The 49,042-nt window shown below is 61.7% G+C and carries 47 protein-coding genes and 2 pseudogenes; 20 read left to right on the forward strand and 29 right to left on the reverse strand.

All coding sequences use genetic code 11. From position 1 onward, the window contains the following. Positions 1–174, forward strand: a 174-nt coding sequence (locus tag J7E36_RS18430) for a glycine zipper domain-containing protein (RefSeq protein ID WP_215006005.1), incomplete at its 5' end; no start/stop codon positions are given. 147 nt (positions 175–321) lie between these two features. Here the strand turns inward: J7E36_RS18430 and J7E36_RS18435 are convergent. Continuing rightward, entirely contained in the window at positions 322–639 is a 318-nt protein-coding gene (locus J7E36_RS18435) for a DUF883 family protein (protein WP_215005852.1), read from the reverse strand. Positions 640–799: 160 nt separating this feature from the next. On the opposite strand from J7E36_RS18435, the gene J7E36_RS18440 reads away from it, so the two are divergent. After that, positions 800–1,054, forward strand: a complete 255-nt coding sequence (locus J7E36_RS18440; RefSeq protein WP_039591001.1) for a hypothetical protein — start codon at positions 800–802, stop codon at positions 1,052–1,054. Here the strand turns inward: J7E36_RS18440 and J7E36_RS18445 are convergent. After that, positions 1,026–1,967 carry a LysR family transcriptional regulator gene (locus J7E36_RS18445; RefSeq protein ID WP_215005855.1) on the reverse strand — a complete coding sequence of 314 codons (942 nt, stop codon included), beginning with the start codon at positions 1,965–1,967 and terminating at the stop codon, positions 1,026–1,028. The genes J7E36_RS18440 and J7E36_RS18445 overlap by 29 nt on opposite strands. Positions 1,968–2,052: 85 nt before the next feature. Here J7E36_RS18445 and J7E36_RS18450 point away from each other — a divergent pair, with 85 nt between their 5' ends. Then, on the forward strand, positions 2,053–2,976 hold the full coding sequence (locus tag J7E36_RS18450) for a carbon-nitrogen hydrolase family protein (protein ID WP_215005857.1): 924 nt from the start codon (positions 2,053–2,055) through the stop codon (positions 2,974–2,976). Position 2,977: 1 nt separating this feature from the next. Here J7E36_RS18450 and J7E36_RS18455 read toward each other — a convergent pair whose 3' ends face one another. Further along, on the reverse strand, positions 2,978–3,448 hold the full coding sequence (locus tag J7E36_RS18455; protein WP_215005860.1) for an LEA type 2 family protein: 471 nt from the start codon (positions 3,446–3,448) through the stop codon (positions 2,978–2,980). 138 nt (positions 3,449–3,586) lie between these two features. Here J7E36_RS18455 and J7E36_RS18460 point away from each other — a divergent pair. The 4 genes and pseudogenes from J7E36_RS18460 to J7E36_RS18475 all read left to right on the forward strand — a co-directional run bounded on the left by J7E36_RS18460 (position 3,587) and on the right by J7E36_RS18475 (position 6,537). Next, positions 3,587–4,304, forward strand: a pseudogene (locus J7E36_RS18460) (helix-turn-helix transcriptional regulator). Positions 4,305–4,355: 51 nt separating this feature from the next. Then, positions 4,356–4,697, forward strand: a complete 342-nt coding sequence (locus J7E36_RS18465; RefSeq protein WP_215005863.1) for a nuclear transport factor 2 family protein — start codon at positions 4,356–4,358, stop codon at positions 4,695–4,697. 165 nt (positions 4,698–4,862) lie between these two features. After that, on the forward strand, positions 4,863–5,984 hold the full coding sequence (zapE, locus tag J7E36_RS18470; protein WP_215005865.1) for a cell division protein ZapE: 1,122 nt from the start codon (positions 4,863–4,865) through the stop codon (positions 5,982–5,984). A 58-nt stretch (positions 5,985–6,042) separates the two neighbouring features. Further along, positions 6,043–6,537, forward strand: a complete 495-nt coding sequence (locus J7E36_RS18475; RefSeq protein WP_215006007.1) for a GNAT family N-acetyltransferase — start codon at positions 6,043–6,045, stop codon at positions 6,535–6,537. 28 nt (positions 6,538–6,565) lie between these two features. On the opposite strand, the gene J7E36_RS18480 is transcribed toward J7E36_RS18475, so the two are convergent. Both J7E36_RS18480 and J7E36_RS18485 read right to left on the reverse strand, forming a co-directional pair. Continuing rightward, entirely contained in the window at positions 6,566–8,305 is a 1,740-nt protein-coding gene (locus J7E36_RS18480) for a phosphoethanolamine transferase CptA (RefSeq protein ID WP_215005868.1), read from the reverse strand. Positions 8,306–8,626: 321 nt separating this feature from the next. Then, a complete protein-coding gene (locus J7E36_RS18485) occupies positions 8,627–8,800 on the reverse strand; it encodes a DUF6026 family protein (RefSeq protein WP_215005871.1) in 174 nt (57 codons plus the stop codon). Positions 8,801–9,075: 275 nt separating this feature from the next. Between J7E36_RS18485 and gnd the strand changes: the two genes are divergently transcribed. The 3 genes from gnd to J7E36_RS18500 are packed head-to-tail and all read left to right on the forward strand — an operon-like array spanning position 9,076 to position 12,391. After that, positions 9,076–10,056, forward strand: a complete 981-nt coding sequence (gene gnd, locus J7E36_RS18490) for a phosphogluconate dehydrogenase (NAD(+)-dependent, decarboxylating) (protein WP_215005873.1) — start codon at positions 9,076–9,078, stop codon at positions 10,054–10,056. Further along, on the forward strand, positions 10,053–11,573 hold the full coding sequence (gene zwf / locus J7E36_RS18495) for a glucose-6-phosphate dehydrogenase (RefSeq protein ID WP_215005876.1): 1,521 nt from the start codon (positions 10,053–10,055) through the stop codon (positions 11,571–11,573). Before gnd ends, zwf begins: the two co-directional genes overlap by 4 nt. Continuing rightward, positions 11,570–12,391 carry an HAD family hydrolase gene (locus J7E36_RS18500; protein ID WP_215005879.1) on the forward strand — a complete coding sequence of 274 codons (822 nt, stop codon included), beginning with the start codon at positions 11,570–11,572 and terminating at the stop codon, positions 12,389–12,391. The genes zwf and J7E36_RS18500 overlap by 4 nt, the downstream gene beginning before the upstream one ends. 142 nt (positions 12,392–12,533) lie before the next feature. Here J7E36_RS18500 and nhaB read toward each other — a convergent pair whose 3' ends face one another. The 3 genes from nhaB to J7E36_RS18515 form a co-directional block, all read right to left on the reverse strand. After that, entirely contained in the window at positions 12,534–14,036 is a 1,503-nt protein-coding gene (gene nhaB / locus J7E36_RS18505; protein WP_215005894.1) for a sodium/proton antiporter NhaB, read from the reverse strand. A 94-nt stretch (positions 14,037–14,130) separates the two neighbouring features. Then, a complete protein-coding gene (locus J7E36_RS18510; RefSeq protein ID WP_215005897.1) occupies positions 14,131–15,432 on the reverse strand; it encodes a hypothetical protein in 1,302 nt (433 codons plus the stop codon). 186 nt (positions 15,433–15,618) lie between these two features. Further along, entirely contained in the window at positions 15,619–15,885 is a 267-nt protein-coding gene (locus J7E36_RS18515) for a hypothetical protein (RefSeq protein ID WP_215005900.1), read from the reverse strand. Between the two features lie 340 nt (positions 15,886–16,225). Between J7E36_RS18515 and J7E36_RS18520 the strand changes: the two genes are divergently transcribed. After that, positions 16,226–17,551 carry a sigma-54 dependent transcriptional regulator gene (locus tag J7E36_RS18520; protein WP_215005903.1) on the forward strand — a complete coding sequence of 442 codons (1,326 nt, stop codon included), beginning with the start codon at positions 16,226–16,228 and terminating at the stop codon, positions 17,549–17,551. Positions 17,552–17,685: 134 nt separating this feature from the next. Here J7E36_RS18520 and J7E36_RS18525 read toward each other — a convergent pair whose 3' ends face one another. From J7E36_RS18525 to J7E36_RS18565, 9 genes are all read right to left on the reverse strand, one after another. Then, complete coding sequence (locus J7E36_RS18525; protein ID WP_215005906.1) at positions 17,686–18,969, reverse strand: hypothetical protein; 1,284 nt, start codon at positions 18,967–18,969, stop codon at positions 17,686–17,688. Between the two features lie 45 nt (positions 18,970–19,014). Beyond that, complete coding sequence (locus J7E36_RS18530; protein WP_215005909.1) at positions 19,015–19,761, reverse strand: hypothetical protein; 747 nt, start codon at positions 19,759–19,761, stop codon at positions 19,015–19,017. A gap of 60 nt (positions 19,762–19,821) precedes the next feature. After that, positions 19,822–20,502, reverse strand: coding sequence for a C39 family peptidase (locus tag J7E36_RS18535; RefSeq protein ID WP_215005912.1), 681 nt, complete (start codon positions 20,500–20,502; stop codon positions 19,822–19,824). A 66-nt stretch (positions 20,503–20,568) separates the two neighbouring features. Then, complete coding sequence (locus J7E36_RS18540; protein WP_215005915.1) at positions 20,569–21,549, reverse strand: heme utilization protein; 981 nt, start codon at positions 21,547–21,549, stop codon at positions 20,569–20,571. Between the two features lie 62 nt (positions 21,550–21,611). Then, a complete protein-coding gene (locus J7E36_RS18545) occupies positions 21,612–22,190 on the reverse strand; it encodes an adhesin (protein ID WP_215005917.1) in 579 nt (192 codons plus the stop codon). Position 22,191: 1 nt separating this feature from the next. Beyond that, the gene (locus J7E36_RS18550) at positions 22,192–22,638 is read right to left on the reverse strand and encodes a hypothetical protein (protein ID WP_215005920.1); all 447 of its coding nucleotides are present in this window, start codon (positions 22,636–22,638) and stop codon (positions 22,192–22,194) included. 295 nt (positions 22,639–22,933) lie between these two features. After that, complete coding sequence (locus J7E36_RS18555; RefSeq protein WP_215005923.1) at positions 22,934–23,473, reverse strand: AAA family ATPase; 540 nt, start codon at positions 23,471–23,473, stop codon at positions 22,934–22,936. Beyond that, complete coding sequence (gene pnuC, locus J7E36_RS18560; RefSeq protein ID WP_215005926.1) at positions 23,470–24,033, reverse strand: nicotinamide riboside transporter PnuC; 564 nt, start codon at positions 24,031–24,033, stop codon at positions 23,470–23,472. Before pnuC ends, J7E36_RS18555 begins: the two co-directional genes overlap by 4 nt. A 253-nt stretch (positions 24,034–24,286) precedes the next feature. Beyond that, on the reverse strand, positions 24,287–25,921 hold the full coding sequence (locus J7E36_RS18565) for a methyl-accepting chemotaxis protein (RefSeq protein ID WP_215005930.1): 1,635 nt from the start codon (positions 25,919–25,921) through the stop codon (positions 24,287–24,289). Positions 25,922–26,193: 272 nt separating this feature from the next. On the opposite strand from J7E36_RS18565, the gene J7E36_RS18570 reads away from it, so the two are divergent. Both J7E36_RS18570 and J7E36_RS18575 read left to right on the forward strand, forming a co-directional pair. After that, a complete protein-coding gene (locus J7E36_RS18570) occupies positions 26,194–27,024 on the forward strand; it encodes an undecaprenyl-diphosphate phosphatase (RefSeq protein WP_215005933.1) in 831 nt (276 codons plus the stop codon). Continuing rightward, positions 27,021–27,446, forward strand: coding sequence for a DUF1294 domain-containing protein (locus J7E36_RS18575; protein WP_215005936.1), 426 nt, complete (start codon positions 27,021–27,023; stop codon positions 27,444–27,446). Before J7E36_RS18570 ends, J7E36_RS18575 begins: the two co-directional genes overlap by 4 nt. Positions 27,447–27,449: 3 nt before the next feature. On the opposite strand, the gene J7E36_RS18580 is transcribed toward J7E36_RS18575, so the two are convergent. Both J7E36_RS18580 and J7E36_RS18585 read right to left on the reverse strand, forming a co-directional pair. Further along, the gene (locus J7E36_RS18580) at positions 27,450–27,803 is read right to left on the reverse strand and encodes an MmcQ/YjbR family DNA-binding protein (RefSeq protein WP_215005939.1); all 354 of its coding nucleotides are present in this window, start codon (positions 27,801–27,803) and stop codon (positions 27,450–27,452) included. Further along, complete coding sequence (locus J7E36_RS18585) at positions 27,800–28,708, reverse strand: LysR substrate-binding domain-containing protein (RefSeq protein ID WP_215005942.1); 909 nt, start codon at positions 28,706–28,708, stop codon at positions 27,800–27,802. The genes J7E36_RS18580 and J7E36_RS18585 overlap by 4 nt, the downstream gene beginning before the upstream one ends. 130 nt (positions 28,709–28,838) lie before the next feature. Here J7E36_RS18585 and J7E36_RS18590 point away from each other — a divergent pair, with 130 nt between their 5' ends. Beyond that, entirely contained in the window at positions 28,839–29,447 is a 609-nt protein-coding gene (locus J7E36_RS18590) for an FMN-dependent NADH-azoreductase (RefSeq protein ID WP_215005945.1), read from the forward strand. A gap of 178 nt (positions 29,448–29,625) precedes the next feature. Then, the gene (locus J7E36_RS18595; RefSeq protein WP_215005948.1) at positions 29,626–30,663 is read left to right on the forward strand and encodes an alpha/beta hydrolase family protein; all 1,038 of its coding nucleotides are present in this window, start codon (positions 29,626–29,628) and stop codon (positions 30,661–30,663) included. Here the strand turns inward: J7E36_RS18595 and J7E36_RS18600 are convergent. Continuing rightward, positions 30,657–31,850 carry an MFS transporter gene (locus tag J7E36_RS18600; RefSeq protein ID WP_215005951.1) on the reverse strand — a complete coding sequence of 398 codons (1,194 nt, stop codon included), beginning with the start codon at positions 31,848–31,850 and terminating at the stop codon, positions 30,657–30,659. The genes J7E36_RS18595 and J7E36_RS18600 overlap by 7 nt on opposite strands. A 287-nt stretch (positions 31,851–32,137) precedes the next feature. Continuing rightward, positions 32,138–33,727 carry an ABC-F family ATPase gene (locus J7E36_RS18605; protein ID WP_215005954.1) on the reverse strand — a complete coding sequence of 530 codons (1,590 nt, stop codon included), beginning with the start codon at positions 33,725–33,727 and terminating at the stop codon, positions 32,138–32,140. 402 nt (positions 33,728–34,129) lie between these two features. On the opposite strand from J7E36_RS18605, the gene lpxO reads away from it, so the two are divergent. Further along, positions 34,130–35,029, forward strand: coding sequence for a lipid A hydroxylase LpxO (lpxO, locus tag J7E36_RS18610; protein ID WP_215005970.1), 900 nt, complete (start codon positions 34,130–34,132; stop codon positions 35,027–35,029). A 37-nt stretch (positions 35,030–35,066) separates the two neighbouring features. Here the strand turns inward: lpxO and ligD are convergent, their stop codons facing one another. Together ligD and J7E36_RS18620 are read right to left on the reverse strand one after the other, a co-directional pair. Next, on the reverse strand, positions 35,067–37,037 hold the full coding sequence (gene ligD, locus J7E36_RS18615; RefSeq protein ID WP_215005973.1) for a DNA ligase D: 1,971 nt from the start codon (positions 37,035–37,037) through the stop codon (positions 35,067–35,069). Between the two features lie 33 nt (positions 37,038–37,070). Continuing rightward, the gene (locus tag J7E36_RS18620) at positions 37,071–37,958 is read right to left on the reverse strand and encodes a Ku protein (protein ID WP_215005976.1); all 888 of its coding nucleotides are present in this window, start codon (positions 37,956–37,958) and stop codon (positions 37,071–37,073) included. A 214-nt stretch (positions 37,959–38,172) separates the two neighbouring features. On the opposite strand from J7E36_RS18620, the gene J7E36_RS18625 reads away from it, so the two are divergent. The 4 genes and pseudogenes from J7E36_RS18625 to J7E36_RS18640 all read left to right on the forward strand — a co-directional run bounded on the left by J7E36_RS18625 (position 38,173) and on the right by J7E36_RS18640 (position 41,774). Further along, entirely contained in the window at positions 38,173–38,514 is a 342-nt protein-coding gene (locus tag J7E36_RS18625) for a hypothetical protein (RefSeq protein ID WP_215005979.1), read from the forward strand. 47 nt (positions 38,515–38,561) lie between these two features. After that, complete coding sequence (locus J7E36_RS18630; protein ID WP_215005983.1) at positions 38,562–39,710, forward strand: PQQ-dependent sugar dehydrogenase; 1,149 nt, start codon at positions 38,562–38,564, stop codon at positions 39,708–39,710. Positions 39,711–40,103: 393 nt separating this feature from the next. Next, a pseudogene (gene ilvA / locus J7E36_RS18635) lies at positions 40,104–41,112 on the forward strand (threonine ammonia-lyase, biosynthetic). A 380-nt stretch (positions 41,113–41,492) separates the two neighbouring features. After that, positions 41,493–41,774, forward strand: a complete 282-nt coding sequence (locus J7E36_RS18640) for a DUF1652 domain-containing protein (RefSeq protein WP_215005986.1) — start codon at positions 41,493–41,495, stop codon at positions 41,772–41,774. Positions 41,775–41,912: 138 nt separating this feature from the next. Here the strand turns inward: J7E36_RS18640 and J7E36_RS18645 are convergent, their stop codons facing one another. From J7E36_RS18645 to J7E36_RS18670, 6 genes are all read right to left on the reverse strand, one after another. Next, positions 41,913–42,857 (reverse strand): carbohydrate kinase family protein, encoded by a 945-nt coding sequence (locus J7E36_RS18645; RefSeq protein WP_215005989.1) that lies wholly within the window; start codon positions 42,855–42,857, stop codon positions 41,913–41,915. A gap of 12 nt (positions 42,858–42,869) precedes the next feature. Beyond that, complete coding sequence (xylB, locus tag J7E36_RS18650; RefSeq protein ID WP_215005992.1) at positions 42,870–44,357, reverse strand: xylulokinase; 1,488 nt, start codon at positions 44,355–44,357, stop codon at positions 42,870–42,872. 141 nt (positions 44,358–44,498) lie between these two features. After that, the gene (locus J7E36_RS18655; protein ID WP_215005994.1) at positions 44,499–45,974 is read right to left on the reverse strand and encodes a mannitol dehydrogenase family protein; all 1,476 of its coding nucleotides are present in this window, start codon (positions 45,972–45,974) and stop codon (positions 44,499–44,501) included. 15 nt (positions 45,975–45,989) lie between these two features. Continuing rightward, entirely contained in the window at positions 45,990–47,093 is a 1,104-nt protein-coding gene (locus J7E36_RS18660) for an ABC transporter ATP-binding protein (RefSeq protein ID WP_215005997.1), read from the reverse strand. Positions 47,094–47,133: 40 nt separating this feature from the next. Further along, positions 47,134–47,964, reverse strand: a complete 831-nt coding sequence (locus J7E36_RS18665; protein WP_215006000.1) for a carbohydrate ABC transporter permease — start codon at positions 47,962–47,964, stop codon at positions 47,134–47,136. Between the two features lie 7 nt (positions 47,965–47,971). Continuing rightward, a complete protein-coding gene (locus tag J7E36_RS18670; RefSeq protein WP_215006002.1) occupies positions 47,972–48,904 on the reverse strand; it encodes a carbohydrate ABC transporter permease in 933 nt (310 codons plus the stop codon). Positions 48,905–49,042: the final 138 nt, after the last annotated feature.

Below are 49,042 nucleotides of genomic sequence, written 5' to 3' on the forward strand. Positions count from 1 at the left end.
GGCCAGATCTCGCAGAAACTGCAACAAGCCTTGGAGTCCCTCGCCAGCGCGCGGGAGCGTACCCGTCCGATGGTCGATGCCACCGAAGTGTACATCGGCGGCCACCCCTGGCAGACGGTGGCGATCTCCGCCGGGTTCGGCTTGGTGGTGGGGTTGCTGCTGGGCCGGCGTTAAGCCCCCACCTGTGGGTTAAGCCAACCCCCTGTGGGAGCGGGCTTGCTCGCGAAGGCGGTGTGTCATGCGAAATATGTTTGGCTGACACACCGCCTTCGCGAGCAAGCCCGCTCCCACAGGGGGTTGGCTTAACCCACAGGTGGGGGCTTAACGCCGGCCCAGCAGCAACCCCACCACCAAGCCGAACCCGGCGGAGATCGCCACCGTCTGCCAGGGGTGGCCGCCGATGTACACTTCGGTGGCATCGACCATCGGACGGGTACGCTCCCGCGCGCTGGCGAGGGACTCCAAGGCTTGTTGCAGTTTCTGCGAGATCTGGCCGCGCAGGTTTTCCGCGTCTTCGCCGACCAGTGCGGCACCGTTCTTGAGCAGCTTCTCCGACTCTTCGATCAACGCCTTCAATTCGCTGAAAGCTTGATCCTTGATCTGCTCTCCGTTGGCTTGCAAGGTGCTTTTACGCGCCATGTGTGTGACTCCTGATGGATGATGGCAATGCACTATTGAGTGTTGCGCAGACTGAAAAGTTGCGCCAGGCGAGGCACAACCGGCTCATTTCATGAAAGCGGGTTAAGGCTATTCGGCGCAAGGTGTAAGATGGCGCCTATTTACGCAACAGGTAATTCCCATGAGCTTCAATCTGGCTGACAGGCCCCTTGCCGAGCGCGCCGCGCTGGAAGACGAAAAATCCCGACTCTTTGAGCTGTGGCAGAACAATTTGGGTAAAGCCAAGGGCGACGCCGCCCGCTTGTTCGGCGAGCGTTCCAAGCGCAAGGGCAAGTGGGCCGAGTGGGTGCGGGCTGAACTGGACGGCATGTCGCCGCCGGAATACGCCAATATGGTGCGAAGTGAAGTCAATCGCCTGATGGCGGCCAACAAGTAGATCCCCAGGCGAAGGCTGCGCTGATCGCCTCGCGCACCTTGAGCACGGCCGGATCCGTTTGTGTGTGGGTTCGCCATCCCAGCTCGATCGGATAGCGGGGCAGGCCCAGCGGGCAGGGCAGCAGCGCCAGGCCGCTGAGGGCCGCGATGGCCCGGGCGGCATGGGTCGGGATGGTCGCCACGGCCTGGCTGCCCTTGAGCAGAAACGGCAGCGCGGCAAAATGGGTGGTCGAGGCGCACACCCGCCGGCTCAGCCCGAGCCCGGCCAACCCTTCATCGGTGATGCCGATAAACCCACCCGACGACACCAGCAGATGCTCCCGGGCAACGAACGCTTCCAGGCTCAGGGTCTGCTGTGCTTCGGTCAGGCTGGCCGGGTCCACCAGGCACGCGTAATCACCTTCGCCCAACACCTGGCGGCTGAGCAGCCGCTGCGCGAAACCGCCCGCGGTGATCGCCAGGTCCAGGTGGCGCTCCATCAAGGCCAGGCCGACGATCTGGCTGTGGGTCTGGCGAAAAATCAAGCGCAGGCCCGGTGCGCGCTGCGCCACTTCCTCGATCAAACGGCGCCCAAAGGCAATCTCGAAGTCGTCGGACAGCCCGACGATGACCGAGCGGCCCTGGTAATGGCCAGCATGCGGATCGACCATCGCCAGGCTCTGGCGGCACTTGTTCAATGCCTCGCTGATCACCGGCTTCAATTGATTGGCCCGCAAGGTCGGCGCCAGGCCCCGGCCCGTGCGGATAAACAATTGATCGTCATACACGCTTCGCAGCCTGCGCAGTGCCGCGCTGATGGCCGACTGCGTCACGCCCAGGCGCAAGGCGGCGCGGCTGGCGCTGGATTCGTCATGCAGGGCTTCGAAGGTCTTCAGCAAGTTGAGGTCGATGTCGGCGATATTCATAGGGCTCATATCGTTTAGCAGCATCCGGGGCTTTATTCATGATCGGCGGACGCATGAGAATCGGCAACACCTGATGATCACGGAGTTGAAAAGCATGCCCACATCCATCGTCGCTGCCCTGCAGATCGGCTCGTTGCCCGGCGGCAAGGGCGAAACCCTGGCGCAGATCCTTTCCTATGAAGACGCTATCCGCCAGGCCGGTGCCCGTCTGGTGGTCATGCCCGAAGCGCTGCTGGGCGGGTATCCCAAGGGCGAGGGGTTTGGCACCCAGTTGGGTTACCGCTTGCCGGAGGGGCGCGAGGCGTTTGCCCGTTATTTCGCCAATGCCATTGACGTGCCCGGGGTTGAAACCGAAGCCCTGGCCGGGCTTTCAGCGCGTACGGGTGCGAGTCTTGTGCTGGGTGTGATCGAGCGTGCCGGCAGCACGTTGTATTGCACGGCCCTGTATTTCGAGCCTGACGCGGGCCTGGTGGCCAAGCACCGCAAACTGATGCCCACGGGGACCGAGCGGCTGATCTGGGGCAAGGGCGATGGCTCGACCCTGCCGGTGATCGACAGTCAGGTCGGTCGCGTGGGGGCGGCGGTGTGCTGGGAAAACATGATGCCGTTGCTGCGCACGGCGATGTACGCCAAGGGCGTGGAGGTCTGGTGTGCACCGACGGTGGATGAACGGGAGATGTGGCAAGTGACCATGCGCCATATCGCTCATGAAGGCCGTTGTTTTGTGGTCAGCGCCTGCCAGGTCCAGGCCTCGCCAGAGGCCTTGGGCGTCGAGGTCGCGAACTGGCCGGCCGAGCGCCCGCTGATCGCCGGCGGCAGCGTGATTGTCGGGCCCATGGGTGATGTACTGGCCGGGCCATTGAAAGACACGGCTGGTTTACTGACCGCTGAAATCGATACCGATGAACTGGTGCGGGCGCGCTACGACTACGACGTGGTTGGGCACTACGCCCGGCCGGACGTCTTCGAACTGGTGGTGGATGAGCGCGCCAGGCCGGGGGTGCGTTTCACGCAGTGATTCACCACGTGGCGGTGGAACCGCGCAAATCGAGGGTGCCGCGGTCAACGAAGCGCATCGTCCCGAACAGCCCGCCAGCGAGCTTGCCCTTGAGCACGTAGGGCAGGTTATCCAGGCTTTGGGTCTGGCTCAGGCCCAAGGTCTGGCGCAGCACGGAAAACGCCGAAATGCTCACCGGGATGCTCACGATCGCTTCGGAAAACCGTGGGATCGAGCCGGTCTGGTCGCTGACCCCGGAGGCCAATTCGCGGCCGTTGACCTCCAGCTCCAACGCCACGCCGTTATAGTCAATGGTGGTTTCGTTGGGATTTTGCAAGCGCAGCTTCACGGCAAAGCGCATCTCCAGATCCTGGCTGGGCAGCGGCTCGATGCCGACCACGTTGATGTTCAGCGGGTCGCGGTGCGGGAACAGCGCGCAGGCGCTGAGGTTGAGCAATATCATTAAAAGGGACAAGCCGAGGATTCTGCGCATGATCAAACGCTCGCGATTAAATAAGAGGCACGATAACCCTCGCCACGGGTGTCCGCCATAAAGGTGTTGGCTCCTGCCATTTTCTGACACCAGCCTCTGCTAATCTGCGGCAATTATTTGCTTCCCGGATCACCCATCGTGTCGCGTACCACTCGGCTGCTCACTTTGCTGCAAGTCTTGCGAGGCAAGCGTTGCCCGGTCACGGCCGCGGCCCTGGCGGTCGAACTGAACGTGTCCGAGCGCACGTTGTATCGCGACATTGCCGAATTGACCGCCCTCGGCGCGCCGATCCAGGGCGAGGCGGGCATAGGCTATGTGTTGCGCAGCGGCCTGTTCCTGCCGCCGCTGATGTTCACCGCCGATGAAAATCGAGGCCATCGTGCTGGGTTTGCGCTACGTGGATCAGCGCGGCGACGACGTGCTGGGCAAGGCCGCCACCGACGCGTTGGCGAAGGTCGCCGCAGTGCTCGCGCCCGACGTTCGGGATGCCTTGCGCAACCCCACGGTGTTGCCGGGGCCGCCGGGCTATGGCTACCCGCAGAACACCGTGGAACTGAATGTGTACCGCCAAGCCATCCGCACCCAGGCCAAGCTGCACATCGATTATGCCGACGTGAATAAAACCCCCAGCCAACGGCTGATCTGGCCGCTGGCCCTGGGCTTTTTCAATGAGGCACGGGTGGTGGTGGCCTGGTGCGAATTGCGTGGCGCCTACCGGACCTTTCGCACCGACCGGATTGCCTCGGCCACCGAGCAGGGCGAGCGTTATCCGGGCCGCCGCAGTGATCTGTTGCGCGCCTGGTTTACGCTGATGCAGCTGGACGAAACCGGACGTTTCACTCCTGACAAAAACTGACACAACGCTGTTCTAGCATAGTGCCAGATCGATAAAACAAGGAGCCTTGCCATGTCCAATCCCGTCTCTTCCCTGGCCCCGGCCATCGCCGGCTACATTGCCGCCGCCAATGCCCGTGACAGTTCGGCGGTGACGCGGTTCTTCGCCGACGATGCCAACGTGTTCGATGAAGGCCAGCACCGTGTCGGCGTCCAGGCCATCGCCCAATGGATGGAGGACACCGCCCAGCGGTACCAGCCACGGGTGGAGGTGCTCAATGTGCAGCAGCGTACCGGCAAGGTGCTGGTGCAGAACCTGATTTCCGGTACCTTCCCCGGCAGCCCGCTGGAGCTGCGCTATACCTTCCGGCTCGATGAGCAAGGGAAGATCAGTCGGTTGGATATTTCGGTTTAGGTTGCCTGAATGCTGTGAGGATATTTGTGGAGCAAGGCTTGCCCGCGATACAGGCACCCCGGTTTTCAGGCTGAACCGTGTCAGCTTTATCGCGGGCAAGCCTTGCTCCCATAGGTAGTATGTTTCATGCATACTCCGGTCCTTCATCCCCCGGACCTGAGCCGTATGACACACGACTCCCCCTTGACTGCCTGGCAGTACGCCATCGAACACCACGGCTTCGTCCAGGACGAAGCCCAGGAATTGGCCATCATGGCCCTGGAGCAATGCCACAAGGCGTTGCACGAGGGGCGCAAGTCGATCAAGGGTGTTTATCTCTGGGGCCCGGTGGGCCGTGGCAAGACCTGGCTGATGGATCGTTTCTACGAGAGCCTCAAGGTGCCCGCACGCCGTCAGCACTTTCATCATTTCATGGCGTGGGTGCACCAGCGTTCGTTCCAGCTGACCGGCACGCCGGACCCGTTGCAGGCCCTGGCCCGGGAGTTGAGCGCAGAAGTGCGGGTGCTGTGTTTCGACGAGTTGTTTGTCAGCGACATTGGCGACGCCATCATCCTCGGCCGGTTGTTCCAGGTCATGTTCGAACGGGGCATGGTGGTGGTGAGCACATCCAACCTGCCGCCGGAAGAACTCTATGCCAACGGACACAATCGTGAGCGGTTCCTGCCGACCATCACCGCAATCAAGCAACACATGCAGGTCGTGCCGGTGAATGGCTGGCAGGACCATCGCCAGCATCCGGGCGCGGTGCAGCAGCGCTATTGGGTACGCGACCCCGCGCAAACCGACCCACTGGCCGCGGTCTTCGACCAGTTGGCCGCCGGGCAGGCGCTCGCCAGCGGGCCGATCGAAGTCGGCCACCGTCTGCTTGAGCCGGTGCGAGCCAGCGATACGGTGCTCTGGAGCCGTTATGCCGACCTCTGCGAACAACCGTTCTCGGCGCTGGATTTCATGGCCCTGTGTGACCGTTTCGGCGTTATCCTGCTCGGCGATGTGTCGAGCCTGAGCGCCGAGCAGCGCGAAGGGCGCATCGCCCGAGGCACCGAAGACGGTGTCGAGCGGGTCGAGGCCGGTGACCGCGAACTGCCACAATTGTCCGTCCACGACGACGGTGTCCGGCGTTTCATTGCCTTGGTCGACGAGTGCTATGACCGCAAGGTACCGCTGTACCTGAGTGCGGAGGTGCCGATGGAAGACTTGTACACCGAAGGCTACCTGCAATTCGCGTTTCGCCGCACGCTCAGTCGTCTCCAGGAAATGCAGAAACAACGTTTTGGTCAGCCCGCCTGACCTGTATCCCACCGCCGGCCCAGAGCCGTCGGTCTATCGAAGTGACATGGTAATCGTCATGGAAGAAGCCAAGGACATCCTGGTATTGCAAGCCAGCTACACCAATCCGGTGCACGCGCAAGCGATCTGTCATGTACTCAATGGCTATGCAGAAGACCCGATGGGAGGCGGCCACTCGTTGCCGGTGGAGGTGCTGCTGCACCTGCCCGAGGAACTGGCCAAGCGGCCCCATGCGTTCAGCGTGCTGGCTTTCGTCAACGGCGAACCGGCGGGATTGGTCAATTGTTTCGAAGGCTTTTCAACCTTCGCCTGCCGTCCGTTGGTGAATGTCCACGACGTGGCGGTGATGAAGGAATTCCGCGGCCTCGGGCTGAGCCAGAAGATGTTGCAGAAGGTCGAGGACATCGCCCGCCAGCGTGGTTGCTGCAAGATCACCCTGGAGGTGCTGGAAGGCAACGCCGTGGCCCAGGCGAGCTATGCCAAATTCGGTTTTGCCGCCGGCATGTTCGACCCGGCCCACGGCCGCATGCTGTTCTGGATCAAGCCCCTGTAGAAGCGGGCTGTATCCTCACCGGTTACGGTTATTGCTGCACAACGGCAGCCGCTGGCGCCTTGGGCTTTATCAGGCTGAAGTCGATCAGCCCTTTGTGCTGGCTTTCATACGGGTTGCCAATCAGCAGCGGGCGCGCCTTGAACTGATCGCTGACCAGGCTCTTGCTGTGGTCCAGTTCGTCGAAACTCAGGCCCGCCATGTCGGCCCAGGTGTGAATCAGGTGCGAGCTGCTGTAGGGCCGTGACAGGTCGCCGGCAAAGTTCCAGTCATGGCTTTCGCGCCATTTCGGCGAGGCCCAGGCCATGAACGGGATGGTGTACATCGGCGCGGTCGGCTTGGCTTCGTTGCGTCCCAGGGTGTTATGGCCCTGGGAATCGAAGACGTCTTCACCGTGGTCCGACAGGTACAGCAGGAAACCGTTGGGGTCGCTCTTGGCGTAGTCCTTGATCAGGCTGGACACCACGAAGTCGTTGTACAGCACCGCGTTGTCGTAGCTGTTGTAAGTCGGAACCTGATCGTCACGTACCCCGGCTGGCACGCCCTGGCGGTCGGTGAACTTGTCGAACGTCGGCGGGTACCGGTACTGGTAGCTCATGTGGGTGCCGAGCAGATGCACCACGATCAACTTGCGCGGGGCGCTGTCGGCCAGGGCCTTGTTGAACGGCTCGATCACATCGCCGTCGTACTGCGCGGCGTTCTGGTTGCGGTTGTTGTTCAGATACACCTGTTCATCGGCCTGCTGGGAGAAGGTCGTGAGCATGGTGTTGCGCTTGGTCATGGTCTGCTGGTTGGTGATCCAGAAGGTCTTGTAGCCGGCCTGTTTCATCATGCTGACCAGCGATGGGGTGCTCAGGTACAGGTCCGGGCTTTCCTCGTCGGCAAACGTCAGCACCTGCTGCAGCGCTTCGATGGTGTAGGGGCGTGGGGTAATGACGTTGTCAAACACCGCGAGCTGGTCCTTGAGCTTGTCCAGCTCCGGTGTGGTTTCGCGCGGGTAGCCGTAGAGGCTCATGCGTTGGCGGTTGGTCGATTCGCCGATCACCAACACCAGGGTCGCCGGCTGGTCGGCCATGGCATCCTTGAGGTTACGCAGGGGCGCGATCTTGCTGGCGCTGTGCAACATGCCCTGCATGTTTTCCAGCTGTTCGCCGTAGCGACGATACGCCACTACCATCTGCCATGGCACGGCCGGCTCGATGCGATCTTCGAATTTCTCCAGGCCACCGGCGAAGCTGCCAGTGCGTTGGGTCTGCTTGATCAGTGGATAGCCGACCACGGCCATCACGATGACCAGCGCCGCTACCATGGCTTGGCCACGGGGCAGATAGACCGGGCGCAGGCGGGTCCAGAGCAGGTAGCCAACCAGGGTGTGAGCGAGGAACGCAGGTACCATCCACCAGGCAAAATACTGGGTCATGTACTCGCCGGCTTCAGCCACGTTCGATTCGAACATGATGAAGATGACGCTCTGGGAAAACTCCTGCTGGTAAATGAAGAAGTAACCCAGGCTTGCCATGGAACACGCCCACAGCACGAGGCCGATCAGTGCAGCGAGCAGGCGGGTGCGGGCAGGGAAGAGCAACACGGGCGCCAGCCACAGGGCACTGATCACGAACGCTTGACGGAACCCGGTGAAGCCGGACGTATTGCTCAGGAGGATGAGCAGTTGGGTGATGCCCGAGAAATACCAGAAGAACAGGAACAGCCAGCCGAGTCCGGCCCAGTCGAAACCTTTCGCAGTCGTTTTGCTGCGTTTGAACAAACTCATCAAATACTCCAGCCGTTATCGACGAAGCTATCAGCACCGGATCGGTGACAGCAGGCATGCGCCGAGCAATCTTGAAGGCCGGAATTATCGCGAGCCGCTTGTGAAAACTTTGTGAGTTTTCTGCTTATAAATGGGTGGCTTGGACGCCATTCCAGCGTGACGGGGGAGCTTGCGCCCGCTGGGTCGCGCAGCGGCTGCTGGTAGGGCAGTTACTGCTCAACCGAGCGGGCCCAAGCTCACTCGGCACGGGGGTATCTGTCTGCTTGGGAAGTGACATTGTTCAGTCAATGCCACCTCCTCGCGCTGATGTCTCTGGAACGCTTACCGAGCCACAGCCTGGCTCTGATGGGACAGCTGGGCGTGTTGCAGCTGCATGCGCAGTTGCGTCACTTCATCGAGCAGCAGATCACGCTCCTCCTTGAGGAGGCGCAATTCATCGCGACGAATGGTCACATAAAGGGTTTGGGGAGGACGTGCGGTAACGACAGGGCCCATTGCTCACCTCGCAAATGGCGTACATCAACTATAGAGATGTCGCCAGTATTTGGTCGACACCTCTACTATCGGCGGCGATTCTGATTTCTTTTGCCTGTGATTGGAACTTTTTTATTTTTCATGGTCGCTTTGCCTTTGGCCGGGGAAGGAAGCGTTATCCCTTGTGATCGCTCGAATTACCCGGAAACTATGCTGCAATGCTCTGGACTAACCTCCACTCGTCGTTTGAGCTAAACCTTTGACTTACCTTTATTTGTAGTAGGGAGCATCAGCACATGCAACTCGGGATCATTGGACTGGGCCGCATGGGCGGCAATATTGCGCGGCGCCTGATGCTCAATGGGCATGCCACGGTGGTCTATGACCGCAATGCCGCGTTTATCGAAAACCTCAGCCAGGAAGGCGCCACGGGCGTCGCCGACCTGCCGGCGCTGGTCGCCGCCCTGGAGAAGCCGCGGGCGGTCTGGGTCATGCTGCCGGCCGGCGCGCCCACCGAAACCACCATCACCGTGCTCGGCGACCTGCTTGAGCCGGGTGATGTGATCATTGACGGCGGCAACACGTACTACAAGGACGACATGCGCCGCGCCCAGGCTTTGTTGGAAAAGGGCCTGCACTACATCGACGTCGGCACCTCCGGCGGCGTCTGGGGCCTTGAGCGCGGTTACTGCATGATGATCGGCGGCGACGCCGAGGTGGTGAAGCGCCTGGACCCGTTGTTCGACAGCCTGGCGCCGGGCATGGGTGACATCCCGCGCACCCGCGACCGCAAGTCCGACGATGACCGCGCCGAGCGCGGCTATATCCACGCGGGCCCGGCGGGTGCCGGGCATTTCGTCAAGATGATCCACAACGGCATCGAGTACGGAATGATGCAGGCGTTTGCCGAAGGTTTTGACATCCTCAAGACCAAAGCCAGCGAAAGCTTGCCAGTGGAACAGCGTTTTGACCTGAACGTCGCCGATATCGCCGAGGTCTGGCGTCGTGGCAGCGTGGTCTCGTCCTGGTTGCTTGACCTGACCGCCGATGCATTGGCCAGCGATCCGAAACTGGACGGTTTTTCCGGTGAAGTCGCCGACAGCGGTGAAGGGCGCTGGACCATCGAGGCGGCCATCGAACAGGCGGTGCCGGTGCCAGTGCTGTCCAGTTCGCTGTTCGCCCGTTTCCGCTCGCGCCAGCAAAGCACCTACGGTGACAAAATGCTCTCGGCCATGCGTTTCGGCTTCGGCGGCCACGTGGAGGTTCCGAAAAAATGACCTCGATCGGCAGCAAATCCAAGGCAGAACCTGCACCGCCGACCACGTTGTTCCTGTTCGGCGCCCATGGCGACCTGGTCAAGCGCCTGCTGATGCCGGCGCTGTACCACCTCAGTCGTGACGGTCTGCTGGGCGATGGGCTGCGGATTGTCGGCGTCGACCACAACGCTATCAGTGATGTGGACTTTGCCAGGAAACTCGAGGACTTCATCCGTAACGAAGCGGCGAGCAAGGGCGGCGATGCCCAGCGAGCCCTCGACCCGCAATTGTGGGCCAGCCTGGCCCGGGGCATCAGTTACGTGCAGGGTGACTTCCTCGATGACGGCACGTACCAGGCACTGGCGGCGAAAATCGCGGCCAGCGGCACGGGCAATGCGGTGTTCTACCTGGCGACCGCGCCACGTTTTTTCAGTGAAGTGGTCAGTCGCCTCGGTGCGGCCGGGCTGCTTCAGGAGCAGGAGGATGCCTTTCGGCGCGTGGTGATCGAAAAGCCGTTCGGCTCCGACCTGCACACGGCCGAAGCGTTGAACGCCTGCCTGCTCAAGGTCATGAGTGAAAAACAGATCTACCGGATCGACCATTACCTGGGCAAGGAGACGGTGCAGAACATTCTGGTCAGCCGTTTCTCCAACAGCCTGTTCGAGGCGTTCTGGAACAACCACTACATCGACCACGTGCAGATCACCGCCGCCGAAACCGTCGGCGTGGAAACCCGTGGCAGTTTTTATGAACACACCGGCGCCCTGCGGGACATGGTGCCCAATCACCTCTTCCAGCTCCTGGCGATGGTGGCCATGGAGCCGCCGGCGGCCTTTGGAGCCGATGCGGTGCGTGGGGAAAAGGCCAAGGTCGTCGGGGCGATCCGGCCCTGGTCGGTGGAACAGGCTCGCGCCAATTCGGTCCGTGGCCAGTACGCCGCCGGTGAACTCGGCGGCAAGGCAGTGAACGGCTATCGCCAGGAACCTAACGTGGCCGCCGACAGCAGCACCGAAACCTACGTCGCCCTCAAGGTCATGATCGACAACTGGCGCTGGGTGGGCGTGCCGTTCTACCTGCGCACCGGCAAGCGCATGAGCGTGCGCGACACCGAAATCGTCATCTGCTTCAAACCGGCGCCTTATGCGCAATTTCGCGACACCGAAGTCGACGAATTGCAGCCGACCTACCTGAGAATCCAGATCCAGCCCAATGAAGGCATGTGGTTCGACCTGCTGGCCAAGCGGCCGGGGCCGGCCCTCGACATGGCGAACATAGAATTGGGCTTTGCCTATAAGGACTTCTTCGAAATGCAGCCGTCCACGGGTTACGAAACCCTGATCTACGATTGCCTGACCGGCGACCAGACCCTGTTCCAGCGCGCCGACAACATTGAAAACGGCTGGCGCGCGGTGCAACCCTTCCTCGACGCCTGGCAGCAGGACGCGACGGTCCAGGCCTACAAGGCCGGTGAAGATGGCCCGGCGGCCGCCGATGACCTGTTGATGCGCGACGGTCGCGTCTGGCATGGCCTCGGATGAGTGGTCCATTGAAACACCCCATCCGCTTTTTGCTCAGTGACATGGACGGCACCTTGCTGCTGCCCGACCACAGCCTCAACCAGCGCACCATCGACGCGGTGCGTTCATTGCGCGAGGCTGGCGTGCTGTTCAGCCTCGCGACCGGGCGGCCGCCCCGGGCGATGTTGCAGTACATAGAGGCCCTGGGTGTCGACCTGCCCACCGCGGCCTTCAATGGCGGTACGCTGGTGCGCCCCGACGGCAGCTTCCTCGCCGTGCATTACTTGCCACCCGAGGCGGCGCTGATCACCCTGGGCCTGTATGCCGAACAGTCCGGCATCGAGGTCTGGGTGTTTGCCGATGGCGACTGGCTGGTGCTCGACGCCCACGGGCCCATGGTGCCGGTGGAAACCCGCGGCCTGGGTTACCCGCCGGTGCAGGTCAAGAGTTTCGAGCCGTACCTTGAGCGCATCGACAAGATCGTCGCCACCAGCCCCAACACGGACTTGCTGGTTGAGCTGGAAGCGCGCCTGCAGCCGCTGCTCAAGGGCCAGGCCCAGGTATCGCGCTCGCAGCCGATCTACCTGGACGTCACGGCGATGGAAGCCAACAAGGGGGAGGCATTGTCCACGCTGGCCGAGTTCCTCGACGTGCCCCTGGAGCAGACCGCCGCCATGGGGGACGGGGGCAACGACCCGGCAATGTTCCATCGCGCGGGATTGTCGATTGCCATGGGGCAGGCAGAAGAATCGATCCAGCGTCAGGCTGATGTCATCACCGCCGCCAACACGGAAGATGGCGCGGCGCTGGCGATCGAGCGCTACATCCTGCCTGAATAACCTACGCACAACCTGTAAATACACACCCCTGTGGGAGCGAGCCTGCTCGCGATGGCGGTATATCAGCTGAAGTTGCACTGTCTGACACACCGCCATCGCGAGCAGGCTCGCTCCCACAGGTATTTCACTCCTCAGAGCTCTTTTATAACCAGTACGTCACCGCATACCAGCCCAACCCTCCCATCACCACCGTATAAGGCACCGCCATCCAGACCATCCGCCCATAGGACAAGCGGATCAGCGGGGCAATGGCCGAGGTCAGCAGGAACAGGAAGGCCGCCTGGCCATTGGGCGTGGCGACGCTGGGCAGGTTGGTGCCGGTGTTGATGGCCACCGCCAGGGTTTCGAACTGCTCGCGGCTCAAGTGCCCGGACACGAATGCCTGCTTCACTTCGGTGATGTAGATGGTCGCGACGAACACGTTGTCGCTGATGGCCGACAACAGGCCGTTGGCGATGAACAGCATCCCCGGTTGCTGATTGGCCGGCAGGGCCAGAACCCACTGGATCAATGGCGTGAACAGTTGCTGATCGTGAATGACCGCCACCACCGCGAAAAACACCACCAGCAGCGCGGTGAACGGCATGGCCTCCTTGAACGCGTTGCCGAGGCGGTGTTCGTCGGTGATGCCGGTGAACGCGGTGATCAACACGATGACCATAAGGCCGATCAGGCCGACCTCGGCGATGTGCAGCCCCAGCCCGACGATCAGGATCAACGCGGCGATGCCTTGCACAATCAGGGCCGCCCGCTGGCGTGAGGTGCGTTCGCGGTTGTCTTGTTCGGCGTAGTCGGCCAGCACCGCCCGTACGTTATCCGGCAGCAGCGTGCCGTAGCCGAACCCGCGCAGTTTTTCCAGCGCCACGCAGGTCACCAGCCCGGCGACCAGCACGGGCAGCGACACCGGCGCGACTTGCATGAAGAACTCCATGAAGTGCCAACCCATCTCGTGCCCGATCAGCAGGTTCTGCGGTTCACCCACCAGGGTGCAGACGCCGCCCAAGGCGGTGCCCACGGCGCCATGCATCAGCAGGCTGCGCAGGAACGCCCGGAACTGCTCCAGGTCTGCATGGTGCAGGGTCGGCAAATCATGGTCTTCATCGATGCTGCTGTCCTGGCGCGGGTCATTGCCCGAGGCCACGCGGTGATACACCGAATAGAAACCCACGGCGGCGCTGATGATCACTGCCGTGACGGTCAGCGCATCGAGAAACGCCGAGAGGAACGCCGAGAGAAAACAGAACATCAGGGCCAGCAGTGCCTTGGAGCGCACCCCCAGCAGCAGGCGCGAGAACAGGAACAGCAGCAGGCCCTTCATGAAGTAGATGCCCGCCACCATGAACATCAGCAGCAGGATCACCGGGAAGTTATGCAGCAGTTCGTCGTACAGCGCCTTGGGCGTGGTCATGCCCAGCACCAGGGCTTCCACGAGCAACAGGCCGCCCGGCATCAGCGGGTAGCATTTGAGGGCCATGGCAAGGGTGAAGATGAATTCCAGCACCAGCATCCAGCCAGCCACGACCGGGCCCAGCGTCCACAGCACCACGGCGTTGAGAATCAGGAAGGTGATGATGCACGCCTTGTACCAGCGCGGGGAATTCCCCAGAAAGTTGTGCGCGAAAGCCTGAGCCATTGAACCGGACATCGGCTGCTCCTTTAAATGAGAAGCGCGCAACTTGCCGTAACAAATCCGGAATATCAAGCGCAGCCATCAATACCGCTCAACCATCGTGACGGGTTCATCCCCAATACCGGGCCACCACCGCGCGACAGTTGCCATGGAGCGAGTAGCCCCCCACCAGGATGTTTCCATCGGCCTGGATCGCCAGGGACGTGGCGGTGTCCAGGCTGTAGCCCAGACGCGTGCGGACCCAGCCAGCGCCCTGGCCGAAATCCGGATCGAGGCTGGCGTCCGGCAAGTGCCGGGCCAACACGAAATCAGCCTCGATGCCGCCAAGGGTGGCTCCGGCGGTCAGCAGCTTCCCATCTGCCTGCACCTGGGCGGCTGTCCACTGGCTGGGGCTGCGCCCGATCTCCAGGAGCCGGCATTGGCCCTGGTTGCTGTGGCGATCCGGCTTGCCATCGGGGCACATTTTCAGCGACAGGCTATGCATCGGATCGCGGCTGCTGCCGAACGCCTGCAAGTCACCGTTTGCATGCTGGACGATCTGGCTGACCATCACGCTGTGATCCTGGGCCAGGATCGACAGGAAGCCGTCTTCGCCGAAACGGTCATCGAGGTTGCCGTGGGTGTCGTAGCGCGCGATCAAGCCATGCTGGGGCAGATCGATGGTGCCGCCGACCAGGATCTGGCCGTCAGCCTGGAGCGCCAGGCAGCCCAGCCAGGTGTTTTTCAGCAGGCGCCGGACCATCACAAAGCCGCGTCCGTTGAAGGTGTTGTCCAGTTCGCCGTCCCGCTGCAACCGGATCAGCACGCCGACATGGTCGGACAATTGAAAGTGGTGGTTGGCCAGCAAGAGGATCCGGCCATCGGCCTGTACTTGCATGTCACAGGCTTCAAGGCCGGGTACGCCGGGCGGCAGCCAGGGATCGCGCAGGCCTTGGGACAGGTTGCCACAGAGTCGGATGATCCGTCGGCCAGCGGTGCCGAAGTGCTGGACCGCTCCACCGTGTTGATCGAACAGGGCCAGGGCGGGCAGGGTGTGGTTGTTGTTTTCGTAGTGCAGGCCGCAGAGCAGGATCTGCCCATCGGGCAACGCGATCACCTTGCCTGCCGTTGCTTCGAAGCCGTCCTCGAACGTGTCGATGACACAGCCGCAGCCGCAGCCGCAGCTGCCGAAGCCGGGATCGATCGAGCCGTCAGGGTTGAGTCGGGCCAGCCCGAAACGGCGGCCGTGGGGTGTCTCGATCCTGGCTGCGATCAGGATCCGACCGGCGTGGTCCAGGGTCAGGCTGGTGATCAGGCTCGATAGGCTGCCTTCGAAATGAACCCAGGCCTTGCCGTTGTCGGCGAAGCCTGGGTCAAGCTGTCCTGCATGGGCCGCAGCCCGGGGGAGCGCAAACGCGGATTGATCGGGCATGCATGCCTCTCCTTGCGCGTCGACCGGCCCGAAAGGGCGACGACTGCATGAGGGCAATATTCAATCCCTGAATGGGACAGTGCACAACTGTCATGTCCTAAAGATACGCGGGCATTTCGTGCCATAACACTGGCTTTACAATCCAGCGCCAGGCTGTTCTACCCATAACTGTCATATACGGACGAGTTATTCCGGCATGGACCAGGACTGCAACTTGTAGCCTTCCTGGCTGAGTTCGGCGCGGGCCTGTTTCAACAAGTTGCCCAGTTGGGCCGGGTCGGTGTAGGCGCTGCTTGGTATCTGGGTGCGGCCAATGTGGGTATTGGTACGGTCGATGACGGTCAGGCTGAGTTCGCCGTTACCGTCTTGTGGGGCCCAGGCCACGCACTGGAACGGACGGAATGCGCGGTCGGCGATCAAAAGAGCTTCGTTGATACGGAGCGGGGCGTTCATGGCGTCTTCTCTTAAAGGTGCCCAATCAAATGATGTGCCGTCGGTTGGGCGTACCGTGCGGCTGGTTACTTGTACTGATGTTCCGAACCGGGTGGCAGGTCACACAATCCTCGAAGAAATTTCGATTTTCTTTCAGACCGGCCTTCTACGCTTTTGTTTGAAAGGGCATGAAAGATTTTACCAACGCATTAACTTACAAACCCTCGCTTATAACCAGTTTTGCCCCATCTCGATAATCAATTGATACAAGGGCGTGTCAACTTCTTGCTACTGTTACATGCAGGTTTGCCAAACGCCTGTTTCTAATCATATTTCCTTATTTTGGCGCCAAGGATCAGTCATGCTCGAAGTCAGTACGTCACGTCGTCTGCTCGTGGTTGATCCCTGCGATGATTGTCATCGCCTGTTGCCTGGGCTGCGCTCCATTGGCTGGAATGTGGACAGTTGTGCCCTCGAGCATGCCGGCGATCGAACCTGCGATGTTGGTCTCTTGCGGTTGCAGCCTTTCCATCTGGAGCGCCCGGAAGCGGTCAAGGAGCTGATCAGCCGTAGCGGCACCGAATGGATCGCAGTGCTTAGCCCAGAGGTGTTGCGCCTGCAGAACGTCGGTGATTTTGTCTGCGAATGGTTTTTCGACTTCCATACCTTGCCCTTCGATGTGTCACGGGTCCAGGTGACCCTGGGGCGGGCGTTTGGCATGGCCCGGCTGCGCGGGCAGGGCTCGATTCACATTGATCAGCCCGAGCATGAGTTGCTGGGTGACAGCCGGCCGATCCGGGAACTGCGCAAACTGTTGAGCAAGCTGGCGCCTGCCGAGTCACCGGTATTGATCCGAGGCGAAAGCGGCACCGGCAAGGAGCTGGTGGCGCGGACCCTGCATTTTCAGTCCCATCGTCGCAGCAAACCGTTCATTGCGATCAACTGCGGCGCCATCCCGGAGCATTTGATCCAGTCCGAGTTGTTCGGGCATGAGAAGGGCGCTTTCACCGGTGCTCACCAGCGTAAGGTCGGGCGGATCGAGGCGGCCCACGGCGGTACGCTGTTTCTCGATGAAATCGGCGATTTGCCATTGGAACTACAGGCCAACCTGCTGCGTTTTCTGCAGGAAAAGCACGTTGAGCGGGTCGGTGGCAGCCAGCCGATCGCCGTCGATGTACGAATCCTGGCCGCCACCCATGTGAACCTCGAGGCCGCCATCGAGCACAAGCGTTTTCGCGAAGACTTGTACTATCGCTTGAACGTGTTGCAGGTAGTCATGGCGCCGCTGCGTGAACGCCACGGTGACCTGGCGATGCTGGCCAGCCACTTTTCCCATTTCTATAGCCAGGAAACCGGCCGCCGCCCCCGCAGTTTCAGCGAGGACGCGTTGGTAGCGATGGGCATGCATGACTGGCCGGGCAATGTGCGCGAGTTGGCCAACCGTGTCCGGCGTGGGCTGGTGCTGGCCGAAGGTCGACAGATCGAAGCCCGCGACCTGGGCCTCGCCAGCCAGCACGGGGTTGTCGCCCCGATGGGCACCCTCGAAGACTACAAGACCCGCGCCGAGCGCCAGGCTCTGAGTGATGTGCTCAACCGCCACAGCGACAACCTCAGCGTGGCGGCCCGGGTGCTGGGCGTCTCCCGGCCGACGTTCTATCGGTTGTTGCACAAGCATCAGATCCGCTAGTACTGACCTTGACAACCCTTGTGGGAGCGAGCCTGCTCGCGATGGCGGAGCATCAGAGAGATTGCACTGTCTGACACGCCGCCATCGCGAGCAGGCTCGCTCCCACAGGTTTTTTGCGAGCCCTTTATCCCGCGTTAGAAGTAATACGGAAACTTCAAACTGAAGGTGAAGTCCGGCGCATCGTCGGTAAGCCCGATGGACAGGTTCGGCACGATGGTCAGGTTGTCGGTGGCGGCGACGGTCATGCCGATGTTGAAGTAGCCGGCGTTGGCATCGCTGGACACCACCGATTGCCAATCCCCGCCATTCTCCTTGAGTTTGCTTTTCCTCTGGACGAGGTCGGAGACCGAGAACGACATGCTCATCTTCTCGTTCAGGGCAAAGGCAATGCCTGCACCGATCTGGAAGCTGTCGCCGATCTGCACTTTGCCCGGGGTCTTCTGGTTGACCGTGGAGCTGATGTCGTCGAACGACTCTTCAAGGTTATGGGTGTAGGAGAGGCTGCCGAACAGCACGGCCGGGTCAAAGGTCTTGACCAGCGACAGCCCTGGCGTGATCGACCACACACCGTTGCCGGTGGGCAGGTCTTCAGGCACGAACAGGTTGGTGTTGGCCTGGGACTGGCGCAGCTTGATGCCGAACGGTTCCTTGCCGGTGGGCGCCTTGATGCGCAGGGTGACCACCGCGTCCGGGCTGTTGACCGACTCATCCATGAACTTGTAGGCGATACCGAAGTTGACGTCGCCGATGGTGGGATCGCGGGTCACGGTTTCTTCGCTGGTCACCCCGGCGGCCCCTTGATTGGCGCCGCCCGATTGGTAGGTGGATTCGCGGTAGACCACCGGTACGTTGAGGTCGAACTGCCAGCGATTATCGAAGTTGTAGCGGCCGGTGAGGTCCAGCGTCCAGGTGTCGGCCTTGATCCGGTCGAGGTTGATGTTGCCGAGGAAGATCGAGTCCAGGGCCAGAAAACCATTGAGGATCAGTTGCCGGGTGTCGTAGCGCGAATAGGTCACGCCGGTTTCGAAGCTGAATTTGCCGCCGCCGAAGAAGCCACTGGCCTCGTCGTAGAGGTTGGAAACGCTTTGCGCCGGTTGAGAATCGCCAGCCAGGGATTGGCCGTAGCCGCTGCCCCCGGCGGTTGCCGTACCGGCGCCGGCAACGCCCTGGTTGCCTTTCAAGTCGGCGGGGGATTTGGCCAGGCGCTTGGGCGCCGGGGTGGTGGGCTGGTCCTCGACCTGGCGAACCCGCTGTTCGAGTACCGCCAAGGCCTTTTGCTGGACCTCGTAGCGTTGCTTGAGTTCGAGGAGTTCCTGTTTCAGGGCCTCGATGTCCGCATCCGGCGCTGCGTGCAGCAAGGTGGCCGGGAACAACGTGCTCAAACACATCACAGCGCGCAACGATACGGATCGATACATGAAGATGCCGTCCCTATTTGCCCAGTGGTCAAAACGCAGCGTAGTTCAATAACCTAGGTTGCGTAGGCCCCTGAGTTGAGTCAGGTTGCAGTCCAGTGCCCCGGCACTGGCGCCGTTATTATTGAGCACCACGTTGAGCTGCGTCATGTTGTTGACCAGGTTGCTGTTGCCCAGCAGGCGGGTGTTTTGCAGCAAGCCGCCCTGGGCCACCTGTTGCAGGGTGCTGCCCTGGTTATGACTGGCCTGGATCGCCATCTGCACACCGCTGCCCGTGGCGGTGACCGCGACACTGCCGGCGGCGTTGCTGCCGCTGATGGTCTGGCCATGGGTCAGCAGTTGGCCCTGCGAGGGCGTCAGTGCGGGGGCGAGGTTGCTCTCCTTCACATTGATGTCGACGTTGTTGTAGGCGATGTTGCCGTCGCCGGCAGCGCGCACGCTTTGGGTCACGCCCTGGCTCGTGCCGAGGCCTGCGCCGCCGGTAATGTTGCCGCTGCCCTGATCCGGGACGCTGCCATTGCCGGTCTGTTTGAGGGTGGAGACATAGAACTCGGGTTTGACGGTGGCGGCCTGGATCTGCATGGAGCTGGTGGCGCCGATCAGGTCACCGCTGGCGTTGCGCCAGGTGCTGGTCATGACAACGCCGAAGCTGATGATCCGACCTGGCATGACATACCGACCGCGTAGCTCGGAGAGCTCCTGGTCCTTGACCTCGATGGGTTTGAATCCGGCATGGGCATAGCCCGAGGCTGTCGCGGCCAGGCAGGCCAGCGTCAGCCAGTGTGACGTTTTCATGTGGTGCTCCCGGAGCGTCCTGCTCCTTTTTTGTATTTATTGCTGGCAGTGGGGCGGCGATTAGAAAAAGTCGCTCTGTATGAAGCCGAAATCCATCAATTCTGCATCCCTGACCGGGTTGAACCCGTCCAGTTTGTTGCGTGCGGTCAGCGGCTGCGGAGGGCTGCGCAATGCATTGGTCTTGTCATAACCCGGGCCGACGATGGCAAAGACGATACCGTTCCAGCCCTTGACGAAATCTTCATGGGCGTAGCGTTTATGGCCCAGCACCGGGTCAGCGATGTAGACCCATTGCTTGTCGGCTCGCTGCAACACCACGAAGTGCTTGTAGCCGCGTATTTCCATCAGGACCACCACCGGAATCGTCACGGCTTCGAGTTTCTCGGCCGGTATCCGGTAGCCGCGGGCGCGCATGCCGATGGTTTCCACATAGCGTTTCATGTCCAGCATGGAAAACCCTTGGGTGCGCACCAGGTGTTGATCGGCATTGACCAGCATGCCCTTGATGACATGCTCTTCATCGACATCCAGCCAATAGGCTTGGCGCAGCACCGTGGCCAGCGCGGCGGCACCGCAGCTGAAATCGGTTTTCTGCTCGACGATGTCACTGAACTTGCGCTCGCGCAGGCTTTGCACCGGTTTGAAGACCAGCATGCCGCCAGGCAGGGCGGCGACCGGCATTTGCGCGGCCTCGGTCACGCAAGCCATGCAGAGCAGCAGGGAGAGGGCAGTCGCACGCATGATCGATACGCCTTGTTGGAACCCTGGAAAAGAAGCCCCGTTTCCGGGGCTTCGTTTCATGCGCGTCTACATGCAGGCTTTGCAACCTGCAGCGATGGACAGCGAGTTGCTCTGCTGGTTACCCACGCCGGCCGACACGTTGGCACCGCCGTTACCGGAGAAGCCGTTCATGGAGTTGTTCATCGTGGCGTTGTTGATCACAGGGTTTTTCCAGCCATCGCGGGTCAACACTTGTTGAGTGTTGCTGCCGGCGAGGTCGAACGTGCCCACGGCGGAGAACTTGAACTTGTCGTCGTCGTGGCCGCCGCCATAACCGCCATTTCTGTTGTCCCAGCCGCCATGGTCGTCGCCTTCGGAAGTACCGCTGCCCTTGGCCTTGAACGTACCGGAAGCCTTGTAGGTGCTGGTAAGGGTGTCGGTTTTGTAGGTCCGCACGCCTTTGTTGTCCACTTCCAGGCCGGTGGAAGTCTGGTCGGCCGCGGCAGAGGCGGTTGCGACACGGCCGCCGGAAACGGCGATGGCCAGGTTGTTTTTCTGTTGGTTGAAGTTGCCGGCGGTCACGTTGATGCCGATGTTGCCGGAGCCATTGTTGCCTGCGTTGGTGAGCGAGGCGTTGTTCTGGGTCGAGTTGTTTTTGACGGAGTTGTTGTTATTGACCTGGGTGGCGCTGGACATGGCGACAGCGGAGCCGAAGATGAAGCTCTCGTCAGCGGTGGCCAGGGCGGCGGCGTTGTCCTGCTGGTTACCGTCGCCAGCCGCGACGTTGGCACCCATGTTGCCGTTGCTGCCATTGAGCGAGTCCTTGGCGTCAGCGGTGTTTTTGGTGGCCTGGTTGGTTACCACGTTGCCGTCGCTGTTCTGTTCATCCAGCACCGTGGCCGCAGACCCGGCCGTGATGGCGAGCTGCTCCTGCCAGGTGGGTCCTTTCGGACCATGGTCGCCATGTCCGTGGCCGTGATTGTTATCGTTGCCACCGGCCTGTGCGGCCATAGCCATGACAGCGGCGAGAGCGAAAACCAATGGTTTGAGTGCCATTGTAGGTTTCATGGTGTTTCTCCTTGCTTGTCGTTGGTTAAGTGTCAGTACTTTCTTACGCGCACTGCGCCGGATCAGTCAGCGACCCGGATGCTCAGGGTGTTAGCCATGCGGTTCCCCACCCCGGCACTCTGGTTCACCTGAATCACCCCTCGGCTGCCGGTGAAGGCCTGGTCGCTGGTCACGACCTGGCGGCTGCCGGTTGGGGCGCCAGTTGCTCCTGAGTTCGGTAGCAACGCCACGTTCTGTTGGGAAAGAACGCTGTCGTCGATGCTCTGCGGATGGGCACTGATGCCCACCCGCATGACATTGGCCATCTGGTTGTTGGCCCCGGCAGACTGGTTGACGCCCAGTACCCCGTTGCCGTTGGTGAATGAGTGGCCGCCGATGCGGGCGGTGGCGTCCATGGATGGATCGGCCGGTGTGTCGAGCCGCTGGCGCACGTCGGTGGTGGCCTGTGCATCGGTACCAATGGCGATCGCGCGGGTGTTGGTCTGTTGGGTCTGTTCGCCCGCCGCCTGGTTGACGTTGAAGTTGCCGGTGTAATGGCCGCCGGAATTCTGCAGGTTGGCGTTGTTGATCACTGCCACACCCGGGTCGGCGAGGGCCATGGGCGAGCCGAGCAGGGCGAGCAGAAGCAGGGCAGGCTTCATCTCATTGACCTCCGGCCAGCCGGCCCAGCGGGGCCAGGCCCGAACTGAGCGAGCGGTTGATGGTGCCGGAGATCGCGCCACCGCTGCCGCCGCCATGACCGGCGCCCATGCCGGGCATGCCGTTGGGGTTGGTCACCACGTTCAGGCCCTGCACGCCGGTATTGGTGTTGACGGTATTGCGGATCGACGAGCCGCTGGCAACGCCGGCGAATTCGCCGTCGCTCAGTTCGGTGCTGGTGGTCGCTTGGTGGATGCGGTCGGACGGGTTGGCATTGACGGTGGTCGGGAAGGGGTCTTTGCCGCCGTTGCGACCGATGGGAATGGGTTGCACGTCACGGCTGAGCACGATGACGCCGTTGCCTTCGGCCTGTACTGGCAGGCTGAGCGTCGCGCTGGCGGCGCAGCTGATCAACAGCAGACAGGTCAAACTTCTATCGAAAGTCCCCACGGCGGCGATTCCTTCTTCGGTGGGCTGGCCTTGGTCCAGCGTTGCGAAGTGGGGAATAGCAGGTGTTGTGCCGTGTTTTGAAATGCCCTTTATTTCAATGAGTTGTTTGCAGGCGAGCGGCAACGGCAGCGGCACCTGTTTCAACGCTGAAACAGGGGTTATGGCGATAAGCCTGCTTCCCATCATTACAGGGCTCTGGATCCAGCCTTTTAGGAAGGTGTTTCAGAAGCTTGACAGTCTCCATGACAGTTGGGTGGGACGGCTTTGGATCCGGGGTTGGCGCGCAGCCGCTGTTTCAGCAGTGGTACACATTACCTTGCAGTAGCTGAATAACGGCCGCGAACACCCGTTCGCGACGTTGCGCCCAATCGCCTTCGATCACTTGGTAACGCTGCTGATGCCGGACCAGCCAAAGCTCGGTTGCGTGGAAGAACGCCATCCGCTCCGAGAGTTCGGGCTGGCAGCGCAAACCGTCGCCGGTCCATTCGACCTGTTCGGGGCTGAGCAGCAGATGCAGGTCGTAATCACGGCTCAGCAAGGCGGGTTCGAGCCAGTCCGGGCAGTCGCCGAACAGGGTCTGGCTCCAGAGAATGTTGCTCAACAAGTGTGTGTCGAGGATCAACAAGGCGGGCTGGCGGGCTCGCGCGGCGTCCTCCCAGGCCAATTGCCCAGTGGCGATCTCGCTGATGTCGGCCAGGCAGGTATCGCGCGGGTTCTGTTCCATGAAATGGCGCACGTACTCGTCCACCCGCAGGCCGCCAAAGTGCGCCTGCAACTGCGCCGCCAGCCAGCTCTTGCCGCTGGATTCCGGGCCGGTCAGCACCAGTACCTTCATGCGCGCAAGGCCGGATCAGTGCGCCACTCCCGCCAACCTTGCACGGCCAGCAGGGTGAACAGGGCGTATAGCGCGGCAGTCAGGAGCAGGCCCTTGTAGATGAACAGGCCGACGAAAATCGTGTCCAGCGCGATCCACAGCGGCCAGCATTGCAGGCGTTTTTGCGCCATCCACCACTGGGCGACGAGGCTGAAGCCGGTGAGTGCGGCGTCGAGCCAGGGTTGGGCGGCGTCGGTCCAATGGGCCATGGCAGCGCCCAACAGGAGGCTGCCCATCGCGCCGATGCTCAGGCCGAACAACACCGAAGGCGCGCCCAGGCGGGTGACCTGGCGGCCGTCGTGATGCTGCCCGGCGCGGGTCCACTGCCACCAGCCGTAGAGTTGCAGCACGGCGTAGATGACCTGCAGCAACATGTCCGAGTACAGCTTCACCGCGTAGAAAATCCAGCTGTACAGCACCACCATGACCAGGCCGATCGGCCAGCACCAAGGGTTCTGTTTGACGGTCAACCAGACAGCAATGACGCCGAGGGCTGCGGCAAACAGTTCAAGCCCGGACATGGAGATACCTTGGGGAAGCGGGAGAGGGCGGCGATTGTAAACGGTATGGCGTGGGCAGCTCCAATCTCAATATCCATCACCCCTGTGGGAGCGGGCTTGCTCGCGAAAGCGGTGGATCAGCTCGCATCATTGTTGAATGTGCTGGCGTATTCGCGGGCAAGCCCGGCTCCCACAGGGGGCTTGCAGCGGCTGGTGGGGATTTCCCTCAACCCTGTGAGAGCAGCCAGGAGCCCACAGCTCGGGTGCGCTGGCCTCAGACCCTGAACTGCGTGAGCAACCCGTTCAACTGCTCACTCAACGCCTTGAGGCGGGTGCTTGCCAGGCTCGACTGTTCGGCGGCCAGGGCAGTGCTGTGGGACAGGCCGGCGGCCTGGGTGACGTTCTGGTTGATGTCCTCCACGACATGGGCCTGTTGCAGGGTGGCGCTGGCGATGGAGGCGTTCAGGCTGTTGAGGTTGCGCAAGGCCTGGCCGATGGCATTGAGGCTGGCGCCCGCCAGCCCGGCCTGTTCGATGGTCAGTTGAGAGGCACGGCTGCTGTCGCTGATGACTTTGACCGCTGCTTCGGAATGGTTTTGCAAGCGTTCGATCATGGTCTGGATTTCGGCGGTCGACTTCTGCGTGCGTTGGGCCAGCAGCCGTACTTCATCGGCCACCACCGCAAAGCCGCGGCCCTGTTCCCCGGCGCGGGCGGCTTCGATCGCAGCATTGAGCGCCAACAGGTTGGTTTGCTCGGCAATCGAGCGGATCACCTCCAGCACGCTGCCTATCTGGGTGCTCTCGCTCGCCAGGGTGCGGATCACCTCGACCGCCTGATCGATGGTCTGGGACAGTCGGTCGATCTGCTGCAAGCTGCCATCGATGTTCACCTGGCCTTGCTGGGCCTGGGATTCGGCATCGCGCATTTCGCTGGCCGCGTGTTCGGCGTTCTTCGCTACGTCCTGGACGCCATAGGTCACTTCGTTGATCGCGGTCGCCACCAGCTCCATTTGCTGCGACTGCTGTTGGCTGCGCGCCTGGGCCTGGGCGGCGTCGTTGCCCAATTCGCTGGAAGATTGCCCCAGCGCACTGGCCGAGGCCTGCAACTGGCCCACCACGTGGCGCAGCTTGGCGGTAAAGGCGTTGAAGTGCCGCGCCAGTTGCGTGACTTCGTCCTGGCCATGGGTGTCGAGAGTGCGGGTCAGGTCGCTTTCGCCGCTGGCGATGTTGGCCATGGCGGTGACGGTTTCCTGCAAGGGACGAACGATGCTGCGCACGATCAGCGTCAGCAGCAGGGCCATGACGAGGGTGATCGCCAGCCCCACCAGCGACGCCTTGATCAACTGGGCGCGGAACTCGGCCGCCACATCGTCCACGTACACGCCCGAGCCGATCACCCAGCCCCAGGGCTCGAACAACTTGACGTAGGAAGTCTTGCCCACCGGTGCCTCGGCGCCCGGTTTCGGCCACAGGTAGTCGACCATGCCAGCGCCCTTGGACTTGGCAATGGTGACCATCTCGTTGAACAGCGCAAAACCGTTCGGGTCGCGGATGGCCGAGAGGTTCTGCCCTTCAAGTTTCGGGTTGGTCGGGTGCATGAGCATGACCGGTGCCAGGTCATTGATCCAGAAATAGTCGGTCTCGTTATAACGCAGGCCGCGCACGGCACTGAGGGCCTGTTTCTGCGCAACGTCACGGGTCAGGGTGCCGGCGGTTTCCAGGCCATGGTAGTAGGTCAGCACGCCGCTGGCGGTCTGCACCACATGCTGGGTTTTCTGCACCTTGGCCTGGTAAAGATCGCTGTGGATCTGTTTAAGCATCAAGGCGCCCAACGTGAACAGCATCACGATGGCCACGACCAGGATGAGCCACAAGCGTCGGCTGATCGACACACTGCGCAAGCTATTCATACGCTGTCACTCCAGTTTTTCTTATTCTTGTCATCGACGACCGCTGGCCCGGGAGCTCTGGCGGATTCGCCTGACCTTTCTTACACCGTAACGCGGCAGCGTTATCAGGGCTTGTCTGATAGGATTTCGGCCCCGCAGTGTAAAACCTGAGCCTGAGTTGATATTTCATTGGTTTTTTTCGAGCGGTCGCCGTTATCGTGCACCCGCTGCGACACCTGCATGACACTTTAATTGATAAGGCCCTGACAGACAGGGTCTTTTTTGGGGGATGAATGGATTTGTGGACCGCCTTTCAGGCACTGATTCTTGGCGTGGTAGAAGGCTTGACGGAGTTCCTGCCGATTTCCAGCACGGGGCACCAGATCATCGTCGCCGACTTGCTGGGCTTCGGCGGCGAGCGCGCGATGGCGTTCAACATCATCATCCAACTCGGCGCGATCCTCGCAGTGGTCTGGGAGTTTCGGCAAAAGATCCTCGACGTCGTGCTGGGCTTGCCGACCCAACCCAGCGCCCGCCGGTTTACCGCCAACCTGTTGATCGCCTTCCTGCCCGCCGTGGTATTGGGCGTGCTGCTGGCCGATTGGATTCACCATTACCTGTTCAACCCGATCACAGTCGCCGCGGCGCTGGTGGTGGGCGGCTTGGTGATGCTCTGGGCCGAGAAGCGCCAGCATCAGGTGCACGCTGAAACGGTGGACGAGATCACCTGGAAGGATGCGCTGAAGGTCGGTCTGGCTCAATGCATTGCGATGATTCCGGGCACCTCCCGTTCGGGTGCAACCATCATCGGCGGGTTGCTGTTCGGGCTGTCGCGCAAGACCGCCACCGAATTCTCGTTCTTCCTGGCGATGCCGACCATGGTCGGTGCCGCCGTCTATTCGGGCTACAAATACCGTGAGTTGTTTGCCCCGGCTGATTTTCCGGTGTTTGCCATCGGGTTCGTCACCGCCTTTATCTTCGCCATGATCGCCGTCAAGGGCCTGCTGCGTTTCATCGCCAGCCACAGCTACGCGGTGTTCGCCTGGTATCGGATCGCGTTCGGCCTGTTGATCCTGGCAACCTGGCAATTCGGTTGGGTGGACTGGACAGCTGCCAAGCCATGAATGATTCAGGCACCCGCAAGCACGCCGCGCGCAATGCCGACGGCGCCGTGCAGAACCTGCGGCTCAAACTGAGCGTGTTCGCGTTGCTGTGCGCCTTGCCGTTGTTCGGTTCGCTGACGCTCGGGCTAAGGGCGGTGTCGTGGGTTCCGCTGGCGGCTTATGGTGTCGTCAGCGGGGTGGCGTTTCTGCTGTATTGGAACGACAAGCGCAAGGCCCGCGCCGATGCCTGGCGGACTCCGGAAAACGTGCTGCACGCCGTGGAACTGGCGGGTGGCTGGCCGGGGGCCTTGCTGGCCCAGCAGGTATTTCGCCACAAGACCCGCAAGGTGTCGTTTCAAGTGGCGTTCTGGTTCATCGTGCTGCTGCACCAGGTGTTCTGGATTGACCAGCTGTTCTTCGGTGGCCTGCTCCGGTTGTTTTGATCGTCACTCCAACAGCAGACCGACCTGGGTGCGTTTTGGCAACTTGCCCACCACCAGCTGGTGGGAGCGTTGAATCAGCCCGCGCAGTTCCTCGGCACCCAATGGATAGGGCACCTGCATGATGATCCACTGGGCCCGCGCCAGGTAAGGCGCCGGGTGAATGCCGGGGCGGTCGCAATGGCCGAGGAACAGGTCCTTGTCGACCTTGAAGGCCAGCGAATCGCTTCGCAGGCCTTGAAGGGCAAACATCTTGTTGCCGGCAATGGAAAACACCCGCACGCCACCCCATTTGTAATCCTCCCGCGCGCCGGGCAAGCCCAGGCAAAACCGCGCGACATCCTCTTCGCTCAAACTCATATCGTTTTTTCCCCACAACGCTCGAAAGCTTCTACCAGATGATCGATCCAGGCGCGCACCGCCGGCAGCATGCCACGTCGATGGGGATAGACCGCCTGGAGCCAACCGTCCGGCGACGACCAGCCAGGCAGCAACTCTACCAGTCTGCCGTCCTGCAACTCCTGCTCGCAATACATGCTGGGCAATAATGTGAACCCAAGCCCGGCGAGGGTGCAGGCGCGCCGCACGATGAAGTCGTCGATGCCCAGGCGGGCTTCCAGGGTCAGCTCCACGCTTTGCCCATCGGCCTTGAGCAGGCGCAGATGCACCAGGCGGTCAGCTTCCAGCGCCCCGAGCACCGGCAGTTGCCTGAGATCCTCTGGGGTGTTGACCTGGCGCGCCTCAATCAGCGCAGGGCTGGCGACCATGATCAGCCGTGCCTGGCGCAGGCGGCGCGTCATCAGCAACGGGTCTTCGTCGCCCACGTCGCGCACCCGCAGCGCCACGTCGATGCCTTCGCTTATCAGGTCGACGCGTCGGTTCACCAGGAGCATTTCCAATTGCACCTGGGGAAACTTCGCCAGGAAAGCGCCGATGACCTCCGGCAGAATCTGGTGGGCCAAGCCTACCGGACTCGACACCCGCAGGCGCCCGCGAGGCTCACTGGACATGCTCGCCACCGCCTCATCGGCCATTTCGGCTTCCAGCAGCATCGCCTGGCAATGGCGTAGATAGCGTTCGCCGACCGCGGTCAGTTTCAACTGCCGGGTGGTGCGTTGCAGCAGGCGGGCGCCGAGGCGCTCCTCCAGTTCGGCAATGCGCCGGGACAGCCGCGACTTGGGGATGCCCAGCACGCGCCCGGCTGCGGCAAAGCCACCCGCTTCGACGACTTTGGCGAAATAGTACAAATCATTGAGGTCTTGCATGTTCGGGCTCGATTGTCCTGCCAGTGGGACGAACTATCGCACTAATGCAGTCTTATCGACTATTGGTTTCGCCGATAGGATTGTCCGCACTTGATCGCCTGGTTGCGATCCTCACTTGGAGAGCACTCAAATGAAACTGCTGCACATTGATTCGAGCATCCTCGGCGACAATTCTGCTTCCCGCCAACTGAGCCGTGAAGTGGTGCAGGCCTGGCAAGCCGCCGAAGCGGATGTGGTCGTGACCTACCGTGACCTCGCCGCCGACGCCCTCAGCCATTTTTCTGCCCAGACCCTGATCGCCGCCGGCACCAGTGCCGAATTGCGTGACGCCGCGCAACAACACGAGGCTGAGCTGAGCGCCACCACGATGGCCGAGTTCCAGGCGGCTGACGCGATCGTCATCGCCGCGCCCATGTACAACTTCAGCATCCCGACCCAGCTCAAGGCCTGGATCGACCGCATTGCCGTGGCCGGTCAGACGTTCCGTTACACCGAAGCAGGCTTCGAAGGCCTTTGCGCTGGCAAGAAACTGGTGATCGTATCCACGGCGGGCGGCTTGCATGCCGGCCAGCCGAGCAGTGTGGGTCATGAGGAATACCTCAAGGTGATGTTCGGTTTCCTCGGCATCACCGACATTGAGTTCGTGCGCGCCGAAGGGCTGGCCAAGGGCGACGAAATGCGCGCCAAAGGCATGAACGAAGCCAAGGCGCAGATCGGCGAACAGTTCGCCGCTGCGTAAGGCCTGGTAAAAAAACCAGGCGCTGGCGGCAACCTTCGCAAAACCCTGTACTCTGATCGTCATTGGATGGTCGGTGTGCAGGGTTTTTCTGCGCCTGGCACTGGGTTTCTGGCGCAGGTTATGCAAGCCAGAGCCATGAGCCGTGGCATACAGTCGAGCGGTGAAGATGGAAAGTACGATGACACGTCTTGGTGCAACCACACTGCTTTGTCTGCTCGGCAGCCTGGGTTCAGTGCAGGCCGCCCCCGCGCCGCAGCCGCATTGGAGCGCCGGTTTTCACGAGTTGAGCTTTCTCGATCCGCTTGATCAGCAGCCGATGCACGCCATTGCGTTTTATCCGTCCACTGCCAGGGCGCAGTCCAGCCAGCTAGGCGGCTACCAGATCGACGCCGCGCCCGACGCGCAGATCGCCATCGGCCGTTTTCCGCTGCTGATGCTGTCCCATGGCAACACCGGCACACCGCTGGCGCTGCATGACCTGGCCACCTCTCTGGCGCGCAAAGGCTTTGTCGTGGTGGCCGTGATCCACCCAGGCGATAACGCCCAGGATCACAGCCGGCTCGGTACCTTGAGCAACCTGTACGGACGACCGATCCAGATTTCCGAAGCGATTACCGCGACGTTGAATGACCCGATGCTTTCGCCGTTCGTCAATGCCGGGCAGGTCGGGGTCATTGGCTATTCGGCCGGTGGCGAGACCGCGCTGATCCTGTCCGGGGCCACGCCCGACCTCAATCGGCTGCGGCGTTACTGTGTGGAACGTCCTGACGACCGTGACGCCTGCAACACCCAGGGCGAGCTGATTGCCGACCGCGACGACCTGCAACCCGTGGCCGACCCCAGGGTCAGGGCCTTGCTGCTGATGGCCCCGCTGAGCCTGAAGTTTGGCCGGCACACCCTGGCTGACGTGCATGTGCCGGTGCTGCTTTACAGTGGCGACGGTGACAAGCTCGTGGCCTTCGACAAGAACGCCGCCGCACTGGCCCGCAAGTTGCCCATCGCACCGGATTTCAAGACCCTGGCCGGGGCGGGGCACTTTGTCTTCCTGGCACCGTGCAGCGAAGAGCAGATAGCTGCGATGCCGGCGTTGTGCACCGATGCCGATGGGGTCGATCGCAAGGATATCCACCGGACGATGATTTCCGAGGCCAGCCACTTTTTCAGCGAGACCCTGGGCAAACCGAGCCGGGCGGGCATGCGCACCGCCGATCAATAGCCCGCTGGTTCGGCGCGCCGGCGCAGCAGCAAGGTCAGGCCGAGCCCGGTGATCGACAGCAGCGCCGCGCAGAAAAAGATCGACGAATAACCCAGGTTCAACGCCACCGCGCCCATCAATGGCCCGGCAATCGCCAGTGCCAGGTCGAAGAACACCGCATAGGCACTCAGCCCCGCGCCACGGCTGCTGTTGGGTACTTGCTTGATCGCCTCCACGCCCAGCGCCGGGTACACCAATGACAGCCCGAAGCCAGCCAGTCCGGCGCCGACCAGTGCGAACGCGGTGGAAGGGGCCAGCCAAAGCAGCACCAGCCCCACGGTTTCGATACTCATGCAAGCAATGGCCGAGCTGAAGCCGCCGAAGCGGGCGATGGCGGAAATGAACAACAAACGCGCCAGGATGAAGCAGATGCCGAAGACCGTCAGGCACCAGGCCGCCCCGGTCCAGCCGCGACTGAGGTAAAACAGCGTGATGAACGTGGTGAGGGTGCCGTAGCCGATCGAGGCGAGGCTCAGGCTCGCGCCATACGGTGCAATGCGCCCGAACACCGCCCAGAAGGGCAGGCGTTCGCCGCGGATGACCGGCACCGACGGCTTGTTGCGAATCATCAGTAGCGCTGCCCCGGCCAGCAACGACAGCGCGATGCCCAGGCTGGTGAAACCCAGCTCACCGACCATCACCACCCCCAGCGGGGCGCCGATGGCGATGGCCCCGTACGAGGCAATTCCGTTCCAGGAAATCGAGCGGGCCGTATGCTCCACACCCACCTGGCCCATGCACCAACTGATGGTGCCGACACCGATCAGGCCCTGGGCGACACCGAGCAGCAGACGACCGGCGATCAGGATCAGCAGGCTCAACAGCGGCAGGCTTTGCAGCAGCGTCGAGAGCAACGTCAGCGCACCGCTGAGCACAATTCCGGACAAACCAAAGACGATCGCCCGCTTGGTGCCGACGCTGTCCGACAACCGCCCGGCCATGGGTCGGCTGAGCAGCGTGGCCAGGTACTGTGAACCAATGGTCAAGCCCGCCACCACCGCGCTGAAACCCAGCTGTTCATGTACGTACCCCGGCAACACGGCAATCGGCAGGCCGATGCAGAGGAACGCGATGAAGGTATAGAAAACGATGGAGACGATCTGCAGGGTGATCGACAGGGAGCTGGGCGCAGAGGAAGACGTAGGCATGGGCTCGTTCGCGGGCGGCGGCAGGAGAGCTTCATCATGGCGCGAGGCGGAGCTAAAAGAAAGCAGGCTAACTAAATAGCCATGCGCCTGACTTGCACCCGGCCCTGTGGGAGCGGGCTTGCTCGCGAAGAGGGCGGTGCGGTCAACAATGATGTCGCTTGATCCACCGCCTTCGCGAGCAAGTCCGCTCCAACAGGGCTCTTTGGGCCGCTAGAAATGCAAAAAGCCCCGTCACGCCGGACGGGGCTTTTCACTTGCAGCTGGCCGCTTACAACTCAGTGCTGCCCTTAGAACAGCACCCCCTGGCTGCGCAGGTAATCATCGTAGGTGCCGCTGAAGTCGACCACGCCGTCGGCGCTCAGCTCGATGATGCGGGTGGCCAGGGACGAGACGAACTCACGGTCGTGGCTGACGAAGATCAGCGTGCCCGGGTAGTTTTCCAACGCCAGGTTCAGCGCTTCGATGGACTCCATGTCCAAGTGGTTGGTCGGTTCGTCCATCACCAGCACGTTCGGCTTTTGCAGGATCAGCTTGCCGAACAGCATGCGGCCCTGTTCGCCACCGGAAATGACCTTGACCGACTTGAGGATCTCGTCATTGGAAAACAGCATGCGGCCCAGGGTGCCACGCACCAGCTGCTCGCCGCCCTGGGTCCATTGACCCATCCAATCGAACAGGTTGACGTCGTCTTCGAAGTCGTGGGCGTGGTCCTGGGCGTAGTAGCCCAGTTCCGCCGCATCGGTCCACTTCACGGTACCGGCATCCGGTTCCAGTTCATTGACCAGGGTGCGCAGCAGCGTGGTCTTGCCGATGCCGTTCGGGCCAATGATTGCCACGCGCTCGCCGGCTTCGACGGTGAAGCTGAAGTCCTTGAACAGCGGCTTGCCGTCGAACCCTTTGGCCATGCGCTCGACGATGACCGCCTGGCGGTGCAGTTTCTTGGTCTGTTCGAAGCGAATGAACGGGCTGACCCGGCTCGACGGCTTGACTTCGGCCAACTGGATCTTGTCGATCTGCTTGGCGCGGGAAGTGGCCTGCTTGGCTTTCGAGGCGTTGGCCGAGAAGCGGCTGACGAACGATTGCAGTTCGGAAATCTGGGCTTTCTTCTTGGCGTTGTCCGACAGCAGCTGCTCGCGGGACTGGGTCGCCACGGTCATGTACTCGTCGTAGTTGCCCGGGAACAGGCGCAGCTCGCCATAGTCCAGGTCGGCCATGTGGGTGCAGACACTGTTCAGGAAGTGACGGTCGTGAGAGATGATGATCATCAGGCTCGACCGCTGGGTCAGGACGTTTTCCAGCCAGCGGATGGTGTTGATATCCAGGTGGTTGGTCGGTTCGTCGAGCAACAGCACTTCCGGATCGGAGAACAGCGCCTGGGCCAGCAGGACACGCAGTTTCCAGCCTGGCGACACTTCGCTCATCGGGCCGAAATGCTGCTCGATGCCAATCCCCAGGCCCAGCAGCAGCTCACCGGCACGGGATTCGGCGGTGTAGCCATCCATCTCAGCGAACTCGGTTTCCAGCTCGGCCACGGCCATGCCGTCTTCTTCGGTCATTTCCGGCAGCGAATAGATGCGGTCGCGCTCGGCCTTGACCTTCCACAGCTCTTCGTGACCCATGATCACGGTATCGATCACGGTGAATTCTTCGTAGGCGAACTGGTCCTGGCGAAGTTTACCCAGGCGCACGTTCGGCTCGAGCATGACCTGGCCACCGGACGGCTCGAGGTCGCCACCGAGGATTTTCATGAAGGTCGACTTGCCGCAACCGTTGGCGCCGATCAGGCCGTAGCGATTGCCCGCGCCGAATTTGACAGAGACGTTTTCGAACAGCGGCTTGGCGCCGAACTGCATCGTGATGTTAGCTGTAGAGATCAAAGGTTTATCCTGCGGAACATTCAGAGTAGCTAAGGGTGCGGCAGTACCTGTTCAGTACCTGTTTGCGTAGGGCCGAGCGCACATGGGCGTCGCGGTCATAAACGCAAGGGTCCATCCGGCATAAGAGGACAGCTGCATACGGAGCGCCTGGCCCGGCTCGACGTGCGCCGAGCCGGGGTTGCGGTATCGGCCAAAAGGGGGGCGCTGAAGTTTGGCGGCGATTGTACTGGTCTGGCCGCATTAACGATAGGGTATTGCCCGGACATGACAATTTTTCACAACTGAAGGATAACTTTCGGTTACACACTCTGGCTAGAATGCCATCACACCCGGCGTCTTCTCCCTCACCTGCCAGGCTGGACGGGAGCAGTTTTGTTCACTCCTGATGTGTGACAGATTCCTGTGAAACTCATTGTTGCTGCAATCTACCTGCTGTCCATTGGCTATGTGCATCGGCGGGGGCGTATACGGCATAAACCCGGGCGCCAGTTGAGTGATCATTCATCTTTTCTCGCACCGATCAATTGCCTGCTTTACCTGTGCTCGAAGCTGCCCAACCGACCGTTCCTGAACCCTGCGGATTTTCCGGACCTGAGCCCGTTGCAGACCCATTGGCAAGAGATACGCGCTGAAGGCCAGCAACTGCTGAAGATGGGGGAGATCAAGCGCTCCAATCAGTACGATGACGTGGGCTTCAACTCGTTCTTCAAGACCGGCTGGAAGCGTTTCTACCTCAAGTGGTATGGCGACAGTCATCCTTCGGCGATGAAGCTGTGCCCGCGCACCACCGAGCTGTTGCAGGGCATCGGCTCGATCAAGGCGGCGATGTTTGCCGAGTTGCCGCCGGGTTCGAAGCTGGTCAGGCACCGCGACCCGTATGCCGGCTCCTATCGCTATCACCTGGGGCTGGAAACACCGAACGATGCCGGCTGCTACATCAATGTGGATGGCGAGCATTACCATTGGCGCGATGGCGAGGCGGTGGTGTTCGACGAGACGTTCATTCATTACGCCGAGAACACCACGCCCCATAACCGCATCATTCTGTTTTGCGACGTGGAGCGACCGCTGAAATTTCGTTGGGCGACCGCGTTCAACCGCTGGTTCAGCCGCACTGTGATGGCGGCGGCCGGGGCGCCCAATGACGCCGGGGACAAGACGGGTGGCTTGAACCGGGCGTTCACCAGGCTCTACAAGATACGGCTGCAAGGTAAAGCGCTGAAGAAGCGCAACCGCACGCTGTATTACCTGCAGAAATGGGCGTTTTTCGGGGGGGTGCTGGCGGTTGTTGTCTGGATCTGAGCGGCGAGGGGGCTTGCTCCCTGGCTACGGCCTCTGGTTATCCTACGGGTTTCTGCACGCCCAACTGTTCCCACATCCTGGCGGTGATACGCTGGCGATGACTGTAGCCCTCCCATGGATCGGCGCCCAAGCCTTTGACCCGCACCAGAACCGTATGGATGTCCCATTGCTGGGCATTGCGCAGGCCGTCCAGCTCGGCGCGGGCAATCGGCACCGAGACTGGCAGGCCGGGGCGCGCCCGTACCGAGTAGGCCGTCACCGTACTGGCGCCACGGGCGTTGCGCAGGTAATCGACGAATATTTTCCCGACGCGATTCTTCGGCCCCATGATCGCGGTCATCCGTTGCGGCACTTGCCGGGCCAGAAACTGGGAGATGGCCTTGGCGAACGCCTTGGTGGTGTCCCAACCCTCACTGCGCGCCAGCGGCACGATGACGTGCATGCCCTTGCCGCCGCTGGTCTTCAGGAATCCCTGTAGCCCCAGTTCATCGAGCACCGACAAGGTCAGGCGCGTCGCCTCGAGCATGGCGCTCCAGGGCAGCGACGGGTCAGGGTCCAGGTCCAGGACAAACAGATCAGGCGTTTCGATCCGCTCATGGGTGGCGGTCCAGGTGTGCAGTTCAACGGCGCCCATTTGTGTCGCGCTGACCAATGCCTGGACGCTGTCGATTTCCATCAACGCGGCATGGCCTGGATCCAGTCCCGGATCCAGTTGCGTGATGTGGGGAATCTCCAGGCGATCGGCGTGTTTCTGGAAAAACTGTTCCTCGCCGATGCCGTCCGGCGCGCGCAGCAACGCGACGGGCCGTTGTTTCAGGTGGGGCAGGATCCACGGCGCGATATCCGCGTAGTACTGGGCCAGTTCGGCTTTTTGCACGCCGCTGAGGCTGTCAATGACCCGCTCTGGGTGGCTGATGTTGATGCCAGCCACCTCCACCGCGGCTTTCTTGCTGCCGCGCTTGGCGCCAGGCGTCCTGGTTTTTTGCGGCAACGGATGTTCGCGGACACTCTTGGCCGCTGGCATGTCGGCCATCAACTCGATGAATGCCGGACGGTGCACCAGACCGTTGCCGGTCCATTCGCTGAACTCGATTTCACAGACCTGGACAGGTTCGACCCAGTGCACGCCGCGTGCCTGTGTAGGGTTGAGCGGCTTGACCAGAGGTGAAGCCTCGCGTTCCTGAAATACGTCCCGCAGCTGTTTTTGCTGCACCTGGGTGAGCCCGGTGCTGACTCGGCCGGCATACACCAGTCCTGCAGGATCATTGACCGCCAGCAGCAGCGCGCCGAAGCCGTTGCGCTCGTCTGGTACCCGGGTAAAACCGACGATCACGAAGGCTTGGCGCAATCGGCACTTCAGATTGACCCAGTCGCTGCTGCGCCGCGAGACATAAGGGCTGCCCTGGCGCTTGCCGATGACTCTGTCGAGCGACAGGGCGCTGGCGCTTTCGAGGATTTCGTCTTCGCTGGCGGAAAAGTCCTCGGAAAACCGCAGACGCTTGCCGGCGTTGTGGCGCAGGGCTTTTTTCAGCGCCGCGCGTCGCTCTTCCACGGGGCTTTGCCGAAGGTCCACGCCATTGAGAAAGGGGGCGTCAAACAGCACGTACACCAGGTCCACGGTGCGACCGATCGCAAGGGCGTCACGCAAGGCCGCAATGTTCGATTGACCGTTATCGTCCAGCAGCACCAGGTCGCCGTCCAGCCAGCTGTCCCCCAGCTTCAGTTCGGCCAGGGCGTCGGCGTGCAACTTGAGTCGCTCGGTCCAATTCTCATGAGTGCCACTGAGCAGGCGGACCTCACCGTTTTCGATGCGGGTCAGCAACCGATAACCGTTGAACTTGACTTCATAGCGCCATTCGCCCGTGGGCGGTTGCTCGACCGGCGTCGCCAATTGCGGCAACAGCCGTTCGGGGAGCAGGTGATGGTCCGCTTGCGCGGTGGTGCGGGCAGTTGTTTTGTCCCGATGGGTATCGGACACACGGGTAGATTCACGCTCGGCCTTGACCATGACGGATTCCCTTGTATTGCTGACGACCGGAGCTTAGCCCCGGGAAGCCTTCGTGGCTTTTTTTATGGGCGCGGTCTTGCTGGTTTTCGCAGATTTCGCAGGGCTTTTCGTGGGTTTGTCCGGCGCCTTGCCCTTGCCGCCCAGGCTGCGCTTGAGCAGTTCGGTGAGGTCGATGACGTCGGCGCTTTTGCGCTGTTCTTCGCCGGGGTCGGTCTCGACCGCCTCGAGTCGGCCCTCGTTGGCTTTCTTCTCCACCAATTCCATGATCTTGTCCTGGAAGCTGTCGCGGTATTCCTCAGGCGTCCAGTCGGCACTCATGTCTTCAACCAGACGCTTGGCCATGTCCAGCTCGCCTTTGACCAGGTTCGGTTTGACGACCTCGTCGCCCAGTTCGAGGATATCCAGTTCGCGCACCTCTGCTGGCCAGCGCAGCATCACCAGCACCAGTGCCGACTCCAGCGGCATCAGCGCGGCCAGGTGCTGTCGGGTGTGCAGCACGACGTGGGCCAGGGCCACCTTGTTGGTCTTGATCAGGGTTTCACGCAGCAGGGCATAGACTTTGCCGCCGCGTTTGTCGGGCGCGAGGAAATAGGGTGTGTCGATGTTCTGCAGCGGAATCTTTTCGCTGTCGACAAAGGAAAATATGTCGATGGTCTGGGTGGATTTGGGATGGGCGGAACGGATTTCCTCTTCGTTAAGCAGGACATACTGGCCCTTCTGGTATTGGACACCCTTGACGATGTCCTCCTTGGTCACTTCCTTGCCGGTGACCTTGTTGACCCGCTTATAGCCCACCGGGTCCATGCTGCGCTTGTCCAGCCAGTCGAAATCAACGCCTTGGGAAGAGGTCGCCGAGACCAGCGCCACAGGAATGTGGACCAGTCCGAAACTGATTGCGCCTTTCCAGATTGCCCGAGCCATGGTGGTGGTTTTCCTTGTCGGTGGGTGTCTCTCTGGTGACCGTCGGGCCTCTGGAAAAGTTTCCGCTGCGCGCTGGCTGGCTGCCGCCGAGATTGCACTGGGAGCCACGTCCTGGAGACGCCCGGTTACATCTTTGCCGGGATATTTCGCTTAACAACGGCGAACCTGCAGCGTAGCGTGCTTTCGATATGCCTGAATCCAAGAGGTATGCGAAATGAACAGGCTCATGCTTGCTATCGCGGCGCTATTGATTGCAGCAGCTGCTCAGGCAACTCCGCCGAGCTCCAGCCCTGTGCTCATGGCCCAGAATCTGCCGGGCAACAATAATCCCTATGACAGCCCGACACGGCGGGCCAATCCCAACAGCATGCAGGGCACGCGGCCCAACGTGCCGATGATCCGCAACTACCCGACGGTGCCGGTTCCACGCCCACCCACCCTTGAAAACGGCGGGATCGGCAATGGTTACCCGCGTTCCGGCCAGCCGGCGGGTTCGCCGCGGCCCACCCTTGAAGCCCCGACACCGCGAAGAGGTACCCACGACAGCAATCGCTAGGTGCTGAGCCTGGCTGTCTTTTTTCCACACCACAGAAGGAAGTGTGCATGTTGCGCAAAATACTCCTGGCGGCTGGTTGCGCCAGCGCTGTCCTGACCCTCGCTATGCCGGTCCTCGCCGCGCAAACCCAGCAATTCAAGAGCGAGGAGGGAACCCTGGAAGTCACCACGCTGGTGAAGGGCCTGGAGCACCCTTGGTCCATCGCGTTCCTGCCGGGCCAGCAAGGCACGCTGGTCACGGAGCGACCGGGTAACCTGCGGGTAGTAAGCCCCGAAGGTCAACTGTCCGAGCCGTTGAGCGGTGTGCCCGAGGTGTGGGCCAAGGGGCAGGGTGGCCTGCTCGACGTGGTGCTGTCGCCGGACTTCCGGCAGGACCGCACCGTCTACTTGTCCTTTGCCGAGGCCGGCGCTGACGGCAAGGCCGGTACCGCCGTGGGCCGGGGACAGTTGTCCGAGGACTTGAAGAGCCTGAAGAATTTCAACGTGATCTTCCGCCAACAACCCAAACTGTCGACGGGCAATCATTTTGGATCGCGCCTGGTGTTCGATCGGGATGGCTACTTATTCATTACTCTGGGGGAAAACAACGATCGGCCTACCGCCCAGGACCTGGACAAATTGCAAGGCAAGATTGTGCGCATTTACCCCGACGGCAAGGTGCCCGACGACAACCCCTTCGTCGGCCAGAAAAACGTGCGCCCCGAGATATGGTCCTACGGCATGCGCAATCCCCAGGGCGCAGCCCTCAACCCCTGGAATGGCACGCTGTGGGAGAACGAGCATGGGCCCAAGGGCGGCGATGAACTGAACGTCATCGAGCGCGGCCGGAATTATGGCTGGCCGCTGGCGACCCATGGCATCAACTATTCTGGCGCACCGATTCCCGAAGCCCAGGGCCAGACGGTCGAAGGCGTCCTGGACCCCCTACATGTCTGGCAGGTGTCACCGGGGCTCAGCGGCATGGCGTTCTACGACAACGATCGATTCAAGGCCTGGCAGCGTGACGTGTTCATCGGAGCACTGGCCGCCAAGGAGTTGATCCGCCTGCAATTCGAGGGCGACAAGGTGGTGCACGAAGAGCGTCTGCTGGGTGAGCTCGGGGAGCGAGTCCGCGACGTGCGCCAGGGTCCGGATGGTTACCTGTATGTGCTGACAGACGAGGGCAGTGGCTCGCTCTATAAAGTCGGGCTCAAATAACCGTTGAGTCAACCTGCCCCCTTGGGGATGTATGGTAGGCACAATATTCCGGTTCACCGAAACTCCTGTGGGAGCGAGCCTGCTCGCGATGGCGGACTGTCAGCCAATGATAATGCTGAAGCTAATACCGCCATCGCGAGCAGGCTCGCTCCCACAGGGGGATTGCGCTTGTTGTCGAGAGCAAGCCTGGCTTTGATGAAAACACTTTGCCATTGACTCGCCATCAACGCCCGGCTAATTTCCAGGCATGACTTTTACCGTACTGCGCAGCCAGCCAAGCATTATTACCGCCATTCCTTATTTGGCGGGCTAGCTGACGGCTGCACCCAACCCGCCCTGGAGGCGGGTTTTTTCTTTCTGTCTCCCGGGCTCCGTTCAAACCAGGAGACCGCCATGACCGCCACCCCCGACCAGCAAACCCTGCTTGAGCACTACGTCAAGAAAATCCTCGCCGCGCCAGTGTACGAGCTGGCGGTGTGCACGCCCCTGCAAGCGGCTCCGGCGCTGTCTGAAACCTTAGGCAACCGGATCCTGCTCAAGCGCGAGGACTTGCAACCGACGTTCTCGTTCAAGATCCGCGGCGCGTACAACAAACTCGTGCAACTGACCCCGGAACAACGCGCCCGCGGCGTCATCACCGCCTCGGCGGGCAATCATGCCCAGGGCGTGGCGCTGGCGGCACGGGAGCTGGGTATTTCGGCCTGTGTCGTGATGCCCCTCAGCACGCCGCAATTGAAAGTGTTGGGTGTGCGCAGCCGGGGGGGGGGAGGCGGTGCTGCATGGGGAGAGCTTTCCGTTTGCCCTGGCGCACGCGCTGGACCTGGCCCGGCAGACCGGTCGAGCGTACATCTCGCCGTTTGATGATCCGGAGGTGATCGCCGGCCAGGGCACCGTTGCCATGGAAATCTTGCGCCAGCATCAGGGCCGGCTGGATGCGATCTTTGTCCCGGTGGGGGGTGGTGGGTTGATCGCCGGGGTGGCGGCCTATGTCAAGTACCTGCGCCCCGAGGTGCTCATCATCGGTGTCGAGTCTGAGCACTCCGCCTGTCTCCAGGCCGCGTTGACTGCTGGGGAGCGGGTGACCTTGCCCGAGGTGGGCACCTTCGCCGATGGCGTCGCCGTGGCGCAGATCGGCGCGCATGGCTTCGAGATCTGCCGCTTCTGCGTGGATGAGGTCATCACCGTGAGCAATGACCAATTGTGCGCCGCGATCAAGGACATCTATGACGACACCCGCTCCATCACCGAACCATCGGGGGCCCTGGCGGTGGCGGGCATCAAGCATTACGTGGCGCGCACCGGTGCGCGAGGCGAGACCCTGGTGGCGATCGATTCGGGTGCCAACATCAATTTCGACAGTTTGGGCCATGTGGCGGAACGCGCCGGGGCAGCTGCCGTTTGAGTTTTTACGCTACGTCACACTTTTTTTAAACCAGGCGACGGATGCCCACCCGTGTAGTGGCAATTGGGACTACTCTGGCTTTCGACAGGATTGAAGCAGTTGCAGTTTGCATGAGAAAAGCGCCGCTTCCTTGCATTCTGCACGGGCGATGCGCCGCGCGACGGGGCTAAGGTATTGATTTATATGATTCTTACCTGTCGTCATTGCAGGCATATTTTTTGCGGTATAGATCAGGAGGCCACTTGAAGGACTCATCGATCAAACCGCCAAAAAACGAACGAACGGCACGGCATTCGTAGTCCCAGTCCGCAGGGAAGAAAACGGACGAAAATACCGCCGTCGTAAACATAAATTGGCCGCCTCAACAGGAGAGAGTCGCCATGTTTTTATCTGCCCTCGAAATGCGCAACATCATTGAAAGCAGCTTGCTGCCCAAGCGTTCGCAATGCACCTTGTCACCCGATCTGACGATGACAGTCAAGATTTATGACGATCACGAAACCGATCGCGTGGCCTTGATCAAATCCGATATCGACGCCAAGAAACTCACCGGTTGCCGGGCCATCAACGACCTGATCGCCGAGTTGCGAACCGAGCTCGATCACAATCACCGCCAGCACACGGGCAACCATTTTCATCAGCACCGGATGACCGGGCGCTAACGGCGGCCTGGTCGCGGTCATCCTGACGCCTGGTCCGGTCAATAGCCGAACCAGGCGCCCAGTGCTCCAGCGCTCCAGTGCTCCAGTGTTGGCGGCGTTCAGGCCCCCGTTAATGCAGGCATTCGCCAGCTGACGGTATCAGACATCCTTCAACTGCTGGCGATACGGCAAATCCGGCCCAGTCTTGCCGCAGGTGAGGGCCGCTGCGCGTATGGCGAATTCGAGCATGGCGTCGATCTGTTCCCGCGCCAGGGTGTGCAGGCCTTCGACAGAGTCCAGCTGCCGTTCTGTCAGCCAGGCGATCAACGCAGCCTGGAATGTATCGCCAGCGCCCACCGTGTCCGCCATTTTCACCGGACATGCCGGTAGCGACGAGGAACCGTGCTGGCGGCTGAATACCGTTGCCCCCTGGCCGCCACGGGTCAGGAAAACCAGCTGGCAACGGTGTTGCAGCCATCCGTCGATGACCCGCTGGGGATCACGATCGGGGTAGAGCAGGCTCAGGTCTTCGTCACTGACCTTGATCAGGTCCGCGTATTCCACCAGCGTTTCGATCCGCGAGCGCCACAGTTCGATATCCGGTTGGGGATTGAGTCGGACGTTGGGGTCCAGGCTGATCAGGCGCCGGCCGCTTTCCCGTTGCACGAGTGCCAGGAGCGTGTCGCCAATGGGTTGGACCACCAGGGAGAACGAGCCCAGATGCAGGCCGCGCACCTCCGGCCCCAGTGCCGGCAGATGTTCAAGGCGTAATTGCCGGTCCGCGCAGCCTTCACCGCGAAAGCTGTAATGGGGCGAACCATTGGCCCCTACTGCAACCATTGCCAGGGTCGTCGGCGCGTCGACTTCCAGCAAATATCGGGCACTGACGCCTTCATTCAACAAGACCTGGTGCAAGCGTCGACCGAGGTAATCGGTGGACAGCCCGGCGAACAGCGCCGACTCGACCCCCAGGCGCCGCAGCCCCACGGCGACATTGAACGGCGAGCCGCCGGCAATTGCCTTGTAGTTCACCTGCGAGGCAGGGGTATCCGCCTCGGCCCCACTGAAAAAATCAAACAGCGCTTCACCACACACCAGATACATAGTTACCCGCTCTCAAAGGGTTGCGACGTGTTGTCGATAGCGTTCGTAAGCCTGCTGGGACGCCGCGACATGTCCGGCGACTGGCCGGGTTTCGCTGGTCGGGTCGAGCTTGACGCAACGCTCGCACAGTTCAGCCAGACCGTCCTGGGCGCCTGAATGGCACCATGCCGCCTGGATCGCCGCGCCCAGGGCGGCCGCCTCGCTTTGTTCGGTGCAGACCACCGTGGTGTCCATGATATCGGCAACGATCTGCCGCCATGCCGGGCTCTTCGAGCCGCCGCCGATCAGGCGAATGCTCTGGGCTTGCAGCCCGTTGGCGCGCAGCAGGTCCAGCCCGTAGCGCAAGCCGAAGGTCGTGCCTTCGACCACCGCTCGGCACAGATTGGCCCGGGTCAGGTTGGTGGTCGTCAGGCCCAGCAGGCTGCCGGTGGCATGGGGCAGGGCGGGCACCCGTTCGCCGTTGAGAAACGGCAACATGCATACGCCCTCGGCACCGATCGGGGCCTGGGTTACCAGGGTGTTGAAGGCGTCGATGTCCAGGGCCAGCAGTTCCCGGATGGCGCCGGTGGCGTTGGTCAGGTTCATGGTGCAGATGAGCGGCAGCCAGCCACCGCTGGAAGAGCAGAAGGTCGCCACAGACGGCTGTGGACTGACCGCCGGCTCGGCGGCATAGGCGTATACGGTGCCGGAAGAGCCGAGGCTCATGGTGATCACGCCGGGCTGGATATTGCCAGTGCCGATGGCGCCCATCATGTTGTCGCCTCCGCCGCTGGCGACCACGGCGTCGGGGTTGATGCCCAGGTGCGCGGCGATGGCCGGCAGGATCCGCCCGACCGGTTGATGGGCCTCGATCAGCGCCGGCAGTGCCGATTGCAAACGACCGCTGGGGTCGATGTGTTCCAGCAGTTGCTCATCCCATTGGCGGGTGCGCACGTTGAAGTAGCCGGTGCCCGAGGCGTCGCCGTATTCGGTGCAGTGGCGGCCGGTGAGCCAATGGTTGAGAAAGTCGTGGGGCAACAGGACGCTGGCGATGCGGTTGAACACCTGGGGGTGCCGTTCGCGGGTCCATAGCAGTTTGGAGACGGTGTAGCCCGGGGCGATGACCACGCCCAGGCGCTCGAGGGAGCCGCTTTCACCGCCCAGGTGTGCCAGCAGCCGGTCGTTCTCCGGGGTGGTTTCGGTGTCGCACCAGAGTTTGGCCGGTCGCAGGACCTGGCCTTGGTCATCGAGCAGCACCAGGCCGTGTTGCTGGCCGGAAACGCCGATGCCGAGAATGGCCTGGCCGTCGACCCCGGCGTTGGCCAGTGCCTGGCGGGTCGCCTGGGCGAAGGCTTCAAGCCATTCCCCCGTGTCTTGTTCGCGGCAGCCGTTGGGGCCGCTGATCATGGAGTGGGCCGCAGCGCCCAGGCCCAGGACCTGACCACTGGCTGCGTCCAGGATCAGCGCCTTGGTGCCTTGGGTGCCGCAGTCGATGCCCAGGAACAGTTGTTGGTTTGCCATGGAAATCCTCGCGTGACAGATCGTTCCCACGCTCTGCGTGGGGATGCCTAAACGGACGCTCCGCGTTCGGCTGTTTGGGACGCGGAGCGTCCCAGGTTGCATTCCCACGCAGAGCGTGGGGACGATCAAGGAAAAACCGCCCTAATTTTCCAGCACCCGCTCAAGCGTGCGCGTCACCCCATGTTCGCGCAAGCTGTTGCAGCACCATTCGAATGCTGCCACGAACTCAGGCGAGCGGGGGATGGTCGCGCCAAAGATTTCTTCCACCTCCAGCAGCCGCTGGGTCACCAGTGCATCGTCCGCCACCAGCGCCTGGCAGAACGCCGCCCGTGGGTCCGGGATGGAATAGGTCACGCCGTTCTCATCCACTCCCTTCAGGTACACGGCCCAGGCCGCCACCACCAGCGCCGCGCGCCGGATTTCGCTGCCGTCGGCGATCAGGCGGTTGATGGTCGGTACGGTGAATTTCGGAAACTTCGACGAGCCGTCCGAACACACCCGTTCCAACTGGTCGGCAATTGCCTGGTTGGAAAAGCGCTCCACCAGGGTGTTCTTGTAGTCGGTCAGGTCAATGCCCGGCACCGGCGCCAGTTGCGGCGTGACGTCCAGGTCCATGTAAGCGCGCATATAGCGCACGAAGAGCGGATCGTTCATGGTCTCGTGGACGAAGCGATAGCCCTTGAGGAACCCCAGGTAGGTCAAGGCCAGGTGGCTGCCATTGAGCAGCTTGATTTTCATCTCTTCATAGGGCGTCACGTCATCGGTGAACTGCACGCCGACGTTTTCCCAGGCCGGGCGTCCGTTGACGAACTTGTCTTCCAGCACCCATTGGACGAACGGTTCGCAGACCACCGGCCAAGCGTCATCGATGCCGTGGTCGTCGTGCAATTGCAGACGATGGGCGACGCTGGTCATCGGTGTGATGCGATCGACCATGGCATTGGGGAAACTGACGTTGTGGTCGATCCACTGGCCCAGCTCGGCGTCACGCAACGCAGCGAAGGCCAGCAACGCCTTGCGGGTCACCGCGCCGTTGTGGGGCAGGTTATCGCAGGACATCAGGGTGAACGCCGGGGTGCCGGCAGCGCGACGTTTGGCGAGGGCCGCGCAGAGGAAACCGAACACGGTTTTCGGCGCGTCGGGATGGGCCAGGTCGTGCTGGATCTGCGGCAGGTGGGCCATGAACTCGCCGTTGCTGTCGTCGATGCAGTAGCCGCCTTCGGTGATGGTCAGCGAGACGATGCGAATCTGCGGATCGGCCAGTTTGTCGATCAATGCCTGGGCGCCGTCCTCGGCCAGCAACATGTCGTGGATGGCGCCAATCACCCGGACTTCGGTGTCGTCGGTGTCGCCCAGCTCATACAGGGTAAACAGGTAATCCTGGCCGGCGAGGTCGTCCCGGGCGCGGCGGTCTTCGGCACGCAGGCCGACGCCACATATGGCCCAATCGAGGTCGGTACCGGTGTTCATCAGCGCATCGGTGTAATACGCCTGGTGGGCCCGGTGAAAACCGCCGACGCCGATATGGACGATGCCCTGGCGAATGTCGCTCAAGGGGTAGGCGGGCAGGGCGATCCCCGGGTTGAGGTTATGCTGGTTCTGTCGGTTGAGTTTCATCACAGTTCTCGGCAATCAGGCGGCAGCGCGCAGCGCACGGGTGACCGCCACGCCATCGGCATTGAATAAGTGGCAGTGTTCAGCGTCCAGGTGCAGGTTCAGTTGCTCGCCGAAACGGCTCGCCAGGTCGCCGCGAACCCGCATGGTCAGGGCTTCGCCAGACGCCGTGACAACGTGGCAGAAGGTATCGCTGCCCAGTCGCTCGCTGACATCGGCAGTGACCTGCAGGGTGCAGTCTCCCGGTTGAGCCAGGTTCAGGTGCTCCGGGCGAATCCCCAGGGTGACTTCGCCGCCGATGTTCAAGCCAGTGCCGCTCAGTGGCAGGCGGATACGAGTGCCGGCGTCCAGCAGGACCTCACTGCCCTGGCTGTCCAGCCCGGTGACCTTGCCTTTGAGAAAACCCATTTTCGGCGTGCCGAGGAACCCGGCGACAAACAGGTTGGCCGGCTGGTGATAAAGCTCCAGCGGCGAGCCAACCTGCTCGATGCGCCCGCCGTTGAGCACCACCACCTTGTCGGCCAGGGTCATGGCTTCGACCTGGTCGTGGGTCACATAAATCATGGTCGCTTGCAGTTCCTTGTGCAGCCGGGCCAGCTCCAGGCGCATCTGCACCCGCAGGGCGGCGTCGAGGTTTGACAGGGGCTCGTCGAACAGGAAGATTTTCGGGTTGCGCACGATGGCCCGGCCAATCGCCACACGTTGACGCTGGCCGCCGGACAGTTGCTTGGGCTTGCGTTCGAGCATCGGTCCCAGTTCGAGGATACGCGCGGCTTCGTTGACCTTTTTCTCGACCTCGGCCTTGGGCACGCCGGCCAGGTCCAGGGCGAAGGACATGTTCTTGCGCACGCTCATGTGCGGGTAGAGGGCGTAGGTCTGGAACACCATCGCCAGGTCGCGCTTGGCCGGGCTGACTTCGGTGATGTCGCGCCCGTCCAGTTCGATGGTGCCATCGCTGACTTCTTCCAGGCCCGCGATCAGCCGCAGCAGGGTGGATTTGCCGCAGCCCGACGGGCCGACGAAGACCACGAATTCGCGATCATTCACTTCAAGGTCGATGCCTTTGATGATGGAAAAGCCTTCGAAACCTTTTTGCAGATTCTTGATTTTCAGGTTGGCCATGATGATGGGCCTCCACGTCAAAATGAGGGTGTAGGGCGCGTTACTTCACGGCGCCGAAGGACAAACCGCGCACCAGCTGTTTCTGGCTGATCCAGCCGAAAATCAGGATGGGTGCGCAGGCCAGGGTCGAGACGGCGGACAATTTGGCCCAGAACAACCCTTCGGGGCTGGAGTAGGAGGCGATCAGTGCTGTCAGGGGCGCGGCTTTGGACGATGTGAGGTTCAGCGACCAGAAAGCCTCGTTCCAGCACAGGATCAGCGACAGCAACACGGTGGAGGCCAGGCCGCCCTTGGCAATCGGCAGCAGCACGCGGACCATTTCCTGCCACAGCGTGGCGCCGTCCAGGCGTGCGGCTTCGAGGATGTCGCGGGGAATGTCCTTGAAGTAGGTGTAAATCATCCAGACCACGATCGGCAGGTTGATCAGCGTGTAGATGACGATCAGCGCGATACGCGTGTCCAGCAGGCCGAAACTCTTGGCCAGCAGGTAGATCGGCATCAGCACGCCCACCGGTGGCAGCATCTTGGTGGAGAGCATCCACAGCAGCGTGCCTTTGGTGCGCTGGGTTTCATAGAACGCCATGGAGTAGGCCGCCGGCACCGCGATCAGCAGGCACAAGGCAGTCGCGCTGAAAGAAATCACCACCGAGTTCCAGGCAAAGCTGAAGTAATTGCTGCGCTCGTTGATGTGCAGGTAATTCTCCAGCGTCGGCGCGAAGATGAACTGCGGCGGCGTGGCGAACGCGTCGATTTCGGTCTTGAAGCTGGTCAGCACCATCCAGAAGATCGGGAAGAAGATCAGGATCGCGATGGCCCAGGCCAGCGTGCCCAGCAACAGGCTTTGCAGGCGGCGGGATTGTTGAAGTGTCATGGCGGCCTCAGTTCTTGTCGGTGAGGTTTTTGCCAATCATCCGTACCAGGATGATGGCGGCGATGTTGGCGATGACCACGGCGATCAGCCCACCGGCCGACGCCATGCCGACGTCGAACTGCACCAGCGCCTGGTTGTAGATCAGGTAGGCGAGGTTGGTCGAGGCATAGCCGGGGCCACCGTTGGTGGTGGTGAAGATCTCGGCGAACACCGACAGCAGGAAAATCGTCTCGATCATCAACACCACGGCAATCGGGCGGGCCAGGTGCGGCAGGGTCAGGTGCCAGAAAATCGCGATCGGGCCGGCACCGTCCAGGCGCGCGGCTTCTTTCTGTTCCTGGTCCAGCGACTGCATGGCGGTCATCAGGATCAGGATCGCGAAGGGCAGCCACTGCCAACTCACGATGATGATGATCGACAGCAGTGGATAGTGGGCCAGCCAGTCCACCGGCTGCGCGCCGAAGAGTTTCCACACCGCCGCGAGGATCCCCGAGACCGGGTGGAAAATCAGGTTCTTCCAGATCAGCGCACCGACGGTGGGCATGATGAAGAACGGCGAGATCAGCAGGACTCGCACGACGCCGCGACCAAAAAACTCACTGGCCTCCAGCAGCGCGCTGATCAATACCCCGAGCACGATGCTGATCAGCAGCACACTGCCCACCAGCAACAAGGTATTGGTAGCGCCGGGCATGAAGCCCGAATCGGTGAGGAAATAGCTGAAGTTCTCCAGCCCGACGAATTGGTTTTCGCCGGGGTAGAGCAGGTTGTAGCGGATCATCGAGAAATAGACGGTCATGCCCAGCGGCACGATCATCCACAGCAGCAACAGGGCCACCGATGGGCTGACCAGGAACCAGCCGGGATTCGCCAGGCGGATCTTGCGCGCCGGTGGGGCAATCCCGATGGGTGCCTTGGCGGTAGTCGTTGAAGTATTCATGGCATTGAACCGATTTGTGCAGGCTGATGAAGATCCACTGGGAGGTCCTCTGCTGGTTGACATTCCCCTGTGGGAGCGAGCCTGCTCGCGATGAGGCCGGCACCTTCGACACTGTTGTCGGCTGATGCAGCGCTATCG

It is taken from the genome of Pseudomonas fluorescens (assembly GCF_018614775.1).
In the GTDB taxonomy this organism is placed as follows: domain Bacteria; phylum Pseudomonadota; class Gammaproteobacteria; order Pseudomonadales; family Pseudomonadaceae; genus Aquipseudomonas; species Aquipseudomonas fluorescens_BY.

What these genes read in the sequence shown, in the direction of transcription:
- J7E36_RS18435 (WP_215005852.1), bottom strand. Translation starts at nt 639, where the DNA reads ATGGCGCGTAAAAGCACCTTGCAAGCCAACGGAGAGCAGATCAAGGAT.
- J7E36_RS18440 (WP_039591001.1), top strand. Translation starts at nt 800, where the DNA reads ATGAGCTTCAATCTGGCTGACAGGCCCCTTGCCGAGCGCGCCGCGCTG.
- J7E36_RS18445 (WP_215005855.1), bottom strand. Translation starts at nt 1,967, where the DNA reads ATGAGCCCTATGAATATCGCCGACATCGACCTCAACTTGCTGAAGACC.
- J7E36_RS18450 (WP_215005857.1), top strand. Translation starts at nt 2,053, where the DNA reads ATGCCCACATCCATCGTCGCTGCCCTGCAGATCGGCTCGTTGCCCGGC.
- J7E36_RS18455 (WP_215005860.1), bottom strand. Translation starts at nt 3,448, where the DNA reads ATGCGCAGAATCCTCGGCTTGTCCCTTTTAATGATATTGCTCAACCTC.
- J7E36_RS18465 (WP_215005863.1), top strand. Translation starts at nt 4,356, where the DNA reads ATGTCCAATCCCGTCTCTTCCCTGGCCCCGGCCATCGCCGGCTACATT.
- zapE (WP_215005865.1), top strand. Translation starts at nt 4,863, where the DNA reads ATGACACACGACTCCCCCTTGACTGCCTGGCAGTACGCCATCGAACAC.
- J7E36_RS18475 (WP_215006007.1), top strand. Translation starts at nt 6,043, where the DNA reads ATGGAAGAAGCCAAGGACATCCTGGTATTGCAAGCCAGCTACACCAAT.
- J7E36_RS18480 (WP_215005868.1), bottom strand. Translation starts at nt 8,305, where the DNA reads ATGAGTTTGTTCAAACGCAGCAAAACGACTGCGAAAGGTTTCGACTGG.
- J7E36_RS18485 (WP_215005871.1), bottom strand. Translation starts at nt 8,800, where the DNA reads ATGGGCCCTGTCGTTACCGCACGTCCTCCCCAAACCCTTTATGTGACC.
- gnd (WP_215005873.1), top strand. Translation starts at nt 9,076, where the DNA reads ATGCAACTCGGGATCATTGGACTGGGCCGCATGGGCGGCAATATTGCG.
- zwf (WP_215005876.1), top strand. Translation starts at nt 10,053, where the DNA reads ATGACCTCGATCGGCAGCAAATCCAAGGCAGAACCTGCACCGCCGACC.
- J7E36_RS18500 (WP_215005879.1), top strand. Translation starts at nt 11,570, where the DNA reads ATGAGTGGTCCATTGAAACACCCCATCCGCTTTTTGCTCAGTGACATG.
- nhaB (WP_215005894.1), bottom strand. Translation starts at nt 14,036, where the DNA reads ATGTCCGGTTCAATGGCTCAGGCTTTCGCGCACAACTTTCTGGGGAAT.
- J7E36_RS18510 (WP_215005897.1), bottom strand. Translation starts at nt 15,432, where the DNA reads ATGCCCGATCAATCCGCGTTTGCGCTCCCCCGGGCTGCGGCCCATGCA.
- J7E36_RS18515 (WP_215005900.1), bottom strand. Translation starts at nt 15,885, where the DNA reads ATGAACGCCCCGCTCCGTATCAACGAAGCTCTTTTGATCGCCGACCGC.
- J7E36_RS18520 (WP_215005903.1), top strand. Translation starts at nt 16,226, where the DNA reads ATGCTCGAAGTCAGTACGTCACGTCGTCTGCTCGTGGTTGATCCCTGC.
- J7E36_RS18525 (WP_215005906.1), bottom strand. Translation starts at nt 18,969, where the DNA reads ATGTATCGATCCGTATCGTTGCGCGCTGTGATGTGTTTGAGCACGTTG.
- J7E36_RS18530 (WP_215005909.1), bottom strand. Translation starts at nt 19,761, where the DNA reads ATGAAAACGTCACACTGGCTGACGCTGGCCTGCCTGGCCGCGACAGCC.
- J7E36_RS18535 (WP_215005912.1), bottom strand. Translation starts at nt 20,502, where the DNA reads ATGCGTGCGACTGCCCTCTCCCTGCTGCTCTGCATGGCTTGCGTGACC.
- J7E36_RS18540 (WP_215005915.1), bottom strand. Translation starts at nt 21,549, where the DNA reads ATGAAACCTACAATGGCACTCAAACCATTGGTTTTCGCTCTCGCCGCT.
- J7E36_RS18545 (WP_215005917.1), bottom strand. Translation starts at nt 22,190, where the DNA reads ATGAAGCCTGCCCTGCTTCTGCTCGCCCTGCTCGGCTCGCCCATGGCC.
- J7E36_RS18555 (WP_215005923.1), bottom strand. Translation starts at nt 23,473, where the DNA reads ATGAAGGTACTGGTGCTGACCGGCCCGGAATCCAGCGGCAAGAGCTGG.
- pnuC (WP_215005926.1), bottom strand. Translation starts at nt 24,033, where the DNA reads ATGTCCGGGCTTGAACTGTTTGCCGCAGCCCTCGGCGTCATTGCTGTC.
- J7E36_RS18565 (WP_215005930.1), bottom strand. Translation starts at nt 25,921, where the DNA reads ATGAATAGCTTGCGCAGTGTGTCGATCAGCCGACGCTTGTGGCTCATC.
- J7E36_RS18570 (WP_215005933.1), top strand. Translation starts at nt 26,194, where the DNA reads ATGGATTTGTGGACCGCCTTTCAGGCACTGATTCTTGGCGTGGTAGAA.
- J7E36_RS18575 (WP_215005936.1), top strand. Translation starts at nt 27,021, where the DNA reads ATGAATGATTCAGGCACCCGCAAGCACGCCGCGCGCAATGCCGACGGC.
- J7E36_RS18580 (WP_215005939.1), bottom strand. Translation starts at nt 27,803, where the DNA reads ATGAGTTTGAGCGAAGAGGATGTCGCGCGGTTTTGCCTGGGCTTGCCC.
- J7E36_RS18585 (WP_215005942.1), bottom strand. Translation starts at nt 28,708, where the DNA reads ATGCAAGACCTCAATGATTTGTACTATTTCGCCAAAGTCGTCGAAGCG.
- J7E36_RS18590 (WP_215005945.1), top strand. Translation starts at nt 28,839, where the DNA reads ATGAAACTGCTGCACATTGATTCGAGCATCCTCGGCGACAATTCTGCT.
- J7E36_RS18595 (WP_215005948.1), top strand. Translation starts at nt 29,626, where the DNA reads ATGACACGTCTTGGTGCAACCACACTGCTTTGTCTGCTCGGCAGCCTG.
- J7E36_RS18600 (WP_215005951.1), bottom strand. Translation starts at nt 31,850, where the DNA reads ATGCCTACGTCTTCCTCTGCGCCCAGCTCCCTGTCGATCACCCTGCAG.
- ligD (WP_215005973.1), bottom strand. Translation starts at nt 37,037, where the DNA reads ATGGTCAAGGCCGAGCGTGAATCTACCCGTGTGTCCGATACCCATCGG.
- J7E36_RS18620 (WP_215005976.1), bottom strand. Translation starts at nt 37,958, where the DNA reads ATGGCTCGGGCAATCTGGAAAGGCGCAATCAGTTTCGGACTGGTCCAC.
- J7E36_RS18625 (WP_215005979.1), top strand. Translation starts at nt 38,173, where the DNA reads ATGAACAGGCTCATGCTTGCTATCGCGGCGCTATTGATTGCAGCAGCT.
- J7E36_RS18630 (WP_215005983.1), top strand. Translation starts at nt 38,562, where the DNA reads ATGTTGCGCAAAATACTCCTGGCGGCTGGTTGCGCCAGCGCTGTCCTG.
- J7E36_RS18640 (WP_215005986.1), top strand. Translation starts at nt 41,493, where the DNA reads ATGTTTTTATCTGCCCTCGAAATGCGCAACATCATTGAAAGCAGCTTG.
- J7E36_RS18645 (WP_215005989.1), bottom strand. Translation starts at nt 42,857, where the DNA reads ATGTATCTGGTGTGTGGTGAAGCGCTGTTTGATTTTTTCAGTGGGGCC.
- xylB (WP_215005992.1), bottom strand. Translation starts at nt 44,357, where the DNA reads ATGGCAAACCAACAACTGTTCCTGGGCATCGACTGCGGCACCCAAGGC.
- J7E36_RS18655 (WP_215005994.1), bottom strand. Translation starts at nt 45,974, where the DNA reads ATGAAACTCAACCGACAGAACCAGCATAACCTCAACCCGGGGATCGCC.
- J7E36_RS18660 (WP_215005997.1), bottom strand. Translation starts at nt 47,093, where the DNA reads ATGGCCAACCTGAAAATCAAGAATCTGCAAAAAGGTTTCGAAGGCTTT.
- J7E36_RS18665 (WP_215006000.1), bottom strand. Translation starts at nt 47,964, where the DNA reads ATGACACTTCAACAATCCCGCCGCCTGCAAAGCCTGTTGCTGGGCACG.
- J7E36_RS18670 (WP_215006002.1), bottom strand. Translation starts at nt 48,904, where the DNA reads ATGAATACTTCAACGACTACCGCCAAGGCACCCATCGGGATTGCCCCA.